Source organism: Parabacteroides massiliensis (assembly GCF_900155425.1).
GTDB lineage: Bacteria > Bacteroidota > Bacteroidia > Bacteroidales > Tannerellaceae > Parabacteroides > Parabacteroides massiliensis.
Genome location: NZ_LT700192.1, coordinates 230,687 through 288,357, shown reverse-complemented (window position 1 = coordinate 288,357; position 57,671 = coordinate 230,687). Strand labels below are relative to the sequence as shown.

At 41.5% G+C, this 57,671-nt stretch carries 52 protein-coding genes and 3 tRNA genes (2 of these 55 running past the window's edge); 7 read left to right on the top strand and 48 right to left on the bottom strand.

The annotated features are described in order from the left end of the window. The 35 genes from BQ9893_RS19920 to BQ9893_RS19760 form a co-directional block, all read right to left on the bottom strand. Positions 1-3,138 carry the 5' portion of a TonB-dependent receptor gene (locus BQ9893_RS19920; protein WP_075967670.1) on the bottom strand. The gene continues 381 nt to the left of window position 1, outside the view, so 3,138 of the gene's 3,519 nt are visible here — the first part of the coding sequence; its start codon is at positions 3,136-3,138; the stop codon falls past the left edge of the window. Between the two features lie 107 nt (positions 3,139-3,245). Next, the gene (locus tag BQ9893_RS22385; protein ID WP_262497396.1) at positions 3,246-3,755 is read right to left on the bottom strand and encodes a FecR family protein; all 510 of its coding nucleotides are present in this window, start codon (positions 3,753-3,755) and stop codon (positions 3,246-3,248) included. Continuing rightward, on the bottom strand, positions 3,683-4,213 hold the full coding sequence (locus BQ9893_RS22380; protein ID WP_262497395.1) for a FecR domain-containing protein: 531 nt from the start codon (positions 4,211-4,213) through the stop codon (positions 3,683-3,685). Before BQ9893_RS22380 ends, BQ9893_RS22385 begins: the two co-directional genes overlap by 73 nt. Before the next feature lie 85 nt (positions 4,214-4,298). Continuing rightward, positions 4,299-4,457, bottom strand: coding sequence for a hypothetical protein (locus tag BQ9893_RS21790; protein WP_167369895.1), 159 nt, complete (start codon positions 4,455-4,457; stop codon positions 4,299-4,301). Positions 4,458-4,521: 64 nt separating this feature from the next. Continuing rightward, on the bottom strand, positions 4,522-5,268 hold the full coding sequence (locus BQ9893_RS19905; RefSeq protein ID WP_075967667.1) for a glycosyltransferase: 747 nt from the start codon (positions 5,266-5,268) through the stop codon (positions 4,522-4,524). Continuing rightward, positions 5,265-5,780 carry a signal peptidase I gene (gene lepB, locus BQ9893_RS19900; protein ID WP_075967666.1) on the bottom strand — a complete coding sequence of 172 codons (516 nt, stop codon included), beginning with the start codon at positions 5,778-5,780 and terminating at the stop codon, positions 5,265-5,267. Before lepB (BQ9893_RS19900) ends, BQ9893_RS19905 begins: the two co-directional genes overlap by 4 nt. A 21-nt stretch (positions 5,781-5,801) precedes the next feature. Next, entirely contained in the window at positions 5,802-6,680 is an 879-nt protein-coding gene (locus BQ9893_RS19895) for a DUF1573 domain-containing protein (protein WP_075967665.1), read from the bottom strand. Then, positions 6,677-7,669, bottom strand: coding sequence for an NHL repeat-containing protein (locus tag BQ9893_RS19890; RefSeq protein ID WP_075967664.1), 993 nt, complete (start codon positions 7,667-7,669; stop codon positions 6,677-6,679). The genes BQ9893_RS19895 and BQ9893_RS19890 overlap by 4 nt, the downstream gene beginning before the upstream one ends. Before the next feature lie 79 nt (positions 7,670-7,748). After that, complete coding sequence (locus BQ9893_RS19885; protein ID WP_075967663.1) at positions 7,749-8,078, bottom strand: hypothetical protein; 330 nt, start codon at positions 8,076-8,078, stop codon at positions 7,749-7,751. A gap of 29 nt (positions 8,079-8,107) precedes the next feature. After that, positions 8,108-9,415: a hypothetical protein gene (locus tag BQ9893_RS19880; protein WP_075967662.1), complete on the bottom strand. Its 1,308-nt coding sequence runs from the start codon at positions 9,413-9,415 to the stop codon at positions 8,108-8,110. 63 nt (positions 9,416-9,478) lie between these two features. Continuing rightward, positions 9,479-10,636, bottom strand: a complete 1,158-nt coding sequence (locus BQ9893_RS19875; RefSeq protein ID WP_075967661.1) for a 6-bladed beta-propeller — start codon at positions 10,634-10,636, stop codon at positions 9,479-9,481. A gap of 48 nt (positions 10,637-10,684) precedes the next feature. Further along, positions 10,685-11,089 (bottom strand): hypothetical protein, encoded by a 405-nt coding sequence (locus BQ9893_RS19870; RefSeq protein ID WP_075967660.1) that lies wholly within the window; start codon positions 11,087-11,089, stop codon positions 10,685-10,687. Beyond that, positions 11,086-11,445 (bottom strand): hypothetical protein, encoded by a 360-nt coding sequence (locus BQ9893_RS19865; protein ID WP_139322630.1) that lies wholly within the window; start codon positions 11,443-11,445, stop codon positions 11,086-11,088. Before BQ9893_RS19865 ends, BQ9893_RS19870 begins: the two co-directional genes overlap by 4 nt. A 186-nt stretch (positions 11,446-11,631) precedes the next feature. After that, positions 11,632-12,078: a 6-bladed beta-propeller gene (locus BQ9893_RS19860; RefSeq protein ID WP_075967658.1), complete on the bottom strand. Its 447-nt coding sequence runs from the start codon at positions 12,076-12,078 to the stop codon at positions 11,632-11,634. 436 nt (positions 12,079-12,514) lie between these two features. After that, positions 12,515-13,243, bottom strand: a complete 729-nt coding sequence (locus BQ9893_RS19855; protein ID WP_075967657.1) for a glycosyltransferase family 2 protein — start codon at positions 13,241-13,243, stop codon at positions 12,515-12,517. Then, complete coding sequence (gene lepB, locus BQ9893_RS19850) at positions 13,240-13,761, bottom strand: signal peptidase I (RefSeq protein WP_075967656.1); 522 nt, start codon at positions 13,759-13,761, stop codon at positions 13,240-13,242. The genes BQ9893_RS19855 and lepB (BQ9893_RS19850) overlap by 4 nt, the downstream gene beginning before the upstream one ends. Continuing rightward, complete coding sequence (locus tag BQ9893_RS19845) at positions 13,745-14,224, bottom strand: hypothetical protein (RefSeq protein WP_147332598.1); 480 nt, start codon at positions 14,222-14,224, stop codon at positions 13,745-13,747. The genes lepB (BQ9893_RS19850) and BQ9893_RS19845 overlap by 17 nt, the downstream gene beginning before the upstream one ends. A 154-nt stretch (positions 14,225-14,378) precedes the next feature. Beyond that, positions 14,379-15,548 carry a 6-bladed beta-propeller gene (locus BQ9893_RS19840; protein ID WP_075967655.1) on the bottom strand — a complete coding sequence of 390 codons (1,170 nt, stop codon included), beginning with the start codon at positions 15,546-15,548 and terminating at the stop codon, positions 14,379-14,381. Between the two features lie 139 nt (positions 15,549-15,687). Continuing rightward, positions 15,688-16,062, bottom strand: a complete 375-nt coding sequence (locus BQ9893_RS21470; protein WP_122116601.1) for a hypothetical protein — start codon at positions 16,060-16,062, stop codon at positions 15,688-15,690. 357 nt (positions 16,063-16,419) lie between these two features. Next, complete coding sequence (locus BQ9893_RS22375; protein ID WP_256305095.1) at positions 16,420-16,545, bottom strand: hypothetical protein; 126 nt, start codon at positions 16,543-16,545, stop codon at positions 16,420-16,422. Positions 16,546-16,880: 335 nt separating this feature from the next. After that, positions 16,881-17,954, bottom strand: coding sequence for a 6-bladed beta-propeller (locus BQ9893_RS19825; protein ID WP_075967652.1), 1,074 nt, complete (start codon positions 17,952-17,954; stop codon positions 16,881-16,883). Positions 17,955-18,003: 49 nt separating this feature from the next. Beyond that, positions 18,004-18,297, bottom strand: coding sequence for a hypothetical protein (locus BQ9893_RS19820; RefSeq protein WP_075967651.1), 294 nt, complete (start codon positions 18,295-18,297; stop codon positions 18,004-18,006). A gap of 29 nt (positions 18,298-18,326) precedes the next feature. Next, positions 18,327-19,634, bottom strand: a complete 1,308-nt coding sequence (locus BQ9893_RS19815) for a hypothetical protein (RefSeq protein WP_075967650.1) — start codon at positions 19,632-19,634, stop codon at positions 18,327-18,329. Positions 19,635-19,697: 63 nt separating this feature from the next. Further along, positions 19,698-20,063, bottom strand: a complete 366-nt coding sequence (locus BQ9893_RS19810) for a hypothetical protein (protein ID WP_075967649.1) — start codon at positions 20,061-20,063, stop codon at positions 19,698-19,700. Beyond that, on the bottom strand, positions 20,063-20,533 hold the full coding sequence (gene lepB / locus BQ9893_RS19805) for a signal peptidase I (RefSeq protein ID WP_075967648.1): 471 nt from the start codon (positions 20,531-20,533) through the stop codon (positions 20,063-20,065). Before lepB (BQ9893_RS19805) ends, BQ9893_RS19810 begins: the two co-directional genes overlap by 1 nt. Next, entirely contained in the window at positions 20,517-20,996 is a 480-nt protein-coding gene (locus tag BQ9893_RS19800; RefSeq protein ID WP_147332598.1) for a hypothetical protein, read from the bottom strand. The genes lepB (BQ9893_RS19805) and BQ9893_RS19800 overlap by 17 nt, the downstream gene beginning before the upstream one ends. 154 nt (positions 20,997-21,150) lie before the next feature. Further along, positions 21,151-22,320, bottom strand: coding sequence for a 6-bladed beta-propeller (locus BQ9893_RS19795; protein WP_075967646.1), 1,170 nt, complete (start codon positions 22,318-22,320; stop codon positions 21,151-21,153). A 139-nt stretch (positions 22,321-22,459) separates the two neighbouring features. Continuing rightward, on the bottom strand, positions 22,460-22,834 hold the full coding sequence (locus BQ9893_RS21465) for a hypothetical protein (protein ID WP_139322629.1): 375 nt from the start codon (positions 22,832-22,834) through the stop codon (positions 22,460-22,462). Positions 22,835-22,863: 29 nt separating this feature from the next. Further along, positions 22,864-24,171 (bottom strand): hypothetical protein, encoded by a 1,308-nt coding sequence (locus BQ9893_RS19790; RefSeq protein ID WP_075967645.1) that lies wholly within the window; start codon positions 24,169-24,171, stop codon positions 22,864-22,866. Between the two features lie 173 nt (positions 24,172-24,344). After that, the gene (locus tag BQ9893_RS19785) at positions 24,345-25,520 is read right to left on the bottom strand and encodes a purple acid phosphatase family protein (protein ID WP_075967644.1); all 1,176 of its coding nucleotides are present in this window, start codon (positions 25,518-25,520) and stop codon (positions 24,345-24,347) included. Positions 25,521-25,543: 23 nt separating this feature from the next. After that, a complete protein-coding gene (locus BQ9893_RS19780; RefSeq protein ID WP_075967643.1) occupies positions 25,544-27,238 on the bottom strand; it encodes a RagB/SusD family nutrient uptake outer membrane protein in 1,695 nt (564 codons plus the stop codon). Between the two features lie 21 nt (positions 27,239-27,259). Next, entirely contained in the window at positions 27,260-30,589 is a 3,330-nt protein-coding gene (locus tag BQ9893_RS19775; protein WP_075967642.1) for a TonB-dependent receptor, read from the bottom strand. 191 nt (positions 30,590-30,780) lie between these two features. Further along, entirely contained in the window at positions 30,781-31,380 is a 600-nt protein-coding gene (locus BQ9893_RS19770; protein ID WP_075967641.1) for an RNA polymerase sigma-70 factor, read from the bottom strand. A gap of 183 nt (positions 31,381-31,563) precedes the next feature. Further along, entirely contained in the window at positions 31,564-32,106 is a 543-nt protein-coding gene (locus tag BQ9893_RS19765; protein WP_075967640.1) for an RNA polymerase sigma-70 factor, read from the bottom strand. A gap of 44 nt (positions 32,107-32,150) precedes the next feature. Beyond that, entirely contained in the window at positions 32,151-34,568 is a 2,418-nt protein-coding gene (locus BQ9893_RS19760; RefSeq protein ID WP_075967639.1) for a TonB-dependent receptor, read from the bottom strand. 158 nt (positions 34,569-34,726) lie between these two features. Between BQ9893_RS19760 and BQ9893_RS19755 the strand changes: the two genes are divergently transcribed. From BQ9893_RS19755 to BQ9893_RS19745, 3 genes are all read left to right on the top strand, one after another. Next, positions 34,727-40,522, top strand: a complete 5,796-nt coding sequence (locus BQ9893_RS19755; protein ID WP_075967638.1) for a DUF3320 domain-containing protein — start codon at positions 34,727-34,729, stop codon at positions 40,520-40,522. 22 nt (positions 40,523-40,544) lie between these two features. After that, positions 40,545-41,279 carry an SDR family NAD(P)-dependent oxidoreductase gene (locus tag BQ9893_RS19750; protein ID WP_075967637.1) on the top strand — a complete coding sequence of 245 codons (735 nt, stop codon included), beginning with the start codon at positions 40,545-40,547 and terminating at the stop codon, positions 41,277-41,279. A 64-nt stretch (positions 41,280-41,343) separates the two neighbouring features. Beyond that, positions 41,344-42,999: an amino acid permease gene (locus tag BQ9893_RS19745; protein WP_075967636.1), complete on the top strand. Its 1,656-nt coding sequence runs from the start codon at positions 41,344-41,346 to the stop codon at positions 42,997-42,999. 126 nt (positions 43,000-43,125) lie between these two features. On the opposite strand, the gene BQ9893_RS19740 is transcribed toward BQ9893_RS19745, so the two are convergent. The 13 genes from BQ9893_RS19740 to nikR form a co-directional block, all read right to left on the bottom strand. After that, positions 43,126-43,209, bottom strand: a tRNA-Leu gene (locus tag BQ9893_RS19740). Positions 43,210-43,218: 9 nt separating this feature from the next. After that, positions 43,219-43,300: transfer RNA gene (locus BQ9893_RS19735), tRNA-Leu, on the bottom strand. 50 nt (positions 43,301-43,350) lie between these two features. Continuing rightward, positions 43,351-43,426: transfer RNA gene (locus BQ9893_RS19730), tRNA-Gly, on the bottom strand. 99 nt (positions 43,427-43,525) lie between these two features. Next, positions 43,526-44,296, bottom strand: a complete 771-nt coding sequence (locus tag BQ9893_RS19725) for an SGNH/GDSL hydrolase family protein (protein ID WP_075967635.1) — start codon at positions 44,294-44,296, stop codon at positions 43,526-43,528. Positions 44,297-44,410: 114 nt separating this feature from the next. Continuing rightward, entirely contained in the window at positions 44,411-45,235 is an 825-nt protein-coding gene (locus BQ9893_RS19720) for a purine nucleoside phosphorylase I, inosine and guanosine-specific (protein ID WP_075967813.1), read from the bottom strand. A gap of 19 nt (positions 45,236-45,254) precedes the next feature. Then, positions 45,255-46,514 carry an amidohydrolase gene (locus tag BQ9893_RS19715; RefSeq protein WP_075967634.1) on the bottom strand — a complete coding sequence of 420 codons (1,260 nt, stop codon included), beginning with the start codon at positions 46,512-46,514 and terminating at the stop codon, positions 45,255-45,257. Next, positions 46,511-47,824: a DEAD/DEAH box helicase gene (locus BQ9893_RS19710; protein ID WP_075967633.1), complete on the bottom strand. Its 1,314-nt coding sequence runs from the start codon at positions 47,822-47,824 to the stop codon at positions 46,511-46,513. Before BQ9893_RS19710 ends, BQ9893_RS19715 begins: the two co-directional genes overlap by 4 nt. A gap of 1 nt (position 47,825) precedes the next feature. Continuing rightward, positions 47,826-49,184 carry a dipeptidase gene (locus BQ9893_RS19705; RefSeq protein ID WP_075967632.1) on the bottom strand — a complete coding sequence of 453 codons (1,359 nt, stop codon included), beginning with the start codon at positions 49,182-49,184 and terminating at the stop codon, positions 47,826-47,828. Positions 49,185-49,271: 87 nt separating this feature from the next. Then, the gene (locus BQ9893_RS19700; protein ID WP_075967631.1) at positions 49,272-49,850 is read right to left on the bottom strand and encodes a cob(I)yrinic acid a,c-diamide adenosyltransferase; all 579 of its coding nucleotides are present in this window, start codon (positions 49,848-49,850) and stop codon (positions 49,272-49,274) included. Positions 49,851-49,863: 13 nt separating this feature from the next. Then, positions 49,864-51,204: a cobyrinic acid a,c-diamide synthase CobB gene (locus BQ9893_RS19695; protein WP_075967630.1), complete on the bottom strand. Its 1,341-nt coding sequence runs from the start codon at positions 51,202-51,204 to the stop codon at positions 49,864-49,866. A gap of 2 nt (positions 51,205-51,206) precedes the next feature. Further along, positions 51,207-52,034 carry a 3-methyl-2-oxobutanoate hydroxymethyltransferase gene (panB, locus tag BQ9893_RS19690; RefSeq protein WP_075967629.1) on the bottom strand — a complete coding sequence of 276 codons (828 nt, stop codon included), beginning with the start codon at positions 52,032-52,034 and terminating at the stop codon, positions 51,207-51,209. A 46-nt stretch (positions 52,035-52,080) separates the two neighbouring features. Then, on the bottom strand, positions 52,081-53,964 hold the full coding sequence (locus BQ9893_RS19685; RefSeq protein ID WP_075967628.1) for a TonB-dependent receptor plug domain-containing protein: 1,884 nt from the start codon (positions 53,962-53,964) through the stop codon (positions 52,081-52,083). An 89-nt stretch (positions 53,965-54,053) separates the two neighbouring features. Further along, positions 54,054-54,455, bottom strand: coding sequence for a nickel-responsive transcriptional regulator NikR (gene nikR / locus BQ9893_RS19680; RefSeq protein WP_008155523.1), 402 nt, complete (start codon positions 54,453-54,455; stop codon positions 54,054-54,056). A 357-nt stretch (positions 54,456-54,812) separates the two neighbouring features. On the opposite strand from nikR, the gene BQ9893_RS19675 reads away from it, so the two are divergent. The 4 genes from BQ9893_RS19675 to nth all read left to right on the top strand — a co-directional run. Then, positions 54,813-55,745 carry a DMT family transporter gene (locus BQ9893_RS19675; protein WP_075967627.1) on the top strand — a complete coding sequence of 311 codons (933 nt, stop codon included), beginning with the start codon at positions 54,813-54,815 and terminating at the stop codon, positions 55,743-55,745. A gap of 91 nt (positions 55,746-55,836) precedes the next feature. After that, on the top strand, positions 55,837-56,856 hold the full coding sequence (pheS, locus tag BQ9893_RS19670; RefSeq protein WP_075967626.1) for a phenylalanine--tRNA ligase subunit alpha: 1,020 nt from the start codon (positions 55,837-55,839) through the stop codon (positions 56,854-56,856). Between the two features lie 80 nt (positions 56,857-56,936). Then, complete coding sequence (gene crcB, locus BQ9893_RS19665; RefSeq protein ID WP_075967625.1) at positions 56,937-57,323, top strand: fluoride efflux transporter CrcB; 387 nt, start codon at positions 56,937-56,939, stop codon at positions 57,321-57,323. 3 nt (positions 57,324-57,326) lie between these two features. Next, positions 57,327-57,671, top strand: partial view of an endonuclease III gene (gene nth / locus BQ9893_RS19660; protein ID WP_075967624.1) — the 5' portion only. Its footprint extends 300 nt past the window's final position; 345 of the gene's 645 nt are visible here — the first part of the coding sequence; its start codon is at positions 57,327-57,329; the stop codon falls past the right edge of the window.

Genomic DNA, 57,671 nt, shown 5'->3' with positions numbered 1-57,671 from the left:
ATCAACTCCACCGACAAAACGATCATATTTGCCAACACCCTGAAAATGCACGTCTACCGTGATACCTTTCCACTTAATATTACCTCCAAAACCATAATTAATACGCGGTGTTCCATTTTCACTCAACAAGTTATACGCATCATTTCCATCAATACGTCCATCAGGACCTTCCGTATAACCATCTCCACGAGTATCTTTATACAAAATACCACCCAAATATGGATCACGACCATACTGTTTAAACCCCTTCGCTTTCAAGGCTTCAACTTCAGCTGGATCGGTCAACAAATGATCAGCAATCAAACCGGTCAAAATACCGTCAGCCTTTCCTACCGGTGACAATGCATGTAACGCTCCACCTTCCTGATAAGTAGCTGAAACATCCAAGACATCCCACTTGTCGCGAGCAAAACCTAAATTCACGTATGCAGAATAATCGATCTCACCATTAGCAGCCTTATCCATCCAAGTCAGAGCGATTTCACCTCCTCGCCAAGAACGTTCAGCGTAGTTTTCTGGAGCTAATGTTTGCCCATATGTATTAGGGATTGTCACGGTGCGTGCTCCCAAAATATCGGTTTCTTTACGATAGAATGCATCGACTGTACCAGATAGTCGGTTATTGAAGAAACCGAAATCCAAACCACCATTAACAGTCTTAGATGTAGCCCATGTTAAAGCCAAGTTCGGCGTAGCACCAGGCGTAATCGTATTAGCTAAATTGTTACCAAACACATAATTTCCCCCCTTATTATATTTCTGTAGATAAGAGAATGCTGCTATTTCTTCATCATTCACATCCAAGTCATTACCTGTTGTTCCATACGATGCACGCAGCTTTAAATTACTCAACCAATCGGTCGTATTTTCCATAAAAGATTCTTCACTTAAACGCCATGCAGCCGATACAGAAGGGAAAAAGCCCCAACGATGCCCATCGGGGAACAAAGTGTTACCATCATAACGGAAAGAGAACTCGGCTATATATTTTTGATCGAATGTATAATTAAAACGACCAATCCATGAAAGACGTCCACCGGTATATTCTTCAGCGTTACCCCAACGACGTTCGGCATCGCTCGAATAATTAAACATCTGGTCTAAGTTGGAAAGTGGTTGTTCCCCTTTAGCCTGTATCCATTCCCCTCCGTTAGAAGCCTGTTCGAATACAACCATCGCGTTAACATCATGTTTACCAAATGTATTGGCATAGTTCACAAACCAATTGAACTGCTCGGTCCACAATTGTTTAGCACGATAGTCCAAGTTTTCATAATTTTGAGAGAAGTTGAACGTATTGAACTCATTCAAATTTAAAGGAGCCGGCAAGAAACGATTTCCTTCAGGATCTGCCTGCTGAAATTTGTAGTTCTTCTGGAAAGTCATGAAACGTTTCCGATTGTAGTCATGTCCAATATAGCTACCCATGATCTTTGTACTCAATCCTTTCGTAATGAAATCCAAGTTAAAATCGAACGAAACGATCCCATTCATATTGCGCCGACGAGTTTTCAGATAACGGTTACCGACAACCTGATCTACAGGATTCCACCCTTGCCATGAACCATAATCCTGATAAATCGGATAATCTGTAATTGTAGCAGAAGGTGTCCCGTCCAAATTAGAGTAGAACGGCGTTGTCTTCATAGCATTGAATGTACAACGGTATAAATCATACACAGCTTGATCGTCGTCATCCGAGAATGGCCAATAGAAACGCTTGTCATTAGACTGATTTGCATCCAAATTGACATTCATCTTGATATATTTGCTCAATTCTACCGTTAAATTCGAGCGCAAAGAAAATTTCTTATTTTCCAACGATACATAAGAGCCTTCTTCTGCCAAGAAAGACCCCATTACATAATATTGCACTTTCTCGCTTCCGCCTGTCACACTCAAAGAATGTTTTGTGTTCCAAGGATTCTGCCAAATATAATCGTTTACATTATAATTGATGTTGTTGTCACGGAAGTAAGCATATTCCGCCTCACCGTTCGGCTCTTTCGTGCCTTGAAAACGGGCTACAGCATTTTGGTAATCCAAATCATCAATAGCCGTCCATCTATCCGCAAACAGTTCTTGGGTAGGTTTGCTAAAAGCATAGGATCCCTGATAATTAAACACAGGTTTCTGATTCTTAACACCTCCTTTTGTCGTGACCAACACAACCCCATTACCAGCTGCCGATCCATAAATAGAAGCGGACGCGGCATCTTTCAGGAAGCTCATCTGATCTATTTCATACGGTTCCAAATTATCAAAAGCCTCTTTATCACGGATAACACCATCGATAACGAACAACGGATCGCCGAATCCACCACGCATACGGATCTCAGAAGAAGCTCCCATCAGACCAGAATTACCGGTAATAGTTGCTCCAGGAGCACGTCCAGCCAATGAATTGGACAAGTTAGTATTAGGAATCACCGACAGTTCTTCCGACTTCACATTCGAAATGGATCCTGTCATATTTACTTTTTTCTGCACACCGTACCCAACCACAACAACCTCGTCCAATTTCTGAGTATCTTCATGCAAGGTAATCTGGTATGTATTTTTATCTTTCGTCACTAAAATTTCTTGATCCAAATATCCGATATAAGAGATAAGCAAAGTCGCTCCATCCGGAATCTCTTCCAATGTAAATTCTCCGTCAATATTCGTTATCGTACCGACTCCAGCCCCACCTTTCAGGACAATATTTGCACCAATGACCGGCAAACCGGTATCGTCGACAATAACACCTGATATTTTTTTCTTCTGCTGTTGGAGTGCTGTCACAACAGGTTCGGAATGAACACTCCTTTGAGAATTATCATCCTTCAGAAATACACGATTATTTACTATTTTATAAGAGATCCCTGTATTCTTAAATACCTCTTTCAGAACATTTTCTATATGTTCATTTTTAAGATTAACAGAGACTTTGGAGATTTTCTTATTTAATAAAGTCTCATCATAAGAAAATTCATACCCAGTTTGTTCACTAATACTTCGTATGACGGTACCGACTGTCGTTTGATTCAAGGCCAGTTCCAGATTCACATACAAAGAATGCGCATCGCTTGTCGCCATAGCGGGCGATGCAGCTGACAAAAACATTGCTAATGTAGCAATTGATGCATTTTTAATCATACATGTGATTCAATAATGTTAGTACTAAGTTTTTAAGTTTATAGTTTTCTTTTGTTGTGTGTGTTACTTTTCTAATCTGTCATTTCATCATAGGCATTCATTTTTTATTATTCATATATAAAGATTTCTTTCCCCTCTATCCGATATTGGATGGGAGCTAAATATTTCAAGAGTTTCAAGATGTCAGGCAAGCTTTCATCTTCATTGATCACACATCGGAACTTACGCTGGGCAAGCTTCGTTGATTCTAAATTTATGTTTACATTAAATTTTACGGAGAGTTGGTTAACTATTTCCCTCAACGTGACATTTTCGAAGACAAACTGGTTCAGTCGCCACGCCGTACATACATTCACATCCACAACCTCTGTGGCATATTCGTTCTTATTGTTGTCATATGTCACCTTTTCTCCCGGTGACATATCTAAAATGGGGTTCCACTGCTTATCGAGTAAAGCGACTTTACCTCTTGCTAAAACGGTTTCTACGTTTTGGTGTTTCTCGTCTGTTTTTACATTGAAAGCGGTTCCAAGAACCCTAATATTCACATAATTCGTCGAAACATATAGAGGGAACTGGGCATTCTTTGCAACGTCAAAGAATGCTTCTCCTTGCAAGGAGAAGCATTCTTTGCAACGTCAAAGAATGCTTCTCCTTGCAAGGAGAGTTTGCGACCGCCTTCGGCAAAAGTCTCCGGAATCTTCAATGAAGAACCGGCCTTTAACCAAATAGTAGAACCATCTGCAAGCACGATTTTTTTCACATCTTTCCCTTGTTCCACCCTAATCGTTACATAATTGTCCGGCTTCAGATAGCCCCATCCCACATAAGAAAAAGATACAAGTAACAAGATTACGGCTGCATATCTCATCACAGAGCAAAATATTTGAAATTGCCTTCTACTATTTATCCTGGCATTCAATCCATTCAATGCCTTTTCGATATGCTCAGGCGTATTATATTGAGTGAACTTCCACGAAACGCGAAGTTTCATCAATTTAGAGAAAGCTTCCTCATTATCAATTGATAATTCACGCCATTCTTCCACCTGTTTCATTTCTTCAGGAGAAAGCATGCCTGTCAAATATTTTGCTAAAAGTCTATAATCAAAATCCATTTTTATTTCCTATTACCTATACTAAACGAACAACTCGGGAAAACTACTGAGCTAAAAGGAAACTTTTTTCAATTATTGTATTTCCCAATATTTTCAGTTCCCTTCCGTCTGTTTCATTCAAGCCGTTCGACGAATAAAACAGACGGTTTGGAATGCTTTTATGGATCATCGGGAAAGCGTTCAATTGTACATTCCGTTTCATGACTCGGGATGCTGAACAAGAACATACAAACAGTATTACAAAAATTAAACAATCTCTTATAATCTTATTTTTTAGGTAATACGCCAAATTTATATTTCCATCTTTCACTGCTTTTCATATATAAACTCCGTAAAAGTTCCTTCCAACAAATTTCAAAGCCAAATACCGAAAAACAGACAGCCTCTCTAAGCTTCACCGGAACCTCCTGCATGATCAAATCCGGATGATGACATGCCTTGTAAACGAACTCCAAATCAAACAGATATGTATTTATACAAGTAGAAAGGAAAACAGTACGTCCTTTGCGGCTAAACCCTTTCAAACCGGCTTGCGTATCCGAATAGTTCATTTGCAATAAATAACGATTGCAGCCACGAACAAATCGGGAGATTAAACGACGAGAAAACGGCAAACAATCATAATAGGTCTTATCCCGAGTCGATACAACCACATCTACTCCCCGCTGTAACATTTCCAATACCCTTGACATAGAAGCAAGCGTATAAGGGAAGTCGTGATCCGTATAAAGGATATAATCAGAATTACACGCAGACACGGCTTTACGCAAGGCAAAACCTTTTCCATGATTGACCGAATAACTTAAAATATGGACTTCCGGTATGTTTTGCCGGATATAATTGATAACATTTTCTTCAACACCTCTTGTCGAACCGTCATTTACTAAATACAGATGAATATCAACATGTTTCCACAATGCATTCAGTTCCTTGTATTTCGAGACAACGGTTAACTCCCAACCTTTATCCGGGTTATAAACAGGTAGTATTAAATCTATGTCCGTTTTCATCATTCTATTCTTTTTAATATGCGCTTTTTATCTTTTACAGAAAACAATACCCGACTGATCCTGCCGACAATCAACCCCTCAGGTATTTCCCCGAAAAAGCGACTGTCCACTGAGTTACTGCTATTGTCTCCCATCATATAGTACCAGTTTATGCCTTCTCGCCTTGTTATTCGGATTACCCGCTTTACCAAAAGCATATTCCGGTTTTCAGGACTACGAAAAACAACGATATCATTTTCTTGCGGTTCTCGCCATCCCACCATACGTCCCAAATTCCAATTGTTTTTCAAATCCTTCTCACGCAAAAACGTAATCCAGGTGAAAACATTCAACAAAGGAATATCGGCAAAACGGTCAGGTAACACAGGCCCGTATGAGGCTTTGTCTACCCAAACCCAATCACCGGTACATAGAGTCGGCTCCATACTTTCGGATGGGATGTAGCAAGGTTCACCCAGGAAGAGGCGAATCAACACACAAGTAAATAGACAAAGACATGTATACGTTTTTATCATCTTTGGTACATATTTATTTTTTTACTGAACACTCCCTTTGATTTCCAAAAAGATCGGATCATCCGTATTACAACGGATAGAAATCGTTTCTGAAAAAGAGCCTGCATATTCCTTTACAACTTTAACCGTTACAAGAATCTCTTCATTTGTCAATGCAGTCCGTTGATCGTATGTTGCACGAGTACATCCGCAAGAAGTCTGCATCTCAAATAGGGTCAATGGATTTCGTCCCGTGTTCTTCAGCAGAAATGAGACTTCTTTCTCCATTCCTTTATCGATCTTTCCCAAATCAATTACAGGACGCGCAACTGTTACCTGTGTCTTATTTTCTATAAAAGACAACAATTCACGGTCATCCGTCATATACGCCACATATTTATCACGGATTTCCAAATCAAACATTGGATTTCCGATTTCCAATATATGATTTTCCTTGTCTAACAAAAACGTATGATTTCGGTCTCCTTCCCGAATATTATTCAATCGACTCAACTCTTCACTTCTGTTCAAACAAACTGGGTAATCAAAATTTTCATGTTTCAGGCGAAACCCTACTTTCTTATAATCGCTCAAATTATAAAAAAACATAAACGCCACTTTTCCCCCTGACAACGTATCTATATAAGAAATGAAATCTTTCCATTCCTGAAGTTTCAATTTACATTCTGTACATCCCGTTGAATCCACATAAACTACTACTTTATATTCAACATTTTCCGGCATCCGATAATCTATCGTGTCTTTCAAAAAACGAGTATATACTATATCCTTCGGAAACAGCATTTCTCTCCCAATATGGTCGTGTACAATACGTTTATTTTGTTTATCATGTTCTTTTCTTCCACATGACATACAAAATAAAAGTAATAGTAACATGCCGACTGTTCTTGTTGCATTCATTCTCTAACTAATAATTCAACCCGTGCTTCTTTCCGATTGTATGCATAAATACTATCTTGATTGACACAGATATGTAAATAATTCGTTCCGGGTAATTGGAGGATTTCCTTTTTTTTCAATATCGGAGATAATTCTATTTTTAGTATCTCATTCGAAAGAACTTCTCCAGAAGAGCCTGTTCCAAACAACAACACATATAAGTAATTGCCATCCACATAAGCATCTGATACTATCTTTGTGTAACTATTCAACTTCCGTATATTTTCATTCTTAATTAGATCTTTTTTTATATAATCTATATCTGAAAAGTCCAAACTATCAACCATTTGTTTACTTTTCAAATCATAAATTTCCACTATAGGAATATTATCTGAGACAGTTATACATTTATCCTCAAAATTCAGAAGATGCCTACTATTCCGTATTCGGTTAGGCAGCTCTTCTCCAAAATCCTTTCTCTTTCCACAATGTGATTCTGTACCTATCCGCATATTCACCTCTAAAAACAATCCTTCCTTTTCTGCGGTTGAAACATATAAACATGAATCATCCACAAAAAAACGATATGGCATATAAATACGATCATTCAACAAGGCATACTTACCACGAAATTCACCTTTTTGATCAAAACACAAAGCAGCGCTATGTCCCATGTCAAAAACATACAAAAAACTATCTTCTAACGCAATAGACTCTATACTCACAAAATCTCTAGGACCTGGCCCCTGCCTTCCTATAAATCTATTAAGGATAAAATATTGATTCGTTTCTATTACTTGAGACAAATATTGATCCGAAATATAAAGCCGATTCTCATAAAATTGTAAATCTCGCACTTTGGATAAAAATATTGAATCACCCCAACCTTCTACAAACGAAAGTTGTTTATACTTTACAGTTTCCAACTGCAATTGTCTTTCTTTTTGACAAGAAATTAATGACAAAAAAAATATGACAGTTAATATGATATTACTTAATTTTAGATTCATAATTTTTTATTTTATAAACCGTGGACAAATTGCAAGCAAATTCATCCACGATCTAAGTTAAAACAAAATGCCCTACAGTCTAATCGCAACGAATAGACTCTTTATCATCACATTGTACATAGCCGGAAAAAGTATTCCTTTCACAATTTTCCTTCCCTGAACAAGATACGGAACCATTCACATTCCCATCCCGATCTTTACAAATCAAAGTTACTTTACAAGAATACCCATCTCCTCCTGTTCCACTTCCATCATCACCTGTTTTTGTCTGTTGAGCCCAAACAGCAATCACGGCATTATTATCTGCCAACCCATAATCATCCAGCGCATACTGGAGATTCATTCCCATACCGAAGAGTAACATCAATGCTCCAATTAACAACACGGCTTTTTTCTTTAATTGTACCATTGTCTTTAAGTTTTTAATTTGTTAATACTTCAATCGTGATTTTCACGACCGTTTATATCTTTTTCTTCGTATTCCCCTTTATAAAAACTACGCAAATAATGCTTCACGGTGTCCGTATCCTCCCACTGTTTGCTGTAGCTATACGTATAGCTCATAAAATAAAGGCTATAGAAAAGTATTGATGAAAACAACAGGAGCTTTGGAAACACACGATACCCTTTTTCCACCCAACCTATGATTTTATATGAGACTAACAACAAAATACCCGAAAGGGACAAATAAAGGTAACGATCAGCAACTATTCCCAAACGAGGCATCGCTACGACATGTAGTGATAGCAACAAATGAATGACAAAGAACAAGCTGCCGAACATCAAAAGACGTTTCTTACGGAAACTATACAAAACTCCGAACAAGCCTGCCACAAGCACCGGATAAACATAAAAACGAACCGGAATATCGCTATTTCCTGGCAAAATTGGGAAAGGATATAAATAATTCAGATTGATCGGAAGCAAGGACTTCGTAAAATATTCGAACAAAGAATAGCAGCCGAACAACAGACGTTGTACTGCCGTATAAGACACCGCCTCACTACGAGGTCCCTGTAAGTCCAACGTCAACAAGGCAAAGCCTGCCGATAAAATAAAGAATGGCATTTTCTCTATCCACAAATCCGATGATTTCAGATTACGACCGATAAACCAATCTACCAAAAGCAAGGACAGGGGCAAAACAAAGGCTTGTTCTTTACTCAAACACGAACAGACAAAACAACATAAAGCTGCTATATAACAACCGAGTTTTTGTGACCGGACATAACGAAGATACAACAACAAGGCTGACAAATAAAAAAATACATACATCGGAACCTTCACCGCACTGATCCAAGCAATAGATTCTACATTCACCGGATGAATGGCAAAAAGGAAGGTAGTCAAGGCAGCCACCCACAAACTTCGACGAGATCCGGATTGGCCGGACATCTCCAACAAACGGAAAATCAAGAAAAAAAGCAACGTGGCACATCCACAATGCCAGACAAAGCTCATCAAATGGAACCAAAACGGATCATAGCCGAACAAGCCGTACAGCACCATATAGTTCAATTCCACCAACGGGCTATATTGACCTTTATAGGATTGTGTAAACACCGCTATCAGGTTTTCCATCCGAAAACCACTCTCCGTAAATATGTTCATCACCATCCATTGGTCATCCCACGAATCCAGGAAACCGTTGGAGAAAACAGGAGAATAGCAAAACGCTACCAATCCATAAAGGAGCAGGAACCCCAACAAGAATTTAAAGTTAACGATATTGTTCAGTTTTTTCATTTTTCGCCTTTTTATAAACTAAACGAATAACCAAGGAAAAATACTGAGCTTAATACTACTTTTTCATCTTTTCACCCGATAAAAGCCAATAATCGGATTACTTTCTTCCGTTAAATTTTTCAGATCATCCGGAAAAACATCCGGATTTTCAGATATCTTGTACTGGATTACAAAAGAAGGAACCACAGAAAAAAACATATCTTTATACACTCCATGAATTTGAGATATAAATAACAAATCTTTCACAGGATGATTATTAACCTGCTTACCGGCATATATGAGTTTATCTTTCAACAAATCATAATATACTGCATAACAGCTTCCCTGTTTCTGAAACCATAAATTCAAAAAACCATCCGCTTCATAAGCATTACTCAACAACCATGAGTAGCGGGTTTGCATCAACTTCAATGATGGTGTCACTTCCATCAGAACATCCAACGGTAAAGAGTCCGGCAATTCCACCTTGTATACAGGTGTAACAGATTCTGATGTCAACTGATAAACGACTGTTTCATAATCCTTAATAAAATACAACTTATCGTTATTATAATAAAAAGGATGTTCCTTCCCATAGGAAAATCTAAACTCTGACGTTCTATCATGGGGGAAAAAAGATTTATCGATTTTAGTTCCGGACAAGGAACAGAACAACGAGTAGTGCATTTCCGGATTATCAGGATAATTATAATGATCTCCCATAAAAAAGAAAAAAGAGCCGTTCCAAATCGCCATGCGTTCCGGTGCCATATAAGTGGCAGAGATAGATTGACGACGTTTGCCGGTATACATATCGTAACAATGCAACTTCCTGCGTGTTGAATCGTACATCCACAACATCTTCAACGGGGGGTTCAAAGCAAAGTCCAATACATTCCCGTATTCGTTAGGACCCGGACCATGCTCATCAATCACATACTCGACCTTTCCTTGCATATCGAAGCAAAAGAGCTTATTTTGGTTATCCAATATAAAGATACGTTCATCAGAAACAAGAGTACGGACTATTTCTCCTATTACAACATTGTCCGACAATACCACATACGAGATTTGTTCGAAAGTCTGGTCTACATTGCGATAGGCTGTATCCGAAATAGAAACAGGAATCACGCGTAATTGTACCGAGTCTTTCTCTACCGGGACATTCTCACAAGACGATTGGCGTCCATTATGACATGACATAAGGCACAAAAACAATAATATAATTGTGATATATTTCATAAAGCATTTTATTTGTTCGTTTGTTAAAAAATAAAAATCAATTCCCTTTTATCCTTCAAGGTATTCCTCCACATGGGACCGGAGTACAATTACAAGAAGGACATACATATTGGTCAACACAAACCCATGCAACGCTTGATGTAAAAGAGCCATCTGGATATGTATACATATTATCGCATAAATAGTATCATTATACATAATATGAGCATATACATTTTCTTTAAACACTTTAAACAAAACAAATGGAGATTCCCAAAAATGAACAGTTGCACCATTTTCATAATGATACGGATGATATTGTGCCACTAATTTATTATGATCAAAACAATTCATAACATATCCGTCTTCATGATCTATTACAGATCGTGCCCATATTTCTCTTCCTTCACCTAAAAACAGCATTTGATCTATTTTATAGAATAGTAACATGCCGACTGTTCTTGTTGCATTCATTCTCTAACTAATAATTCAACCCGTGCTTCCTTCCGATTGTATGCATAAATACTATCTTGATTGACACAGATATGTAAATAATTCGTTCCGGGTAATTGGATAATTTCCTTTTTTTCCAATATCGGAGATAATTCTATTTTTAGTATCTCATTCGAAAGAACTTCTCCAGAAGAGCCTGTTCCAAACAACAACACATATAAGTAATTGCCATCCACATAAGCATCTGATACTATCTTTGTGTAACTATTCAACTTCCGTATATTTTCATTCTTAATTAGATCTTTTTTTATATAATCTATATCTGAAAAGTCCAAACTATCAACCATTTGTTTACTTTTCAAATCATAAATTTCCACTATAGGAATATTATCTGAGACAGTTATACATTTATCCTCAAAATTCAGAAGATGCCTACTATTCCGTATTCGGTTAGGCAACTCTTCTCCAAAATCCTTTCTCTTCCCCCAATGTGATTCCGTACCTATCCGCATATTCACCTCTAAAAACAAACCTTCCTTTTCTGCGGTTGAAACATATAAACATTAATCATCCACAAAAAAACGATATGGCATATAAATACGATCATTCAACAAGGCATACTTACCACGGTATTCACCTTTTTGATCAAAACACAAAACAGCGCTATGTCCCATGTCAAAAACATACAAAAAACTATCTTCTAAGGCAATAGACTCTATACTCACAAAATCTCTAGGACCTGGTCCCTGCCTTCCTATAAACCTATTAAGAATAAAATATTGATTCGTTTCCATTACTTGAGACAAATATTGATCCGAAATATAAAGCCGATTCTCATAAAATTGTAAATCTCGCACTTGAGATAAAAATATTGAATCACCCCAACCTTCTACAAACGAAAGTTGTTTATACTTTACAGTTTCCAACTGCGATTTTCTTTCTTTTTGACAAGAAATTAATAACAAAATAGATATGACAGTTAATATGATATTACTTAATTTTAAATTCATAATTTTTTATTTTACAAACCGTGGACAAATTGCAAACAAATTCATCCACGATCTAAGTTAAAACAAAATTTCCTACAGTCTAATCGCAACGAACAGACTCTTTATCATCACATTGTACATAGCCGGAAAAAGTATTCCTTTCACAATTTTCCTTTCCTGAACAAGATACCGAACCATTCACATTTCCATACCGAGGAGTAACATCAATGCACCTATTAACAACACTGCTTTTTTCTTTAATTGTACCATCGTCTTTAAGTTTTTAATTTGCTAATACTAATTCAAATTGTGATTTTCACGACCTTTTATCTCTATTTTTTCGCACTCATCTTTATTAAAATTACACAAATAACACTATTCCTTTATAGTCTATACAATAAAGGCGCAGCCGTCAACAGTGGAAGAATACAGATACCATGAAACATTGTTTTTGACACTATCTTCTCTGTTTAAACTTTTCATCTCTACTTGATATACAAACCTGTAAAAGTTCCTTCCAATAAGTTTCAATTCCAAATACCGGAAAACAAACAGCTTCTCTTAACTTCACCGGAATTTCCCCTATAACCAAAGCTGGATGATGACATGCTTTGTAAACGAACTCCAAATCAAACAAATATGTATCTATACAAGTAGAAAGAAAAACAAAACGACCTTTGCGATTAAACCCTTTCAAACCGGCTTGCGTATCTGAATAGTTCATTCTCAATAAATAACGATTACATCCACGAACAAATCGAGAGATTAAACGACGAGAAAACGGTAAACAATCATAATAAGCCTTATCCCGAGTCGATACAACCACATCAACTCCTCGCTGTAACATTTCCAATACCCTTGACATAGAATCAAGCGTATAAGGAAAGTCGTGATCCGTGTAAAGGATATAATCAGAGTTACACGCAGACACGGCTTTACGCAAAGCAAAACCTTTCCCATGATTGATCGAATAACTCAAAATATGAACTTCTGGTATATTTTGCCGGATATAATCAGTGACAACTTTCTCAAAGCCTCTTGCCGAACCATCATTTACCACATATAAATGAATGTCTGCATGTTTCCACAAGACTTCCAGTTCCTTATATTTCGAGACAACGGTTAACTCCCAACCCTCATCCGGATTATAAACAGGCAGTATCAAATCTATGTCCGTTTCCATCATTCTATTCTTTTTAATATGCGTTTTTTATTTTTTACAGAAAACAATACCCGACTGATCCTGCCGACAATCGAACTCTCCGGGATTTCCCCGAAAAAACGACTGTCCACCGAATTATTGCGGTTGTCTCCCATCATATAGTACCAATTTACACCATCTCGCCTTGCTATTCGGATTACCCGCTTTACCAAAAGCATATTCCGATTTTCCAGGCTACGAAAAACGACGATATCATTTTCTTGCGGTTCTCGCCATCCCGGCATACGTCCCAAATTCCAATTGTTTTTCAAATCCTTCTCACGCAAAAACGTAATCCAGGTAAAAACATTCAGCAAAGGAATATCAGCAAAACGGTCGGGTAGCAAAGCGCCGCATGAAGCTTTGTCCACCCAAACCCAATCACCGGTACATAGAGTCGGCTCCATGCTTTCGGATGGAATGTAGCAAGGTTCACCAAGGAAGAGGCGAATCAACACACAAGTAAATACAACAATTACGATTATTTTAATCCCCCTTACCATCCAAAACAGCGAATTTACGTTTTATCGATTCAAAATAAGCATCTGTTCGTTCTGAAATTTCTTGAATATTTATAAAACAATTTTCCATTAAATACTCCTTCGATAAAACACAAAAATAATAAGCAACAACAGTATCACTTACTTCCATAATAGGAGATAAAAGTCCTATTGAAAGCCCATAAACTTCACAAGAAATGCAATACTGTTTTTTAAACGACCGTATAATCCTCGGATTATTGGAATTCAACAAACAAATTACATTTTGAGCTCCTACTTCCGATATAAACATGTTAATATAATCAATGTGCTTTTTAAAATATTGCATACATGATATGCATCCTGCATCATTAAAACGAATTACAAATTTATCACCTGTATTTAGGATTTCAGATACTAATATGTTTTCTCCATTTTCTTTCAAAACAGACAATGTATCTGAAACTGTTATATTATCAGTATTCATTTGTTCTAAATTAATACTATATATTTGATGATAATTATACGAATCTTTCTTTAAACTTTCATAAATCAACTTGTTATCACCTTGCCGAATATAACCTATAATAAATAAAACGAACAAAGTCAATATCAAAGACATATATGTAAAATGTATAGTTTTATTCATTTCGAAATATTTTTTTGTTTAATTTTGCCACCATCAGAATCGGATTATCATCAATAGATGCTCTTTCCAGCGTGTTGAACAACTCAGGATAAAACGACTGTATCTCTGATTTTTTTTTCGTTTCCAGATCCTGGTATTTAGACGGATCAAGTATATAATAGAAATAATCGCCACAGGCAATTGTACCGTATAAGATATCAACAATATGAACTTTCCCAATATGAGGTCCTCTAAAAGAACAACTTTCCCCGTTTAGCCTATCGTAGATATAAAAGCAATTATAACCATCATATTGATATGAGACTCCGACTTTAGTCTCATCGGAAATATATAAATAAGGAGAATGAGCAACCTTTTTATTTTTCCTGAGATATTTGAATATTTCATCTTCCCTACTTTGCATCGGCAAAGCTATCAATTCTTTCGGAATGGCATGGCCTAATTTAATCACTAAACCTCCTTTGGGATAGTTAAAATCATATTTATAAATCGTATCATTATACATAATATGGGTATATAAGCCATCTTCAAACAAAACGAACGGAGACTCCCAAAAAGAAATGGTTGCACCATTTTCATAATGATAAGGATGATATTGTGCCACTAACTCATCCTGTTTAAAACAATTCATGATATATCCATCTTCAGGGTCAATGCTTGATCGTGCCCAGACTTCCCTTCCTTCCCCTAAAAACAATATTTGGCTTATTTTATAAGGAATTGTATCCACACGTAATAGACGGCCATTCAAATCATATACAAACTTTTTCTTCAATTGGTTATCCATCACATACAGTTCTTTCTTTTCTCCATTAACCGCAATGCTTGATGCGTTTGTATATTTGTTGGGACCATCTCCTTGATCATGGATAACCGCTTTGGCTTCTCCATGATCAGAAAAAATAAAAACAGAAGAACTTCTCCGGTCCAAAATATATAAACGTTTATTCAATGGAATAATATTATACACTGCATTTATCAATATAGTGTCATTCGTTTCCAACGGGACAATTGCAATCTTTTCGAAAAAATCCGCAATGGATACAATTTGAGAGTCTTCAGGATCAATCGAAATAGTTATAAAATCATCTTTTCCATTATCTTGTCCGGCACAAGAACACATCAGAGCCGCTATTAGCAACAAACAAATATTCTTTTTCATATTCTTATTTAGTTTAACGGGCTGTTCCTATAATACACTTTTGTCATGACAATTCCGATCTAATTTTTTCTAAGTTAACATTAAACCCCAAATCAATCATAATATGGAAAAAATGTATAATTTCGGTACAGCCCTATTTTTAATTTTTACAAGATGGACATCTGCATAAACCGTCGCTTGTTACCCTACAGCATGAATAATAACCAGTTCCTGTTGAGACTTCACATCCTTTACCTGTAGCAGTTACACCAAATGCAGATACTGAACCTGATATACAGGAACAAGAAGTAGCACCTCCTCCCCCAGCAAGATTACAATCCCTACATCCTTTCTGTATGTCTCCTGTACCAGCAGGATCATCACCTGTTTTCGTCTGTTGAGCCCAAACAGCAATCACGGCATTATTATCTGCCAACCCATAATCATCCAGCGCATACTGGAGATTCATTCCCATACCGAGGAGCAACATCAATGCTCCAATTAACAACACGGCTTTTTTCTTTAATTGTACCATTGTCTTTAAGTTTTTAATTTGTTAATACTTCAATCGTGATTTTCACGACCGTTTATATCTTTTTCTTCGTATTCTCCTTTGNTGATATACAGGAACAAGAAGTAGCACCTCCTCCCCCAGCAAGATTACAATCCCTACATCCTTTCTGTATGTCTCCTGTACCAGCAGGATCATCACCTGTTTTCGTCTGTTGAGCCCAAACAGCAATCACGGCATTATTATCTGCCAACCCATAATCATCCAGCGCATACTGGAGATTCATTCCCATACCGAGGAGCCACATCAATGCTCCAATTAACAACACGGCTTTTTTCTTTAATTGTACCATTGTCTTTAAGTTTTTAATTTGTTAATACTTCAATCGTGATTTTCACGACCGTTTATATCTTTTTCTTCGTATTCTCCTTTATAAAAACTACGCAAATAATGCTTCACGGTGTCCGTATCCTCCCACTGTTTGCTGTAGCTATACGTATAGCTCATAAAATAAAGGATATAGAAAAGCATTGATAAAAACAACAGAAGCTTTGGAAACACATGATGCTCTTTTTCTATCCAATCTATGATTTTATATGACACTAACAACAAAATACCTGACAAGGACAAATAAAGGTAACGATCAGCAACTATTTTTAAGATCAATGAGTGTTGTGCCTGTTGAATTGTTCCGAAAACTAAATCTCATAGAAATGCAGAAATCCTTTTATAGGGTTTTTTCGCGTGTCAAAACTCTTCAATAGAGTTGTTCTGACGGCCATTTCATACCGCAACGAGTTTAGGTTGAGAACTTATAGACGGACATCATGCGGATAATCATTTTATTTTTTCATTTCATATAACAAAATAACAGGATTATCATCCGGTGACAAATCATGTAACTTCATTGATTCCAAAAGTGTTGGAAAATATTCGTACAATATTCCCGCATTTATCTCTTCTACTAAATATTTCTCATCTCCCCAACGTGGAAAGAAGCGATAACCTTGTATCAAATCATTTTTCACCACTCCTACTTCTACTTTATCATTCGATTTATCCACCACACAAAAAACACGTTGATCTTGAATCAAATAATCAAAAATGAAATAGCGATTGGAAACATAATAGTTATTTTTGACCACATAATTGAAATCTGAACTATTTACATCTTGCTCTTCTACATTCTGTTCATTCGGAAACTCTTTTCCTACAAATCGTACCCAATAAACAGGATCTAAGTTTTCTCCGTGATAAATCCGATTATCATACACGGGAGAAATATAGACTTCTTCATTGTTTACAGCAAAAACATTACATTCATTATAATTAAACAAGTTTTCATGATCTCTTCTAATTAATTTATCCGCAACTTTCCGACCTCTATCATTCAAAATGGAACATTTATAATCCTCTCCTTTTCGGGATTTCAAATTATATAAATAGATCAAACCGTTGTTTACTACAATTTGTGTAGAATAGGTATCATATTGAATTTGATTTATATAGTTTAGATCACAATCATATTTCAAAATATGGCATCTGCCATAATCCAAAACAAACAACTGATTATCATATATATCAAAATCCATCAACTGTAAATATTCACCAGGGCCATTCCCTACCTTAAATAAAGTTCGAAGATGTTTACCGTCCATTCCATAAATATAGATTGCATTATTCGTTTTGTCCAAAATATAAATCTCATCTTTGAAAATTTTCACCTTATCAATTTGAGAAATCAGACATTCATCATCCATATCTAATGGGACAATCCGAATATTTTCAACGAATGCAGAAAGCAATACTTCCTTTTGATTGGTCTCAGCCGGAACCTTTACCTCATAAACTCCCAAATTATCAACATCAGAACAGGAACAAAGCAATAACACTATGACTAATATATAATATTTCATATTCTATTTGTTAAATCTAAAGGATGTGGCAAACCACATCCTTTCTTAATTATTGACAATCATGACTTACACACGAACTTTTATATCCCGGTTGATAACAAACATATCTCTGTCCTGTTTTATTTCCATACTGATTATAGCAATTCATATACATACCAGTCCATCCCTCTCCCGGAGGATTACCTGTTTCTGTACTACCTGTAATTTGAGCCAAAACTTGATTAACAGCTTTATTCTCAGCTAATCCATAATCATTCAGCGCATACTGGAGATTCATTCCCATACCGAAGAGTAACATCAATGCTCCTATTAACAACACGGCTTTTTTCTTTAATTGTACCATTGTCTTTAAGTTTTTAATTTGCTAATACTTCAATCGTGATTTTCACGACCATTTATATCTTTTTCTCTGGAATCACCCTTATAAAAACTACGCAAATAACGCTTCACGGTGTCTGTATCCTCCCACTGTTGACTATAGTGATGGGTATAGCCCATAAAATAAAGGATATAGAAAAGCATTGATAAAAACAACAGAAACTTTGGAAACACACGCTGCTCTTTTTCCACCCAATCTATGATTTTATATGACACTAACAACAAAATACCTGACAAGGACAAATACAGGTAACGATCAGCAACTATTCCCAAACGAGGCATCGCTACGACATGTAGTGATAGCAACAAATGAATGACAAAGAACAAGCTGCCGAACATCAAAAGACGCTTCTTACGGAAACTATACAAAACTCCGAACAAGCCTGTCACAAGCACCGGATAAATATAAAAACGAACCGGAATGTCGCTATTTCCTGGCAAAATTGGGAAAGGATATAAATAATTCAGATTGATCGGAAGCAAGGACTTCGTAAGATATTCGAACAAAGAATAGCAGCCGAACAACAGACGTTGTACTGCCGTATAAGACACCGCCTCACTACGAGGTCCCTGTAAGTCCAACGTCAACAAGGCAAAGCCTACCGATAAAATAAAGAATGGCATTTTCTCTATCCACCAATCCGATGATTTCAGATTACGACTGATGAACCAATCTATCAAAATCAAGGACAGGGGCAAAACAAAGGCTTGTTCTTTACTCAAACACGAACAGACAAAACAACATAAAGCCGCTATATAACAACCGAGTTTTTGTGACCGGACATAACGAAGATACAACAACAAGGCTGACAAATAAAAAAATACATACATCGGAACCTTTACTGCACTGATCCAAGCAATGGATTCTACATTCACCGGATGGATGGCAAAAAGGAAGGCTGTCAATGCAGCCATCTGCAAACTTTGACGAGATCCGGATTGGTCGGACATCTCCAACAAACGGAGAATCAAGAAAAAAAGTAACGTGATACATCCACAATGCCAGACAATGCTCATCAAATGAAACCAAAACGGATCATAGCCGAACAAGCCGTACAGCACCATATAGTTCAATTCCACCAACGGGCTATATTGACCTTTATAGGATTGTGTAAACACCGCTATCAGGTTTTCCATCCGAAAACCACTCTCCGTAAATATGTTCATCACCATCCATTGGTCATCCCACGAATCCAGGAAACCGTTGGAGAAAACAGGAGAATAGCAAAATGCTACCAATCCATAAAGGAGCAGGAACCCCAACAAGAATTTAAAGTTAACGATATTGTTCAGTTTTTTCATTTTTCGCCTTTTTATAAACTAAACGAATAACCAAGGAAAAATACTGAGCTTAATACTACTTTTTCATCTTTTCACCCGATAAAAGCCAATAATCGGATTACTTTCTTCCGTTAAATTTTTCAGATCATCCGGAAAAACATCCGGATTTTCAGATATCTTGTACTGGATTACAAAAGAAGGAACCACAGAAAAAAACATATCTTTATACACTCCATGAATTTGAGATATAAATAACAAATCTTTCACAGGATGATTATTAACCTGCTTACCGGCATATATGAGTTTATCTTTCAACAAATCATAATATACTGCATAACAGCTTCCCTGTTTCTGAAACCATAAATTCAAAAAACCATCCGCTTCATAAGCATTACTCAACAACCATGAGTAGCGGGTTTGCATCAACTTCAATGATGGTGTCACTTCCATCAGAACATCCAACGGTAAAGAGTCCGGCAATTCCACCTTGTATACAGGTGTNTGTCCACCGAATTATTGCGGTTGTCTCCCATCATATAGTACCAATTTACACCATCTCGCCTTGCTATTCGGATTACCCGCTTTACCAAAAGCATATTCCGATTTTCCAGGCTACGAAAAACGACGATATCATTTTCTTGCGGTTCTCGCCATCCCGGCATACGTCCCAAATTCCAATTGTTTTTCAAATCCTTCTCACGCAAAAACGTAATCCAGGTAAAAACATTCAGCAAAGGAATATCAGCAAAACGGTCGGGTAGCAAAGCGCCGCATGAAGCTTTGTCCACCCAAACCCAATCACCGGTACATAGAGTCGGCTCCATGCTTTCGGATGGAATGTAGCAAGGTTCACCAAGGAAGAGGCGAATCAACACACAAGTAAATACAACAATTACGATTATTTTAATCCCCCTTACCATCCAAAACAGCGAATTTACGTTTTATCGATTCAAAATAAGCATCTGTTCGTTCTGAAATTTCTTGAATATTTATAAAACAATTTTCCATTAAATACTCCTTCGATAAAACACAAAAATAATAAGCAACAACAGTATCACTTACTTCCATAATAGGAGATAAAAGTCCTATTGAAAGCCCATAAACTTCACAAGAAATGCAATACTGTTTTTTAAACGACCGTATAATCCTCGGATTATTGGAATTCAACAAACAAATTACATTTTGAGCTCCTACTTCCGATATAAACATGTTAATATAATCAATGTGCTTTTTAAAATATTGCATACATGATATGCATCCTGCATCATTAAAACGAATTACAAATTTATCACCTGTATTTAGGATTTCAGATACTAATATGTTTTCTCCATTTTCTTTCAAAACAGACAATGTATCTGAAACTGTTATATTATCAGTATTCATTTGTTCTAAATTAATACTATATATTTGATGATAATTATACGAATCTTTCTTTAAACTTTCATAAATCAACTTGTTATCACCTTGCCGAATATAACCTATAATAAATAAAACGAACAAAGTCAATATCAAAGACATATATGTAAAATGTATAGTTTTATTCATTTCGAAATATTTTTTTGTTTAATTTTGCCACCATCAGAATCGGATTATCATCAATAGATGCTCTTTCCAGCGTGTTGAACAACTCAGGATAAAACGACTGTATCTCTGATTTTTTTTTCGTTTCCAGATCCTGGTATTTAGACGGATCAAGTATATAATAGAAATAATCGCCACAGGCAATTGTACCGTATAAGATATCAACAATATGAACTTTCCCAATATGAGGTCCTCTAAAAGAACAACTTTCCCCGTTTAGCCTATCGTAGATATAAAAGCAATTATAACCATCATATTGATATGAGACTCCGACTTTAGTCTCATCGGAAATATATAAATAAGGAGAATGAGCAACCTTTTTATTTTTCCTGAGATATTTGAATATTTCATCTTCCCTACTTTGCATCGGCAAAGCTATCAATTCTTTCGGAATGGCATGGCCTAATTTAATCACTAAACCTCCTTTGGGATAGTTAAAATCATATTTATAAATCGTATCATTATACATAATATGGGTATATAAGCCATCTTCAAACAAAACGAACGGAGACTCCCAAAAAGAAATGGTTGCACCATTTTCATAATGATGAGGATGATATTGTGCCACTAACTCATCCTGTTTAAAACAATTCATGATATATCCATCTTCAGGGTCAATGCTTGATCGTGCCCAGACTTCCCTTCCTTCCCCTAAAAACAATATTTGGCTTATTTTATAAGGAATTGTATCCACACGTAATAGACGGCCATTCAAATCATATACAAACTTTTTCTTCAATTGGTTATCCATCACATACAGTTCTTTCTTTTCTCCATTAACCGCAATGCTTGATGCGTTTGTATATTTGTTGGGACCATCTCCTTGATCATGGATAACCGCTTTGGCTTCTCCATGATCAGAAAAAATAAAAACAGAAGAACTTCTCCGGTCCAAAATATATAAACGTTTATTCAATGGAATAATATTATACACTGCATTTATCAATATAGTGTCATTCGTTTCCAACGGGACAATTGCAATCTTTTCGAAAAAATCCGCAATGGATACAATTTGAGAGTCTTCAGGATCAATCGAAATAGTTATAAAATCATCTTTTCCATTATCTTGTCCGGCACAAGAACACATCAGAGCCGCTATTAGCAACAAACAAATATTCTTTTTCATATTCTTATTTAGTTTAACGGGCTGTTCCTATAATACACTTTTGTCATGACAATTCCGATCTAATTTTTTCTAAGTTAACATTAAACCCCAAATCAATCATAATATGGAAAAAATGTATAATTTCGGTACAGCCCTATTTTTAATTTTTACAAGATGGACATCTGCATAAACCGTCGCTTGTTACCCTACAGCATGAATAATAACCAGTTCCTGTTGAGACTTCACATCCTTTACCTGTAGCAGTTACACCAAATGCAGATACTGAACCTGATATACAGGAACAAGAAGTAGCACCTCCTCCCCCAGCAAGATTACAATCCCTACATCCTTTCTGTATGTCTCCTGTACCAGCAGGATCATCACCTGTTTTCGTCTGTTGAGCCCAAACAGCAATCACGGCATTATTATCTGCCAACCCATAATCATCCAGCGCATACTGGAGATTCATTCCCATACCGAAGAGTAACATCAATGCTCCAATTAACAACACGGCTTTTTTCTTTAATTGTACCATTGTCTTTAAGTTTTTAATTTGTTAATACTTCAATCGTGATTTTCACGACCGTTTATATCTTTTTCTTCGTATTCCCCTTTATAAAAACTACGCAAATAATGCTTCACGGTGTCCGTATCCTCCCACTGTTTGCTGTAGCTATACGTATAGCTCATAAAATAAAGGCTATAGAAAAGTATTGATGAAAACAACAGGAGCTTTGGAAACACACGATACCCTTTTTCCACCCAACCTATGATTTTATATGAGACTAACAACAAAATACCCGAAAGGGACAAATAAAGGTAACGATCAGCAACTATTCCCAAACGAGGCATGGCTACGACATGTAGCGATAGCAACAAATGAAGGACAAAGAACATGCTGCCGAACATCAAAAGACGCTTCTTACGAAAACTATACAAAACTCCGAACAAGCCTGCCACAAGCACCGGATAAACATAAAAACGAACCGGAATATCGCTACCTCCAGGCAAAATGGGGAAAGGATATAAATAATTCAGATTGATCGGAAGCAAGGACTTCGTAAGATATTCGAACAAAGAATAGCAGCCGAACAACAGACGTTGCACTGCCGTATAAGACACCGCCTCACTACGAGGTCCCTGCAAGTCCAACGTCAACAAGGCAAAGCCTACCGACAAAATGAAAAAAGGCAATTTCTCCATCCACAAATCCGATGATTTCAGATTACGGCCAATAAACCAATCAATCAAAAGCAACGACAATGGCAAGACAAACGCCTGTTCCTTACTCAAACCCGAACAGACAAAACAACATAAAGCCGCTATATAACAACCGAGTTTTTGTGACCGCACATAACGAAGATACAACAACAAGGCTGACAAATAAAAAAATACATACATCGGAACCTTCACCGCACTAACCCAAGCAACGGATTCCACATTCACCGGATGAATGGCAAAAAGAAAGGTGGACAAGGCTGCCACTCGCAAACTTGTACGGGATTCTGACAGACCGAACATCTCCAACAAACGACAGATCAGGAAAAAGAGTAACGTGGCACATCCACAATGCCAGACAACGCTCATCAGATGGAACCAAAACGGATCATAGCCGAACAAGCCGTACAGCACCATATAGTTCAACTCCACCAACGGGCTATATTGCCCTTTGTAGGATTGTGTAAACACCGCTATCAGGTTTTCCATCCGAAAACCACTCTCCGTAAATACGTTCATCACCATCCATTGGTCATCCCACGAATCCAGGAAACCGTTAGAGAAAACAGGAGAATAGCAAAACGCTACCAATCCATAAAGGAGCAGGAACCCCAACAAGAATTTAAAGTTAACCATATTGTTCTGTTTTTTCATTTTTCACCTTTTTATAAGCTAAACGAACAACCCGGAAAAAATACGGAGCTAAATGCTACTTTTCTTCCAATAAAAGCCAATGAAAAGATATCTACAAGTAAAAAAAGTGCGATTACCCGGATTTCAACCAGAGTAATCGCACTTATGCGATGTGTAACATTGAATTATGGAGATTATTTTGCCGTATATGATTTTTTGGTAATGACTTTACCATCCAAATCAAGAACCATCAAATTCATCCGGTCACCATCAGTCTCCACAGAAACCACACTGTTGTTTGAATTTACCAATACTGGAAATTTGATGCCGGCACTCGGTTCCTCATATTTATTCCGATGAAGATGCCCGCATAACATCAGATCCACTCCGAGTTCATTCAGGATAGGAACGAATTTCTTCAAAACCTCTTTCTGTCCATGCCAAATATCGAGGTCGGCAGATGGTGGCATATGTGCAATGACAACTTTATATTTTGCTTGCTTGAAATCTTCATTACCAGACAATTTTCTCATCCATTCCACCTGGTCCGTGCGATAGCTGTCATAATCGGTAATGCCGCTGTACTCGATATCGGAATCCGGTTTGTCTTCTCCCGTATCCAACATAATGAAACATACAGGACCCTGTCTGAATAGATAATACAGAAAAGGTTCTTTAGGTGAAAAATATTTCTGGAATGAAGTGGCGAACTCACCACGGGTTTCATGATTTCCGCGAGCGTAATACATAGGTTTCTCCGATGCGAACAAATCGATGCTTTCTTTCATGAATCCATTGAAGATTGTTTGTTCGTCTTTGAACTCCGAAACCATATCTCCGTTGAAAATAATCAAGTCTTTATCCTTGTAGTTCGCATTATTCAACAGTTTCGTAATGATGTTTTCACGTCCGTGAATATCATTGATCATGACAAAGGAGGTTTCTTTTTTATTCGGATCGCACGTTGTAAACGTCAAAGCTTTCTTTTTGTAGACATCTGATGCAGCCACACGCCCGTATATGACATTTATTCCTTCATGCGACAACACTTCCTGGGAATAAATACGGTAACGATAGGTCGTTCCAGGAGTTAACGCTTTTACCTTCACGGCATGCAACAAGGAGGTATTCTTAACCCCATTGGTCGTATCGAAATATTTAGGCCGTTCTTCTCCATAATAATGCGTTCCGTCATTCGGCGCCAATTCCACCCAGCCGATAGACGGCTTATCCGCGACCCAGACAATAGTCGCCTCATTCTCTTTTACATTCTGCAGATAAGGCCCGTAAAGAATCTTTATCTGCGCAGTTGCCACCTGGGCGGCAACTGCGAGTAAAAGGGCATATATCATTTTTTTAATATACCTCATTGTAAACATATTCTATTAATCGATTAATAACCATCATTCTGAACCAATTGAGGGTTGGCATCCATTTCAGCTTGCAGTATAGGCAAATGAAATTGCTTCTTGTCGAAATAGCGCACTTCGACCAAGCGGTCTTCACGAGAAGCATTCACATCAATCACGGCACGACGGTCCGGATCCGGCTCGTCATAATCGACGGTTCCGCATAAACGATACAAGTCGCCCGGCATAACAGCCTCCACCACTTTCCTTCCGGTTTTGGCTCCGCTCTTGTCATATTCGTCCCAACGAACGATATCTTCAAACCGGAAGCCTTCACCGGCCAATTCTATCGTACGCTCCCTTCTTACCAGTTCGCGGACTTTGGCTTGTGTATCATACTTGGAGCGATCGACAGCGATATGGCCTCCGCGTAAACGCAAGCGATCGATGATATTCATTGCTTCTTGCAAATCCAGATTCAATTCGACTAAACATTCAGCTTTCGTCAACAATATTTCCGCATACCGGAAGATGATCGGGCACAAGGCATCGTCGTTCATGGATGTAGAATATTGTCCCTGGTTTGGATACAAATATTTAGCCCATAGCATACCGGTATGAGACGCATTGTCTGCCGCCGTATAATAGTCTTTGTTCGAAGAACCGTTTGGCAACGTCTTGTCAAGAGTATTGAAAATTCGTGGCACACCATTGCGGCCTATCCAATCCAATCCTGAATAAATAACCGTATTTTTCAATCGCGGATCACGATTGTAGAACGGATGGACCGGATCATAGCCGGAACCAGGTTCGTCAATCAATTTTCCATCTGCCATTTCAAACATGTCGACCATGTTTTGAGTCGGGACAAAAGAGGCCCAACCTCCATCCGAGTTATTATAGAAACGGATCACGTCGCCATATTTATAAGTAGTCTGGACATGTTCGTAAGTACAAATAATTTCTTTTGAATTCTGTCCGGCCATAGAAAACATATTCAGGAAATCAGGATCTAATTCATACTGATTTAAAGCGATTACCTTATTGGCTGCCTCCAGCGCCTCCGTATAGTTGCCCCACAACAAATTAAAGCGGGCGATCATCGAAAGGACCGTGCCTTTGGCAATGCGTCCTTTTTCTGCAGGCTTTTCCGCTATATGTTCGGCACTCCACATCAGGTCATTCATGGCATGTTCCTTCACTTTTGCTTCCGGTTCACGCGGGAGTTTGGCATCGTCGGCCGTCGCGGGTACAAAATCCATAATAACGGCATCCCCATACCAAGTAGCCAGGTAAGCATGGCTATATCCCCGGATTGCCCGAACTTGTGCCAAAAAATCATTCTTCTGTGTTTCCGTCATGGCAGAAGCCGGAACCAAATCGATATTTTCAATTACGAAATTACAACGGCGTATCGTTTCATACTGCCTCCAATAGTTCGGGGCCGCAGTAGGAGAAACGCTACCTCTTCCCATGTTTCTCATATTAGAAGCGTTCGTATAATTGAAACCGATATCCGAATAGCTGTCTTCATAGAAGATGAATTTCGATCCGATATAGTTATTCACCCACCAATTGTAAGCCGCAGTTACAGCAGCATCGACATCCTCGGATGTGTTCCAGAATGTGTTTGTCGTCAACTGATCTTTCGGATTCAAATCAAAAAAATCATCACAAGATGTAAATACGCTCGCTCCGGAAAGGCAAAGAGCTAAACCTAATATTTGTTTTAGTTTCATCATTACAATCATTTAAAATCATTAAAACGTTACATTAACACCGATAGAATGGCTTTTATTGATCGGATAAATATCCAAATTGCCGGAAGAAGACTCAGGATCTGCATTGAAAGGCAGACTGTCGAAGGTGAAGAGGTTCTCGCCTGTATAATAAATCTTCGCATTGGCGATTCCCAGTTTATTTATAACAGCCTTCGGAAGCGTATAACTGAAATTTATATTCTTAATGCGCAAATAATCCGTATTCATAGCCCAGAAAGAAGAACGGCATTTATTAGGTGCGCTAACAGAATTTTCTTCCAAGAACATGCGTGGCCATTCCGTATTCGTATTTTCAGGAGTCCAAGCATCCAACCAGTTCGTACTCGGATGCGAAGTGTCGCCAATAAAGGAACCGACAACATCTCTTGTAAAATAGCGATTCGTACCTGTCACGCCTTGCATAAACACTGACAAATCAAAATTTTTCCATCCTGCACTCAATGTCAGGCCATAAGTCGTTTTAGGCTGTTGCGTGCCTTTGACCACACGATCTTTAGAGGATAGTTTTCCATCTCCGTCTGTATCTTTAATTCGGAAATCACCCGCTTTGAAAGGAGCCGACCACGGATTTCCATATTGTTTCTCATAAGCAGCCGCCTCTTCATCACTCTGGAATAATCCGTCTACTTCATATACATAGAATGATTGATAGGGTTCACCGACACGGTTAATCAAGTAGTCGTTGATGATCTCATTGACACCGGCCAAATCCAACAACTTATTCTTGTTATAGGAGAAATTGGCATTGATTCCCATTCTCCAGTCCTTATTGAATGAATGGTTCCAAGCTAAGTTTGCCTCTACGCCACTGTTTCGTAAGGAACCTTTGTTATCCTGATATGTTCCCGATATACCAAATGTGTCAGAAACGGGAATATCCATAATAATATCGGATGTCTTACGATTATAATATTCAGCACTCAACATAAATTCATTCAAGAAATTAGCATCAAAACCAACACCCCAGTTTGTCGATTTTTCCCAAGAAATAGTCGTTACTTTATGGCTTACGACCGTGATCCCTTGATGAACTGTTCCTCCAAACGGGTAGTTTTTACCGATATATAAAGTCGGCAAATAAGGATAATACTCATCCTTCATCGCATCCTGGTTTCCAAGCAACCCCCAAGAACCTCTGAACTTCAAAGACTGCAACCAGCCCCTCGTGTTTTCCATAAAGTCTTCTTCCGAAACACGCCATCCGGCAGAGAAAGACGGGAAGTATCCCCAACGATAGCCTTTGGCAAAACGAGAAGAAGCATCGGCTCGGAAATTGGCTTCCAACAGATATTTACCTTTGTAATCATAGTTGAGACGTCCGAAATAGGACAACAAAGCCAATTCACGGGAATAACCGCTGTTCGTTTGTGTCGAAGAATCGCCACCGTTCAAATCGGTCACTTCGCTGTTCGGGAAACTTTTCCGAAAGGCAGTCAGTTCCCGGAAATCATATTTTTCCACTTTATAACCTGCCATCGCTTTGAAATGATGATCCTGGTTAAAAGTCTTGTCATAATTCAACAACGCATCCAATGTATAACGGCTCCATCTCGAAATCGTCTCCGTCAACTGGTCAGGTCCGTGGTAGTTGACATCGTCATACCAGCACTCCTTACGGTAATCCTTCGTTTCCTTTATGTTCGTCACATAAGCGCCCTGCAGCGTAAATGTCAGTCCGTCCATAATATGATAGTCAAAAGCCAACACTCCGGAGAAGTTCTGTTGCAAGTGGTATTTCCGGCTATCGATATCGATCCAGGCAGCAGGGTTTCCATCTGATATCGAACCGTAAGAGCCATCTTCTTTTTTATACGGAATCCAAGGGGCTATACGATTGGCTTGCCATATAAGCTGATTAGAACCACCGCCGTAAGATGCATTTGGTTCGGAATATTGATTATGGATAAAGGCCATATTCGTTCGCATCGTAAATTTATCAGATAACTTAATATCCAAATTCGTACGCAGATTGAATTGGGAACGGTCGGAATTCTTCATCGTTCCCTCCTGTCCTAAAAAGCCGGCAGATGCCATATATTTCACATCTTCGGAACCGCCACTGACATTGAGATTGTGTTTATGCATAAAACCGGTCCTGAAAATATAGTCCGTCCAAACCGTATTCGGATGGCCATAAGGATCTGTCCCATCTTGGAAGAGGCGAAGGTCGTCTTCCGAAAAACGAGGAGACGCACCGTCCTGTGTCAGCAATTGATTATACAAGCGGGCATAATCATAAGAACTCAGACGGTCGATCAACGTCGACACATTCGAAAAGCTCACATTGCCATTGTAAGAGACTGTCGCTTTACCACTTTTCCCTCGTTTGGTCGTAACCAAAATCACACCATTGGCTGCCTTGGAACCATAGATGGCAGCAGAAGCAGCATCCTTCAAAACAGAAATTGATTCGATGTCGTTAGGATCGATCGAATCGAAAGTCCCGGTTTCAATGCCATCCACCAAAATATACGGATTGGCGTTGTTCAAGGTGCCCACTCCACGAACCCGGATAGTCGAACCGTCATCTCCGGGTCTTCCAGTTCCGGATGTTATCGTAACTCCCGGAGTCAATCCTTGGAGGGCGGAAGAGACATTCGTCACCGGCCGGTTGATCAATTCGTCTTTACTGATCGTACTCACCGCTCCTGTCAGGTTTACTTTGGTTTGTGTGCCATAACCGACAACAACTATCTCGTCAAGATTCTGTGTATCTTCGTGAATTGTAATTTTATAATCGTTTATTCCTTTCGCTACGGCAACCTCCTGGTCTACATAACCGATATAGGAAATCATCAATGTCGCACCGTCTTCAAGACCTTCTAAGGTGAAATCTCCGTCGACATTTGTCACCGTACCGACACCGGCACTCCCTTTCACAATGACATTCGCCCCGATAACTGGAAGGCCGGTATTATCGACAACCGTACCTCTGATTGTTCTCTTGGCCTGTTGAACACTTGCTAAAGACACATTTTCTGTCTTTGTGTTATCTTGCAGGAAAATCCGGTTATCGACTATCCGATAAGAAATATCCGTATTATTAAAGACTTTCTTTAAAACATTTTCGATGTGTTCATTTTTTACACGGACAGATACTTTTGAGATTTCTTTATTCAAGATGGATTCATCATAAGAGAATTCATAGCCGGTTTGCCGGCTGATACTTTGTATGACCATACCTACAGTTGTCCTGTTCAAAGACAATTCCAGATTCACATACAAAGTATTCGCTTCATTAACTGCCATTGCAGGCGATGTTGCGACTAAAAATGCTGATAATGTCGCAATAGATACTTTTTTGTTCATACCATGTGATTCGTTTTTGTTAGTACTATAAAAACCAGTTAACTTTTTACCGGATACAATCGTACCCGCCAATAACACTTCCCATATCGGACAGCGTTTGTAAATTAACCGCTGCAAAGGAATATCCCCGATATTACAGAACTGTTTACTTCAGATTACATTTCAATTTCCAATAAATGATTTTTCTTATGTCAAGCATGTATGCCATGCGAAAGAAGAATGGTACAAAGTATATAATAGTCGTTTTTGGACATATGCTTTTTGAGGTATTGGAGGGCTAAATACAAATGGCTTTCTACCGTGCGCTGCGGTATCTGGGTTTGCTCTGCTACTTCTTTAGCTGTCAGTCCTTTTATATAGGTAAGAATGAAAACTTCACGGCGTTGGGCGGGCAGGTGTTCCAGCAATTCATACAAACGGTAATAGAAATCTTTTATGGAAAGCTCTTCTATAACAGGGTTGTCGTCTTTCAACAGGTTTTGATAATCTGCCAAATATTTCTCGTAAGTCTGAGAATGGTATTTTTCAACTGAGAGATTTTTCTTGATATAGTCCAAGCAGCGCGTATAAGCGGATTGAAAAAGATAAGAATAGAAACCATCACTGATATATATCTTCTCACGGTTTTCCCAAACATACAGGAAAACATCCTGGACAATATCTTCCGCCACCTTCTGCTCTACCATAGAAGCCACGTAAGCCATCATTCGGGGATAGAAGTAACGGAAAACGCCATTAAAGGCTTCTCTATTTCCCTTCTTCAATTCATGCAACAAAGAAATATCGAACATATTATACCAGTGATTTTAAAACTTTCAACTGTACATTCAATCAACACTCGCCTACAAAAATAATACTATTTTTACAAACTTTGCTTATCCTCCCGCATTCTTTACACTTTTGCTGATAATACTAAAAACATATTTGTTTCGATGAATCGGATTCCTTTAAAACGAAAAACGAAACGCTTAGAATCAGATGAAAAGAAGAAGCAATGTTATGTTTTTCTTCAAATATTTGAGGGCTTCACTGATTTGATTTTCGACTGTTTTCTCAGAAATATCCAACAGAAGGGCTATTTCTTTGTAGCTCTTTTGCCCCTTACGGCTCAAGTTAAAAATCTCACGGCGGCGTGGCGGTAATTCGTCGATCAGACGGTCTATGTATTCCTGGAGATTGTGGGCGTCAATCTCTTCTTCTACGTCATACGGTTCTTCCAATGCGGCAAGAACTGTGACCTTGTAGAATTCTTCATTCACGTTTTTACGGTACCGGTTAAAGATCAAATTCCGGGTGATGATGAAAAGCAAGCCTTTAAAATGATCGTCTTCACGAAGAAACTCGCGCGTTTCCCATATTTTGATAAATACTTCCTGCACTACTTCTTCGGCTGCATCGGCTCTGGTCAGATAGAGGCGACTGAAATTATAGACCTGTTTCCAATATTGCTTATACAGAGCAGTAAATGCGTCCTTACTGCTCTGCTTCAATAATAATATCAGTTCCCGTTCCTCCATATTTCTTTAAATTCTGCACAAATGTAGGAAAAATTGTCAATTACTTAATGGTTCGTTCCTTCAAACAAATCATGATCTTCCTTCTTCTGAGAGCTCTTGCCCTTGAAATTGTTGAACGTATAACTGAGCGTAAGCGTAATGAGCGGATAGCTGGGGCGAATTCGCGTGATGGACTGCAAGTCGGATGTGATGATCTTACTTACATAACGGGCCGAATTGAAGACATCCCGGAACGAAAGCGTTGCCGCCAGCTTACGGTTCATCAACTGCTGACGAACGGCAAGATTCACATACCAGAAAGCATCCGTACGTCCTTGAGTCGTGACAGACGGACCGACAAAGTTGCCGTCCACCTGGATACGGGTATATTTAAAGACATCGAAAGAGTTGTTCAACATGACATCGTAGTTCGTACTTGTCTCATTTTCACCGCCGGTTTTATACTGGTTCTTTACCTTATAATGATACAGGCTGCCGTTCAGGTTCACATTCCACCAGCGGGTAAGCTGTAGTTGCCCGCTCAATTCGACACCGGTCGAATAGTCGTGTCCGACATTCGCCATCGAATCCAGCGTCACTCCGGCTTCGTAGGGGACGCGCAAACGTTCGATCTTATCCTTGCGGCTCCGGTGGAACACGGTCGCTGAAACCGTATGCTCGCCGATATTCTTCTTATAATTCAACTCGAAAGAATTGATATATTCCGAACGGATATCCGGATTACCGATTTCGGCCGAATAAAAATCCCGATAAGTGATATACGGCTCCATGAAAAAGAGTTCCGGACGGGTGATGCGGCGCGAATAAGAAGCCAACAGTTTATGTTCCTTCGGGAACGTATAGCCTAAATGAAGGGAAGGGAAAAACTCGAACTTATTGTATGTACGGTCCTTGCCCGGAATGGAACTGCGCAAGACACGATGCGTATGCTCACCCCGTACGCCGGCCTGAAAATCGAACGACTTATAGCTGTCGGCAACAATTGCATAGACCGAATTGATGCCATGTTGGAAATAGAACGTATTATAGATATCGTCCCGGTTATAAAACTCTTTCTTCTCCGGATCCCAGAAATGCATCGTGTAGTCGCCATCTTCCAAATAAGAGAAATATTGGTAACCGCCTTCGATCCGTCCAGTCTTGCTGTAGGGATAAATATAGTCCAGATTGCCCCGTACTGTCCAGCGATGTTCATCTTCCCAGGCGCGATGTCCCTTTTCACGCTCGTTATTCTTATTAAAAAGGTCACTCTGAAAATATTCCATCGCATTACCTCCGTATTTCAAATAGAAACTGCCCGTCAACTGATGTCCCTTATCGTCGAATTTATGATCGAAACCGATCGTTCCCTGGAAATAAGTTTCATGCAGGTCGTAATCGTCACGACTATAATAATCGCCTTCCCCGAAAGTTCCTCCGTCAGCCAGGCGTTTTTCCTTATAATCAAGGTCACCGTTGCGCGTACGCCCGCCATAACCACCTTCCAGGTCGGCATTCAACGTGGTATGGGGCAATGCGTACATCCAGCCCGCCTTCAGCGAATAGTTGAAGTTGTTACTTTTACGCGGTCCGTTGGAATGGGATGTTGTTGCCGTATCTGAGATAATAGTCGTCTTCTCCTGATCGAAATCACTCTTGCGCAGGCGGTCACTCCACACACCGCCCAAATACCAGCGCGATGCTTTGTTCTGCTGAGACACAAGGAAATCCACCCCACGCGAAAGGACCGTACTTCCCGTCAGGTTCACCATACCGCTAAAACCATGCCGGGCGTGTTTCTTTGTCACGATATTGATAATCCCTACATCGCCTCCCGTGTCGTGACGGGCCGAAGGCGTGGTGATGATTTCTATATTCTCGATATGTCCCGCGGGGATCTGCTCCAAAGCCTGCGTACCACTGAACACGCTCGGTTTGCCATCTACATAGACCGTAAAACCGGTACTTCCCCGGAAACTGACCTCTCCTTCCGCATCCACGCGTATGGAGGGTGTATTCTCCAAGATATCGACAGCCGATCCGCCTCCGGCAAGCAGGTTCGAAGAGGCTTCGATCACCTTCTTGTCCAATTTATAAATCACTTGCTTTTTCTGAGCCACTACTTCGACTTCCGCCAACCCCACTTCCAATGGTTTCATGGCGATTGTTCCCAAATCCACCGCTTTCGAAGCGGCATCCAAAACAATGCCGGGACGATTATACAAATCGTAACCGACCAAACGCACCAAAAGGTTATACCTTCCATCTTTCACATCGGCAATACGAAACATACCGTCGGGATCGGGCAAAACATGAAACACAGGATTGACGTCTCCTTCTTGAAAAAGGAGCACATCGGCAAAATCTATCGGTTGGTTGTTATTGGCATCGACTATTTTTCCTTTTATACGGAAGCCTGGTGCTGCTATGGCAGAATAGCTAATACACAATAAGGTCAACAAGAGATAAAAACACGTCTTCATTTCCTACACCGGTTTGTTAACAACGCTACGAAGATAGGATTTTCGCTTTTGCAATCCAATCATCTAAAAAAGAAATTCATTGTTTCTTTCATTAAACACGCTTACAATCAATATTTTTAGTAAGTTTGTAAAAAATCCTTTATCATAAGCCAAACAATATGGATGACGAACAGACTATAAACGCCCAACAGAATGGCAAGGTACAGCTGGAATACCTGCCATGTATTAATTATGCCATGATACACAACCACATACCGGCTTGTATTTTCTGTGAGATCATAAACACGGATAATTCAGACTGGAATCTGGTAAAAGTGATAATCGAAGGAGAACTGATCAAGCGTTCAGAAGTAGTTATCGATATTATTCCCGCAGGACAACGCTTACAAATAAAGTCTCTTGAGATTACTCCTCAAACAAATAAACTGATCGAATTTACAGAAGGAATAGAAACAGACTTCCATCTTTTGTTGGCTATTGACGGCAATATCGCCTTCGAACAGAAATATCCTATCAGTTTAATGGCTTTCGACCAATGGACTGGTTCCGGCATTTTGCCAGAATTGCTCGCGGCTTTTGTAACACCCAATCACCCCATCTTATCCAGAATCAGGATCAACGCTTCCGGGTTTCTCGAGTCATGGACAGGCGATTCTGCTCTTGACGAATATCAGACACAAGACCCCAACCGGGTTCGCAAACAGGTAGCAGCCATCTATGAAGCTCTCCGCTCCGAATCATTGGTCTATTGTTCTCCTCCGGCCAGTTTCGAAAAACATGGACAACGCGTACGTTTAGCAGATAAGGTTTTGACTGAGAAGTTAGGTACTTGCCTGGATCTGACATTACTTTTTGCTTCATGCCTGGAGGCCAACGGCATTCATCCACTATTGGTTTTATTAAAAGGCCATATTTTTGTCGGTGCTTGGCTTACGCCAGACGGTTATTCACAAATGATCAGCGACGATGCCTCATTCTTGCTAAAGGGAAGTGCAGATGGAATCAATGACCTTGTTTTAGTGGAAACAACAGCTTTGACTTCTTCACAAAATGTTCCTTTCGAAGAAGCCGTACATCGTGCTGAAAATGAACTTAAGGAAGATAACAAATTCGAGTTGTTTATCGATGTCTTTCGTTGTCGGCTCAATAATATCCGTCCCCTTCCCCAACGTATAAATAATAACGGATCATGGGAAATTGTAAATACAGGAATCAAGCACGAAAATGCAACAAAAGAAGTCAACCAGCTGAATCGTTTCGAAATCAAAATTGATGACACACAAAAAAAGATAACCAAACAAACCATTTGGGAAAGGAAATTATTGGATTTCTCTTTACGTAATAATCTCATAAATATCAGATTAGGAAGACGTGTCATTCCTTTTATTTCTTTTGACATCGACCACCTTGAGGATCATCTGCAAGCTGGTGAGAACTATCAGATATTATCAAGCCCGACCACGAAAAAAATAGAACCGAAAGAATCCGGCATGTATGACTCGTCTCTTTTGAAAGACAGGTTAAAAAATTTAGTTGTTAACGGACTGCAGAACAAAAAAATCCATTCATACCTGACCGAGACGGAACTTCAAAATGCACTAAAATTCATATACAGGACATCGCGTACTTCTTTAGAGGAAAACGGCGCCAATTCTTTGTTTCTCGTATTGGGCATTATGAAATGGTTTGAAACGGAACGGAGTGTAAAACCCCGATTTGCCCCAATATTATTATTACCTATCGATATCATCCGTAGCAGAGGCACCGCCGGCTACACAATCCGAACGAGAGATGAGGATATTATATTAAACATCACTTTGGTGGAATTATTAAAACAGCAATACGACATTAACTTATCCAACCTGAATCAACTACCGACAGACGAAAGCGGTGTGGATGTAAAACGTATTTTTGCGACAATTCGTACTTGCATCCGTAACATGAAACGCTGGGATGTCATTGAAGAATCTTTACTCGGATTATTTTCTTTCAACAAATTTGTCATGTGGAATGACATCCACAGTAATGCAGACAAACTAAAAAAGAATCCTGTGATCGCAAGCCTTATGGAAAACAGGATACAATGGACCGACACAGTTCCGAAAGCTGAAGCCAGACTGATCGACAAGCGAATGGCTCCTTCTGATTTTTCAATTCCCGTAGATGTCGATTCTTCCCAGTTGGAAGCAGTTATCGAATCCGGCGAGGGTAAAAGTTTCATCCTGCACGGTCCTCCCGGAACCGGTAAATCCCAGACTATTACCAATATGATTGCCAATGCTTTGTATAAAGGGAAAAGAGTTTTATTCGTCGCTGAAAAAATGGCGGCTCTTTCAGTCGTGCAAAACCGCCTTGCCAAAATAGGGCTTGATCCTTTTTGCCTTGAAATGCATTCCAACAAAGCAACCAAATCGCATTTCCTCGAACAAATGCAAAAAGCGATAGAGGTAACGCACATCCAGTCGCCCGCCGAATATAAGAATTTATCGAAAAGGTTATTCGATCACCGTAAAAAACTGATCGAATATATGGAAGTTTTACATTCTCCTCAAACATACGGGTATTCATTGTACGAGTGTATCACAAACTATCTGTCGATACCTGGAGACGAATTGCTACTTGGGCAATCTCTCCCGGACTTCCTGAATAAAGAGAAATTGGACAAAATACGAGAAGAACTTATCAGCTTGGATATCGTTTTCCAGATAACAGGCCATCCACAAGACCATCCGCTAAAAGGGCTGATGCCAAAAGATGTTTCATCCGAATCTATCCGAAAACTACAACAATCGCTCACAGACTACCGGAACGTATTCAAACAGATCATGGAAGACCGAAGACTCTTTGAAAGAGACTTATCTTTAGCTGTGCCCGATACGTTCGAAGGGCTTGTTTGGATGAAGGAGATGTGTGACATTCTCCTGAAATTGCCGGTATTGAACAAAACGATTATAGAGATTGCCGGCAACAAAGAATTGACGCAGGAATGGAAAGAACACATCGCCTCAGGCAGGAAACGAGATGAAATCAAATCGGAGCTATTGAAAGACTTTACTCCTGAAATATTGGACGAAAACGTCTATATGCTTCAACAAAAATGGAATGCTGTCGAGGCCATGTGGTTCCTGCCGAAATTCTTTGCCAAACGTTCATACATCAAAAAAATCCGTTTCTATAATGCTTCTTTGCAAGAAAACCAAATCCAAGGTTTCCTGAATAAACTTGCTACCTACCACAAACAAAATAAGATCGTATGCGAACGTTCTCTGGAGTTAGCTGATACATTTGCGTTTTTAGGCAGAAAAGACAAAGAGAAATGGGATGATATTCTTGACACATTAAATCTGGCGCCAAAGCTCTACCAGATGTTGCTAAACCATGCCCAAATGAACAAGATATCATTCACAAACACTCTTTCCGGTTTTATTCTTCAAATAGGAAACGATTGGGATTTGTTCAGGCATGCTTTCGGTCAAAATTTGAGCCGGTTATCCGACTTTATCAAAAAACACACTGATATACAAAATTCACTCAGGGAATTATGCGAGACGGACATCCCGGACACAAACATCGAGACGACTGTCCCGCCATTATTAGCCCGATGGTCAAACCATTTCGACCTGATAAAGAACTGGTACCAATGGTGTATCCGAAAAAAAGAATTAGAGATACAAAATCTGTCTGCCGTCATCAACTATATAGAAGGTAAACACAAAACCGGGGCAGAAGCGTCTTCAGCACTATTTAAAGGAGTCAGTCACCTGATGGCTATAAAAACCGTAGATGCCAACAAGTCGTTACAAATGTTCAACGGTCTGTTGTTCGAAGAGATGATAAACAAATATAAAACACTGGCTTCCGACTTCCAAGAGTTAAGCAAAAAAGAGCTCTATTGCAGACTGGCAGCTCGTATGCCTTCTCTTACCATGGAGGTGGCTTCCAATTCTGAAATGGGCATTCTGAAACGAAATATCTCTAACGGAGGACGAGGAACATCCATTCGAAGAATTATCGATCAGATTCCTACTTTACTTTCCAAACTATGTCCTTGCATGTTGATGAGTCCGATTTCGGTCGCCCAATATATTGATTTAGACAAAGATAAATTTGATTTAGTAATTTTTGATGAAGCTTCCCAAATGCCGACTTGCGAAGCGGTAGGTGCCATAGCCAGAGGCAACTCGCTCGTAGTTGTGGGCGATCCAAAACAAATGCCTCCCACCAACTTCTTTTCATCCTCACAAGTAGACGATGAGGAGGCCGAATTTGATGACATGGAAAGCATCTTGGACGATTGTATCTCGTTGTCCATGCCATCGCGCTATCTTACCTGGCATTACCGTAGCAAGCACGAAAGCCTGATTGCATTCAGCAACTCTCAGTACTATGAAGGCAAACTCCATACTTTTCCATCTGTTGACGACCGGATTTCAAAAATTAAACTTATCTATGTAGATGGTATTTACGACAAAGGATATACACGTTGTAACCGGGAGGAAGCTGATGCCATTGTAAAAGAAATCATTCGCCGTCTGCAAGACCCGGAACTTTCCGGAAAAAGCATCGGTGTCATTTCTTTCAGCCAGGTTCAACAAAACCTGATCGAAGACCTGCTACTGGAAGAAATGAGTAAATATCCGGAATTAGAACAAAAAGCATTCCAATGCCATGAACCCATCTTCATTAAGAATCTTGAAAATGTACAAGGTGACGAACGCGACGTTATCCTTTTCTCTATCGGATACGGTCCCGACAAAAACGGGAATGTATCAATGAATTTCGGTCCTTTAAATAACCAGGGAGGCGAACGACGTTTGAATGTCGCTGTTTCACGTGCTCGCTATGAGATGATCATTTTCTCCACTCTGCATCCCGAACAAATCGACCTGAAACGCTCAAAAGCAAAAGGTGTTGAAGGTTTGAAGAAATTCTTGGATTTTGCCGAACGCGGGACAACGCTCATTTCCACAATGCAAACAAAACGTATTCCAACAAACGATTTAGTGAACCTGATCGCCCAAGAACTGGAGAACAGAGGATACACCGTAAACACATTTGTCGGACGCTCGAATTTCAAGGTTGATCTGGCAATTATCAACCCTCGGAATAAAGATCAATATTTACTGGGAATTTTGTGCGACGGAAAGAATTACTACGAGACAAAAACAACTCGCGACAGAGAAATAGTTCAGCCAGGAGTGTTAAACATGCTACATTGGAATATTATACGGATATGGTCCATCGACTGGTTTGAGAACAAAGAGCAAGTATTGGATAGAATCACTGAAAAATTGGAGACGTTGCAACAAGAAAACAGCTCGATGCGCCCGGCTGTATCCACAAATACATATAAGTCATTCAGTATCGCAGACGAACCTGTTTTGGAATTGGTAAACAAAAGAGAAAAGGAATATATCTTTGCCGATCTGCCGGTAATCAAGAAAAAAACGGATATAGATCTCATCATATCCTCACCTGCATTAGTCAAGAAACAATTGAGAAAAATAATATCCGTAGAACAGCCAGTGACAAACACTCTGTTATACAAACGTATTTTGCAAATATGGAATATTCCAAGAATCACTTCACGCTTGCAGACTATAGTCGATTCACAGTTGACAAATGTTTATAAAGACCCTTTGTCGAACGAAACAAAGACTTATTGGATAGATAAAAAGGCTGCCCAAAATTACACCTCGTACCGGATAAATTCCAATCGTGATATTCAGGACATCCCTATCATTGAAGTCATGAATGCAACTCTTTATGTCATCGAACAACAGTTTTCCATGCCGCTGGAGGACTTGAAAAAGGTCACATCGCAAGTTCTCGGATTCAGCCGTAAAGGAGCCAATATGGATGCCATAATGGAAGAGGCAATCCGGATACTTATAAAGAAAAAGCTCTTGTATAATAACAACGGAATAATTTCCTCCAAACAATCAAGTAATTAATATTCAATTTACAAAAAACGATATGACATCAGTAAAAAGAATCATCATCATTGGAGCCACCTCTGGTATCGGCTACGAGATCGCTCAACTATACCGCAAACAGGGATGGAGGATCGGGATTGCCGGACGGCGAACGAAGTTGCTCGCAGAAATCAGGTCGGAAGCGCCTGACCAGATCGAAACGGCACAAATTGACGTAACCAGCCCGGATGCACCGGAAAAGCTGACGGAGTTAATCGATAAAGTCGGCGGAATGGATATCTTCTTGCTTAGTTCCGGGATCGGCAGTCAGAACCGGAATCTGAATTCCGATATTGAATTGTCAACCGTCCAGACAAACACGGTCGGCTTCACACGAATGGTCGTTGCTGCATACGACTACTTCAAAGGACAAGGCTACGGCCAATTAGCCGTGATCAGTTCCATAGCCGGAACAAAAGGGTTGGGAGCTGCTCCTTCCTATTCCGCAACCAAGCGCTACCAGAATACCTATATCGAGGCACTCGACCAGTTGGCACGGATGGAAAAACTCCCGATCGTATTCACGGACATCCGCCCCGGATTTGTAAAGACCGATCTGTTGAAAAACGACAAATACCCGATGCTGATGTCTCCGCAATATGTCGCCCGGAAAACGGTAAAAGCGATCGAACGGAAGAAACGTCGTGCCGTAATCGACTGGAAATATGCCATTTTAGTATTCTTCTGGAATTTGATTCCCGGCTTTGTATGGAGGAGGTTACCTATCCACAATTAGCATTTGTATATCATCCGGGCAATCCTTACCTTTGTGCCCGGTATCATATATGTGCAAATAGACGATGGGATTATTCATAAAAAAACCTTTGGAGGCCTTGCAGGCCGAAGCAAATCAATCGGGAAGCAAATCATTAAAACGGGTATTAGGCCCTTGGAGCCTGGTCGCACTCGGCGTTGGAGTCATCATAGGAGCCGGCCTTTTCTCAATAACCGGAACAGTCGCCGCCGGATATACAGGACCGGCCATTACGCTTTCATTCGCCATTGCGGCAATCGGATGTTGCTTTGCCGGACTTTGTTATGCAGAGTTTGCCTCGATGATTCCGGTTGCAGGAAGTGCCTATACATACTCATACGCAACGATGGGCGAATTGATCGCTTGGATTATCGGTTGGGATTTGGTCCTGGAATATACGGTTGCAGCGACGACGGTCAGCATCAGTTGGAGCCGTTATCTCGTCGTCTTCTTGGAAGGGCTCGGAATCGACCTGCCGACAGCTTTCACCGCCTGCCCTTGGGACGGCGGGATTGTCAATATTCCGGCATTTCTGATCGTTGTCCTGATGAGTATCTTTCTGATCCGCGGGACGGAAGGGAGTTCTATTTTTAACGGAATCATCGTCTTTCTGAAAGTGTCGGTCGTCCTTATATTCGTCTTTTTAGGATGGAAATATATCAATACGGACAACTACATACCTTATATTCCAGCTAACACAGGCACGCTGGGCGAATACGGGTTATCGGGTGTCCTCCGCGGAGCGGCCATCGTATTCTTCGCGTTCTTAGGTTTCGATGCTGTCAGTACGGCTGCCCAGGAAGCTAAAAATCCCAAACGGGACATGCCGATCGGAATCCTCGTCTCGTTGCTCGTATGTACCATATTATATATGCTGTTCGCCCACGTCATGACAGGCGTAGCCCATTATTCGGAATTTGGAGGCCAGCAGGGAATCGCTCCCGTGGCAATTGCGATCGAACATATGGGAGAAGTCGACGCTTCGGGCATGCTTCACCCGGATTACCCCTGGATGAATAAAGCCATTGTCCTTGCCATCTTATTCGGCTATTGCTCGGTCATCATGGTGACACTTTTAGGACAGAGCCGCGTATTCCTCAGCATGAGCCACGACGGATTGTTGCCACCGTTCTTTTCACACATCAACGAAAAGTTCAGGACACCTGCCCGCAGTAACCTGCTGTTCATGGTACTCGTCGGTCTGCTGGCTGCTTTCGTTCCGGCACGCTTGGCTGGTGAAATGACCAGTATCGGAACTCTCTTTGCCTTTACGCTGGTTTGTGCCGGCGTACTTGTAGTCCGGAAAACAATGCCCGACGTACATCGTGCTTTCAAGACTCCGCTGGTTCCATTCGTTCCGGTAGCCGGGATCATCACTTGCCTGTGCATGATGCTTTTCCTACCTGCCGACACTTGGATCCGACTGGTGCTCTGGATGTTGATCGGATTGGACATTTATGCTTGCTACGGCATCAAACACAGTAAGCTGGAGTACAATCAGGACAATCGCCGCGGCCATCAGACCCTGAATATGATCGGTATCGTCCTTGCCATCCTTTGTGTGATCACAGGGCTTTGGCATCAGCAAACCGTCGGTTGGGAAGAGAGTAAAATCCTGTTGATCATTTCTTTCGTCTTTGCCTTTACACATTTGGCATTTTATATGGTCCGGATCTGGAAGCAAACGACAAAAGTTTTTTAGGGATTCGTTTCGGATTATGCGGAAAGGGTTAAATGCAAAATTGTCCATATAATTAGTTATAAGTTATATACTCTTAACTAATTACATGGACAAAAAAACTGACTGCCAGCTATTAAAAAATCAATGTACGCAGGATGAGACTTGAACTCACACGCCGTAACCGGCACTACCCCCTCAAAGTAGCGTGTCTACCAATTCCACCACCTGCGCGAGAAAAGGTGCCCAGAACAGGACTCGAACCTGCATGCCTCTCGACACACGCACCTGAAACGTGCGCGTCTACCAATTCCGCCACCTGGGCCTTTCTTCAGTACATTAAAAAAGCGGCCTCATACCGCCTCTGTTACCGATTGGAGCGGAAGACGGGACTCGAACCCGCGACCCTAACCTTGGCAAGGTTATGCTCTACCAACTGAGCTACTTCCGCGATAACGGGTGCAAAGATAGAGGTATTTTTTTATTTTCCAAAACCTGACTGCACTTTTTTGTACTATTTTTACAGCCTACACCCGCTCAAAATCATATTTTACTTTAATCCAGTCGCTTCCATCCACATGTTAGCCATCAACTGACGACCGGGCAAATCTGGATGTACGCCGTCATTCGACCAATAACGTGCCGGAGCCTGTTTCACCGCTGCATCGAAACCTGACTGGAACGGCACGAACACAGTATTGAATTCTTCCGACAGTTTACGGGCGGACTTGCGGAATTCGTCGAACATCGGATACCATTTGGAATCTTCTATAGCCGCCCCGTCACGCAAAGTGAAAGGTTCGCAAAGGACTATCTGTGTATTCGGGAGTTTCTCTTTCGTATACTTCAACAAGGCACGCAGATCGTTTTCGTATGTCTCGACCGTTCCTTTATAACCATGCGTCAACGTATGCCAGTAATCGTTCACCCCGATCAGGATACTCAATACGTCGGGCTGAAAAGCAAGGCAGTCGATTTCCCAGCGTTCACGAAGCTGATAGACTTTATTGCCACTGATGCCACGATTGTAAATCTTCGGCTGTAAAGCCGCTTTCTTTTCTAACAACTGCGTAGCGGTAAAGAGCACATAGCCACTACCGAACTGTTCCATCGTATTGCAACGGTTACTATTCTTGTCGCGACCGCAGTCCGTGATGGAATCTCCCTGGAACAGGATCACACAATCTTTTTTCAGATTAATCTTCGGAGCATGTACAGATGTATTTTCTTTTACCGCGGCCTTTGCGATCTCCGGGATCATCAGGGCGCCGAACCCTGCCAATGCTCCCTTTTTAAGGAAGTCTCTTCTGGAATTCTTCATGGGTAGAAAAAAGTTTATTTTATTACATTGATTGAATTGAACACAAAGATAGGAACTTTACAAAAAAACGTACCTTTATTTCTTCATATTTTCAAAAAGAATAAGAATGTTCTTTTATATCTTGCTGACCAATTCACGGAAGAGGACGGTCATAACCGCAGCCGCCTTATTGGCAGCAACAATCACATCGGCTCCGTCATTGACGAAATCATCGGCAAAATGATAGCCTTCGTTCGTTATCACAGACATACCGAATACACGCAGGCCGGCATGACGGGCCACGATCACCTCCGGAACCGTACTCATTCCGATTGCATCGCCTCCTACCCTTCCGTAGAAAGCATACTCTGCCGGAGTCTCGAAAGAGGGACCTGTCAGTCCGACATAGACACCTTTCTTCAACGAGATGCCGCGAGATGCGGCAAATTCTTCGGCAAGGCGGATAAACTCCCGGTCATACGCCCGCGTCATATCCGGGAAGCGGGTTCCGAACTGTTCGTCATTAGGGCCGATCAGCGGATTTGGCATCATATTGATATGGTCGCATATGATCATCAAGTCACCGACTTTGAAACTCGTATTGATGCCACCTGCCGCATTGGAAACCAACAAGTTCTTCACTCCCAACAGCTTCATCACCCGGACCGGGAATGTCACTTGCTGCATCGTATAACCTTCATAATAATGGAAACGGCCCTGCATGGCAAGCACCTGTTTTCCTCCTAACCTGCCACAGATGAAATTTCCTTTATGTCCTGCGGCTGTCGAATGCATAAAATGCGGGATCTCTGCATAAGGAATAACCACGGCCTCCTCTATCTGGTCGGCAAGGGAACCCAAGCCACTGCCTAAGATAATAGCGGTTTCCGGATTACCGGTAATACGGGATGACAGGAAATCGGCTGCTTCCCGATAAATTGTATTGTCATTTGTATTCATATACATTCAAATTTATTATTCAGACCTTTACCAACTTATAAGCAAGTTCGGCTGTGCGCTCCATAATCTCTTCCTCACCAGGAACCTTTTTATCCCGCATCAGGATCTTACCGTCACAGATAACAGTATCGATGCAACTGCCGTTTGCTGCATACACGAGGTTGGAGATAAAGTTATGATTCGGGATAAAAGCCGGGATATTCAAATCGACCAGGCAGAGATCAGCCAGATAGCCTTCAGCAATCCGTCCGGCCTTCAGACCGAGAGCCAAAGCACCGGCTTCTGTCGCAGCCTTGAATATTTCACCGGCAGGAATCGCTTCCGGATCTTTTCGCCAAGCCTTGCCTAAAAGCGAAGCGAGCTTCATTGCCTCGACCATATCCAGATTATTGGAAGAAGAACAGCCGTCAGTTCCTAAAGCAATGGTCACACCGGCTTTTCGCATCTCACAAAACTTGAATTGGATGCCGGAAGCCAGTTTCATGTTGGATGCAGGATTATGCACAACCTTCACATCATGATCGGCCAGCATACGGATTTCATCGTCATCGACATAAATACCGTGTGCGATGATCAGGCGAGGAGACAGCACACCCAACTTATTCAAGTAACGTACGGGCGTCAGCCCGAACTTCTTAACCGAGTCACGGACTTCCCCTTCCGTCTCTGCCAAATGCAGGTGGATGGGAACATCATGTTCAACAGCAAAACTATGTATCCATTGCAGCAGTTCGCCGGAGACCGTATAGATGGCATGAGGACCGGCAGCATATCGTATCCTATCACTATAATTTCCGACAACTTCAGCCATCAGCCTTTCATTCTCGCGTTTGCACCGTTCCGCCCGCTCCGGATTGAAGCCGTCGAAGCAAGCGCCTGCCACCAACGCACGCATTCCCATCTCTTCCACCACATCGGCAGTCGCTTCGTATTGATGATACATGTCGGAAAAAGTTGTCGTTCCGCTTTTTATCATTTCAAGACAGGCCAGTTTCGTGCCCCAATACATATCTTCGTATGTCAATTTGGCTTCGTTCGGCCAGATCTTCTGCTCCAACCAGGGCATCAGCGGCATGTCGTCTCCGAAACCACGGAAAAGCGTCATGGCTGCATGTGTATGTGCATTCACAAAGCCGGGTATCAAAGCCTTACGCTTTCCGTCGATAACCTGATCCGCTTGTACTTGCAAGTCCGTGCCGATTTGTCTGATCTTGTTTCCTTCGATATAAACATCTCTCACGGCGTCATCCAATAAGACGCCTTTTATCAACAGACTCATACTACAAACTTGGCTTTCATATTCTTTATCTTTTCATTCCGGATGCGGTCCAGCAATCCGGGAAGCTTGTCCCGCTTGACAGCAGCGAAAGCACAGCTTTCCTTTATCTCGACAATACCTAAATCGTCCTTTTCCAGTCCGCCTTTCTGAAAGAGGAAACCGACCACATCTTTTTTGCTCAATTTGTCCCGTTTTCCCCGGTTGATCGTCAGCGTTACCCACTCGGAACGCACTGGCTTTTTTGCCACTTCCGGTAAGAAAAACTCATCCGGCTCGCGGGTGATATATTCGGGAACCGTCTCCTCCGCGTTCAAAATCAGATATGCGACTCCTTCCGCGTTCATACGCGCCGTACGCCCGTTACGATGCACGTATGCCTCTTCACTCACCGGAAGATGGTAATGGATCACATTCTTCACTTCCGGGATATCGAGGCCACGGGATGCTAAATCAGTAGAAATAAATACGGTAGCACTGCCGTTACGAAAATGCGACAAGGCACGTTCGCGTTCCGGCTGTTCCATTCCTCCGTGGAAGTATTCGTTATCCACCCCCATTTCGGTCAGATAGCTGCTCACCCGTTCCACCGTCTCGCGATAATTGCAGAAGATAAGGGCGGAACCGCCTTTCAGTTCGCCTAAAAGTTTGTACAAGGTTTCCAGCTTGTCTTTAACGGGCGACTTGACCACACGTAAAGTCAGCCCTTTCGACTCCTTCACATCCTTCAGGTACGACAACCGCACCGGAGCCGTGATCCCGGTAAAAGCAGGAATATCGACTGCTGCCGTTGCCGAAGTCAGCACCCGGCGGCGCACACCGGGGAGATGTGCCAATATCTCCTTCATTTCAGCAAGAAAACCCAGCTCGAGCGACTTGTCAAACTCATCCAAGATCAACGTACGCACACTGTCCAGGTTGATATTCCCCCGTTCCAGATGATCAACGATACGTCCCGGCGTCCCGATCAGGACCGTCGGCGGATGTTCGAGGCTCTTCTTCTCCGTGCGGATTGGATGTCCTCCGTAGCAACAATTCACCTTATATCCGGCTCCCAACGAGCGGAATACCGTTTCGATCTGCAAGGCAAGTTCACGGGAAGGGGCGATGATCACGGCTTGTATCTTTTTGTCCTCATCCGTCAATGTCGTCAGCAGAGGCAAAAGGAAAGCCAATGTCTTACCCGATCCTGTCGGACTGAGCAACACCATATCTTTTGTCGTTCCGGCATCCAATACTGCCTGCTGCATCTCGTTCAATGCAGCAATGCCGGTATTGGCAAGCGCACGGGCGACTATTTCGTTATTCGTCATATCAATTGAATCGTTTATAAAATTCGGCTACCGACTCGATTCCCTTGTAAAAGAAGTCAAGCGTACAGCTTTCGTTCGGCGAATGGATTGCATTCTGTTCGAGGCCGAATCCCATCAGGACGGTCTTGATGCCCAAGACCTGTTCGAATGTCGAGATAATAGGGATACTTCCGCCACGGCGCACGGCCAACGGACGTTTGCCAAAAGCTACGGCAACGGCTTCTTCAGCCGCCTTATAAGCAGGAAGGTCGATCGGGCAGACATACCCCTGTCCACCGTGTTTAGGCGTCACTTTCACCTTGACATAAGCCGGAGCCACACGGATAATGTAGTCTTCAAACAGTTTTGATATCTTCTCATGATCCTGATGCGGAACCAAGCGGCAAGAAACTTTGGCATAGGCTTTGGACGGAAGGACCGTCTTGCTGCCCTCTTCCGTATAACCGCCCCATATGCCGCAGATATCGAAAGACGGACGGCAACTGTTGCGTTCCAGCGTTGAATAGCCTTTTTCACCGAACAGTTCATCTACTCCGATAGCGGCCTTATACTTGGCTTCGTCAAACGGGATTTGCGCAATCATCTCACGTTCGGCAGGGGAAACTTCTTCCACGTCGTCATAGAAACCGGGGATCGTGATCCGTCCGTCTGCATCGGTTATGTCGGCCATCAATTTACACAGCACATTAATCGGATTAGCGACTGCCCCACCGAAATGCCCGGAATGCAAATCGCGGTTGGGACCTTCCACTTCCACTTCCCAATAGGCCAATCCGCGAAGGCCGGTGGTCAGCGAAGGCGTTTCAGCACTGACCATGCTGGTATCGGAAACCAGAATAACATCTGCTTTCAACAAATCTTTATGTGTACGGCAGAAGGCTTCGAGACTCGGCGAACCGATCTCTTCTTCTCCTTCGAAAATAAATTTCACATTACATTTCAGCAAATCCAGATTCAAGGCAGTTTCGAAGCCTTTTACCTGCATCATGCCCTGCCCTTTATCATCGTCTGCACCACGCGCCCAGATACGACCGTCCCGAATTTCGGGTTCGAACGGGCGGCTTTTCCAAAGGTCAAGTGGTTCGGCGGGCATTACGTCATAGTGCGAATAGACCAAAACGGTCTGCGCCCCAGGAGAAACCATCTTTTCCCCATACACGACCGGGTTGCCTTCGGTCTGCATCACAACCGCCTTATCGGCCCCGGCGGCAAGCAGGAGTTCTGTCCAGCGTTTGGCACATGCCTCCATATCAGGCTTATGTTCATGCTTGGCACTTATTGATGGAATACGGATCAAAGAGAAAAGCTCTTCGATGAAACGGTCTTTATTAGACTCGATATATTCTTTTATTGATATCATATTATATTTCTATTTTGCCATTTGCATACAAATATAACAGATTCTTTCAGTATTCACAAAAATGTGAACATCTCTTTTTCGGCATCTTCAGGCATTGTGTTGTTTTTTCCGTTTGTACAAAAACGACTGCCAACGTTCCTCCGCATTCCCTTGGCTAAACATTTCATAACGCGCCATTGTAAAAAACAAATCGGAGAGGCGGTTCACGAACTGCATGATCTTTGGCGAAACCGGATCTTTCCGGTTCAATGTCCACAGACGGCGCTCGGCACGGCGTACGATCGTACGGGCCAACTGCAAGTGAGCGGAGACCAAAGAGCCGCCAGGCAGGATAAAGTAACCGTTATCTTCCATCTTCGCCGACAGGGCATCGATCTGTTCCTCACAAACAAGGACTATATCTTCGGATATTTTGTTCGGATTTTTATCACGAATAACAGACGGAGTCGCCACATGCGACATCACAGCCATCATCTCCATTTGTATTTTACCCAGCAACTCCTGCCATTCATGTTCTGCCGGGAGCAATGCACGGATAATGCCTATCTCGGCATTCACCTCGTCCAACGTTCCGTTTGCTTCAATCCGGATATCGTCTTTATCCACCCGCTCGCCTCCGTGAATTCCGGTGCGGCCTTTATCTCCTCCACGCGTGTATATCTTCATCTTTCTCGCTTATTTATATAGTATCGGAACCGATGACAAATTTGACAAACCATTCGTTTTCGGCCGGATCCGCCCAATACAAATGCGTATATCCGGCCCAAACATTCTTATAATGATAAAGCGGAGTATCCGTTTCCACGCCTTTGGCAGTATAAGCGACAGCACAGGACGGAAGCGGATTCTGTTGTTCCACCAAACGGGAATAGTGGAACTCATGCCCTTTCAGACGAGTTCCGTTACATAATAAGGTACGATATCCCAGACGCAACTTCATGTTCTCCATTGTTGCAGACTGATGCAACACGCCAGCCATCGGATAAACGTCTCCATTTTTATCCCGTATCTCATCACATAGATACATCATACCGCCACATTCGGCCAACAACTTTCCCCCATTCTCGACATACCGGCGAATGGATTGAAGCATCTGCTTGTTTGCCGATAAAGCAGCAAGATATAGCTCAGGATAACCTCCGGGAAGGTACACGAAACCGGCTTCCGGTAAAGAAGCATCTGCCAAGGGGCTGAAATAAGTAACTTTTCCTAAATGATGCAGATAGCGGATATTCGCTTCATACACGAAATTGAATGCCGGATCACGGGCTACCGCAATCGGGAAAGAAGGCTCACGTTTACAGATATGGCAACCTGCGGACATAGGAACGGCAGTTGTCGCAACCGGTTTCGTCAGTTCCAGCAGCCGGTCGATGTTTACATGCTTTTCGACAAGTTCCGCCACACGGTCGGCAAACTCCTCAAAGCAGAAATCTTCATCGAGAGACAACCCTAAATGGCGGCTGGGGATCTCCACATCCGCACACTTGGGAAGATATCCCAATGCCTCGACTCCGGCATCTTCACAAGCCTGTTTCAAAAAAGAATAATGACTTTCGGAAGCGACAAAATTAAAGACGGCGCCTACGACCTGTACTTGCTTGTTGAAATGTTTGAACCCGTACAATAAAGGAGCCACCGAATAGGCCGTACTTTTTGCATTTACTATCAGGACTACCGGCATTTTCAGCATACAGGCGATTTCCGCGCTGCTTCCTTTCATGCCGTCATACCCGTCAAACAGTCCCATCACGCCTTCGGCTACCGCCACATCCGCCTTTTCCGCGTAGCTGGCATACAAGTCACGCACGTGTGCCTCTGACATCATAAAGAGGTCCAGGTTCACGGACGGATTGCCGGCTGCCATCCTGTGATGGCGCGTGTCGATATAGTCCGGCCCGCACTTGAAAGGCTGCACCTTAAACGAACGGTTCTTCAAGGCACGAAGCAAACCGAGCGTAAAAGTTGTTTTCCCGCTTCCTGATGAAGCTGCACCGATCAACAGATGGGACTGGCACATTATTAATATTGTTCTTTCTCGTTCGGGAAATCTTGCGTCTTCACATCTTCAATATATGCCTGTACGGCACGGGTGATATCTTCTGCCAGATTCGCATAACGGCGCAAGAAACGGGGAGAAAATCCCTGATTGATTCCTAACATGTCATGCATAACCAGCACCTGCCCGTCCACACCTCCGCCGGCACCGATACCGATAATCGGAATCGTCAGCTCGGAAGCGACCTGTGCAGCCAAAGCTGCCGGAATTTTTTCCAACACGATGCCGAAACAACCGATCTCTTCCAACAGATGAGCATCTGCAATCAACTTCTTCGCTTCCGCTTCCTCACGGGCACGAACCGTGTATGTACCGAATTTATTGATGGACTGAGGCGTCAATCCCAGATGTCCCATGACAGGAATACCCGCACACAGAATACGTTCGATAGATTCCCGAATTTCAGAACCGCCTTCAAGCTTGATGCAATCCGCATGCGTTTCCTTCATCACGCGGATAGCCGAAGCTAACGCTTCCTTCGAGTTACCTTGATAGCTACCAAAAGGCAGGTCCACTACAACCAAGGCTCGCTTTACCGCTTTCATGACCGATTTGCCATGATAGATCATCTGGTCGAGCGTGATCGGCAATGTCGTTACATTACCGGCCATTACGTTGGAAGCCGAATCGCCTACCAATATGACATCCATACCGGCCTGATCGATCAGTTGAGCCATCGAATAATCGTAGGCAGTCAACATGGAGATTTTCTCACCACGTTGTTTCATTTCAATCAGACGACGTGTGGTCACCTTTCTATTATCCTCTAAATCCCTCTTTGCAACTGACATAATGATTTTTATTAAATGTTACAGGACGCAAAGGTATACAAAATGTTTAGAAAGTGACATCGATTCCTCCCATGAAGATCGCTTTCGGCATCGGGAAACCATCATTAATCGTATAGCGGGTTGCCGTCAGGTTTTCGCCTTTCACAAAGAGGTTCAGTCCTTTGTCTCGTGTACCGAAGCGATAAGCTGCCTTCGCATTCAAAGTCGTAAAATCCTCTTTCTTGGAACAACTCGTATCTGTATACAAATCAAAGACGGACTGCACATTCACGTTCAAGGTGAAACGCCCCGGCGTGTAGGTGGCACCTGCATAGAGCTTATGTCCCGGTGCTCCCGGAATGGGTTTGCTCATGTGCAAATAACTATAGTTCATGTCCATATTCAAATTCTTGCAAATCTGATAGCGAGCTTCAAACTCTATACCCTTATTGGTAAATGTCCCTATATTCATATTCTTATAAGGAGGTCTGCCGTCCCCATTCACGCTTTCGGAATAAATCATGTCTTTCCCGTCAATAAAGAAAGCCGTCAACTCAGTGTACAAGTCGCCTTCCAAAAAAGACTGTCCGACAGCAATTTCATAATTCACCATACTCTCAGGTTTCAAATCAGGATTGGCAGCTCCCCACATATACATCTCGCGGATATTCGGGCTACGGAATCCTTTGGAGACAGATGCACGGATCGTATTTCCTTCAAACGGACGTATCGTAACACCTCCTTGCGGAACCCATTCACCTCCATAAGTGCTGCTGTGTTCATAGCGGACACCGGCATTCAGGCTCAATATGTCAAAAAGCTCTTGCTGCATGATGGCGTATCCGGCCGTTTCATTCACCGTTTTATCCACTAACTCATTTTTTGTACCATCATTATTATCATTCCAAGCATGTCCGCCCCAGTTTTTATAATCCACACCGACTGTCAGGTTATTACCTTTGAACAAACGGAATGATTCATACAATTGGACTCCGACGTTGTGGTCGTCGGAACGGAAAAGATAAGTCAATGGATTTCCTCCCGGCTTGTAGCCATCATTGATTTTATGGTTACCCCAGTTATAGAACAGACGCAAGGCTCCACTCATCTTAGCATGATTGTTTTCCAGAGCCATCGAGGCTGTTCCACGCAAAATATCCATTTTATTGTCTATAACAGGCTCATATGTTTTACCGGGATTTTGAAACTTCGACTTGGCAAGGCTGACATCTCCTGTCACCTTATAATGCTCATTGAAAGCATATCCTAAGTTAGCGAAACCATTTGTGATGTTGAAATCCGAATTTGGCCGATGCCCGTCGGTTCGATCATGATTTATCGAGATAAAGCTACTGAATTTGCCAACGTTAAAGCCGTTATTCACCATATATTTTTGCGTATTGTAAGAGCCATACATCACACGCGCCTGCGTACGCCGCCCTTCCTGTTTATGATGACGGGTAATGATATTGACAACCCCTCCCATCGCATTGGAACCATACAGTAAAGATCCGGGGCCGCGGATCACTTCCACGCGCTCTACATCCGAGGCCACATAGGTATCGGGCAGAGAATGTCCGAACACTCCGGCCCATTGCGGTTGTCCGTCGAACAACATCAAAACCTTATTTCCGCTTCCTACCCCGCGAATATTCACCGTTCCTGCCGCTCCTGCCGAAACGCCAAAACCGGTAATCCCTTTTTGTGTCACAAACAATCCGGGAACATGCTGAGAGAGTACCGGCAACAATGCCGATTCGCTGCTCGCTTCGATCTGGTCGCGGTCGATCACCGAGATAGTAAGCGGCACACTGCTTCGGTTCACCTGTACTTTGTTGGCCGAAATCACAACCCCTTGCAAGTTAATCAGGCTATCGATCACAGCCGGGTCATTTGCAAAAACCAGAGAACTGCACAAAAGCCCGGAGGCAAGTAAAATTACTTTTTTCATTTCTCTTCTATATTTAAATTACTATTGTTAGACGCTTAATCGTGTTACGCTTTTTATAATTCGTGCTACCATACAGGTAAAAAATATATCTAATCCGCCCGACTCATAACCAACTTGCCATGTTTAAGTCCCTTTATCGTAGTCAACCGGTCCGACAGTTCAGTCAAACGGTAAGCCGTACCCATCACGGTCGCGATGTGCAGACAAAAATTCCGGTTCACATAATATTGGGAAGAGGATAAGATTACATCCTGATAATTTTGTTGGATATCGGCAATCCGGGAAGTAATTTCCTTTTTTACCTGGTCGTACATAAGGATAATCGTACCTGCCACGATATGATTACACTGCCATTTCTTTTCAGCGACATTTTTCTCCACCAGAAAACGGATAGCCTGCGAACGATTGGCAAAACCATTCTCGTTCACATATTGGTCCAAAGATTCCAGCAGGTTATCTTCTAAAGAGACTCCAAAACGCTTTAAAGACATATACAGTTTTTTTATTGAACTTTCGGGCGTAAAGATAGTACATTTTTCAATTATTTGTAAAATCTTTTCCGATACTTTATTTGTTGTACCTAATTGTAATCTATCTCACAATACCCATTGGTCCAAATCGAAACAATAGGGCATGAAATTGAGTTTTCTACCCCATATTTTTCAAAATTCCCTATAGGGTAATATTTTTTAAGAAACATGATATTGCATAATACATTAAATATCAAACAAATACGGATATACGCTTTTTTACAGGGGTTATTGTAAAATTGTTGTGTTTTTTTATAGTTTCCAACAGGACAAAAAAACACAATATATATTACATTTGCACCCCAAATTCTACATGAGATGAATGCTAAAGTAAAAGGATATTTTTTAGGAGCGATCGCCGCCGCGACTTACGGGACGAACCCGTTGTTTGCCCTTCCACTGTATAAAGACGGTATGGATCCTGATTCGGTTCTTTTTTTCAGGTATCTGTTTGCTATTCCCATACTCGGCATGATGATTAAAGGCAGAGGGAGAAGTTTCAAAGTAGAACATAAAGCAATAATTCCACTGATTATCATGGGGCTGCTGGTCGCCATTTCTTCACTGTCCCTGTTCCTAAGCTATAATTATATGGAAGTCGGGATTGCCTCAACACTTCTTTTCGTCTACCCGATCATGGTCGCACTGATCATGGCACTTGTATTCAAGGAGAAACTGACCGGGCAAACTATCTTTTGCATCTTACTGGCACTGGCAGGTATCGGCCTGCTCTATAAAAGCAGCGACGGCACGACGCTCAATCTTACCGGCGTTATGCTGGTTATGGCCTCGGCCTTGTCCTATGCCATATATATAATAGGTGTAAACCAGTCGACACTGAAAAACGTGGCTACGCTCCCGCTGACTTTTTATATACTGCTTTTCGGCGTATCTCTGTTTTTTGTCCGTGTCGGATTCGGTAAAGACCTTTATATTGTGGACAAATGGTATCTTTGGGGAAATCTGATCGCGCTCGCTGTCTTCCCTACCGCCATTTCATTCCTCTGTACAACCAGTGCCGTACAATATATAGGTTCGACACCGACCGCCATACTGGGAGCACTCGAACCGGCCACGGCCGTATTTATCGGAGTTGCCGTCTTTGGCGAAGCTTTGACACTGAGGATCGGTTGCGGAATACTATTGATCATTCTCGCCGTGACGATCATCATTGCCGGCAGCAACATCACGAGCCATTTGATCCGTTTCAGGAAGCTCTTTCCCCGATTGCCGATCGGAAGGAAGCGGTAAGAAGAACAACCTCGAAAAAAAACCGCCATAATCGGTTGCAGTATTCAAAGAAAGGAGTAAATTTGCACGTTGAAAATAAAAATGATTAGAAATGATCAATAAGATTAACGCTCTGCTTAAGGAAGTAGAGAACCTGAAAGCGGCAAACGCAGAAGAACTGGAAGCATTACGCATTAAATACCTCAGCAAAAAAGGTGAAATATCTTTGCTGATGAACGATTTCCGCAATGTGGCGGCAGATCAGAAGCGTGAAGTCGGCCAGCACCTCAACAAACTGAAAGAGGCAGCCCAAAATAGGATAAACGAGCTGAAAGCCAGCTTTGAAAATGTACAGACGACGAACGATGACATCGATCTCACCCGTACAGCCTATCCTATCGAATTAGGTACCCGCCACCCGCTTTCGCTCGTAAAGAAAGAAATCTGCGACATCTTCGGACGTTTAGGATTCAGCATTGCTGAAGGACCGGAAATCGAAGACGACTGGCATGTGTTCTCTTCTCTGAACTTTGCAGAAGACCACCCGGCCCGTGACATGCAGGATACTTTCTTTATCCAACATAATCCGGACGTATTGCTTCGTACACATACTTCTTCCGTTCAGACACGTGTCATGGAGAACCAAAAGCCTCCTATCCGTATCATCTGTCCGGGACGTGTATATCGTAACGAAGCGATCTCCTATCGCGCCCACTGTTTCTTCCATCAGGTAGAAGCCTTGTATGTGGACAAAAACGTTTCTTTTGCCGACTTGAAACAAGCATTGCTGTTTTTTGCCAAAGAAATGTTCAGCGCTGATACAAAAATCCGCTTGCGTCCATCTTATTTCCCGTTCACCGAACCTTCTGCCGAAATGGATATTTCCTGTAATATCTGCGGAGGAAAAGGTTGCCCGTTCTGTAAAGGAACCGGTTGGGTTGAAATCCTCGGTTGCGGTATGGTTGATCCGAATGTACTTGAAAACTGCGGTATCGACAGCAAAGTATATTCCGGTTATGCTTTAGGAATGGGGATCGAGCGTATAACAAACCTGAAATACCAAGTAAAAGACTTACGCATGTTCTCTGAAAACGATGTTCGTTTCCTGAGACAGTTTGAGTCAGCCAATTAAGTTGAGAACCTAAATCATTTACCATCTTCCCCGGGTCCTTAACCAGCCCGGGGAAAAACACACTAAAAAAGTAAAATGGTATGATAAAGGTTTTACTGCTTATAACAGGAGGGGCAATCGGCACGGTATTCCGCTTCGGAGTTTCCACGTGGGTACAGCGCTCGATGCTACACTCCTTTCCTTTCGGGATACTTTCGGTCAATGTGATCGGTTCTTTTCTGATCGGTTTTTGCTGGAGCGTAGCCGAAACTTGTAATTTCTCTGCAACCGCAAGAGCGTTCCTCTTCACCGGGTTGTTCGGCGGATTTACTACATTCTCTTCGTTTGCACTGGATACGATGTCGCTGATGAAAACAGGCGAATATAAGTTGGCACTTTTGAATCTGGTCGCCAGCAATGTGTTAGGATTGTTAGCCGTATTCTTAGGATTGCTTCTTGGTAAAAATTTCATGTCACTAATAAAATAAGGTATGCGTAAGGAGGAGCGATATAAAGGGGTTTTAAACTGGTTCAACGAGAATGTGCCGGTTGCCGAAACGGAACTGCATTATGACAACCCGTATCAATTGCTTATCGCCGTGATCCTGTCTGCCCAATGTACGGACAAACGGGTGAACATGATCACTCCCGCCCTCTTCCGGGACTTTCCTACCCCGGAAGTCATGGCCGCATCCACCCCAGAAGTGGTCTTCGAATATATCAGGAGTGTCTCTTATCCTAACAATAAATCGAAACATTTGGTCGGCATGGCGAAGATGCTGATGTCGGATTTCGGCGGTGTCGTGCCATCCGATATCGATGAGTTGCAAAAGCTA

Coding starts and splice junctions, on each gene's coding strand:
- BQ9893_RS19675 (WP_075967627.1), top strand. CDS start 54,813: ATGAATGCTAAAGTAAAAGGATATTTTTTAGGAGCGATCGCCGCCGCG.
- BQ9893_RS19710 (WP_075967633.1), bottom strand. CDS start 47,824: ATGACGAATAACGAAATAGTCGCCCGTGCGCTTGCCAATACCGGCATT.
- BQ9893_RS19860 (WP_075967658.1), bottom strand. CDS start 12,078: ATGAATTTAAAATTAAGTAATATCATATTAACTGTCATATCTATTTTG.
- BQ9893_RS19825 (WP_075967652.1), bottom strand. CDS start 17,954: ATGAAATATTATATATTAGTCATAGTGTTATTGCTTTGTTCCTGTTCT.
- BQ9893_RS19890 (WP_075967664.1), bottom strand. CDS start 7,669: ATGAATCTAAAATTAAGTAATATCATATTAACTGTCATATTTTTTTTG.
- BQ9893_RS19820 (WP_075967651.1), bottom strand. CDS start 18,297: ATGGTACAATTAAAGAAAAAAGCCGTGTTGTTAATAGGAGCATTGATG.
- BQ9893_RS19885 (WP_075967663.1), bottom strand. CDS start 8,078: ATGGTACAATTAAAGAAAAAAGCCGTGTTGTTAATTGGAGCATTGATG.
- BQ9893_RS19905 (WP_075967667.1), bottom strand. CDS start 5,268: ATGATGAAAACGGACATAGATTTAATACTACCTGTTTATAACCCGGAT.
- lepB (WP_075967666.1), bottom strand. CDS start 5,780: ATGATAAAAACGTATACATGTCTTTGTCTATTTACTTGTGTGTTGATT.
- pheS (WP_075967626.1), top strand. CDS start 55,837: ATGATCAATAAGATTAACGCTCTGCTTAAGGAAGTAGAGAACCTGAAA.
- BQ9893_RS19875 (WP_075967661.1), bottom strand. CDS start 10,636: ATGAAATATATCACAATTATATTATTGTTTTTGTGCCTTATGTCATGT.
- BQ9893_RS21465 (WP_139322629.1), bottom strand. CDS start 22,834: ATGGTACAATTAAAGAAAAAAGCCGTGTTGTTAATTGGAGCATTGATG.
- BQ9893_RS19840 (WP_075967655.1), bottom strand. CDS start 15,548: ATGAAAAAGAATATTTGTTTGTTGCTAATAGCGGCTCTGATGTGTTCT.
- BQ9893_RS19795 (WP_075967646.1), bottom strand. CDS start 22,320: ATGAAAAAGAATATTTGTTTGTTGCTAATAGCGGCTCTGATGTGTTCT.
- BQ9893_RS21470 (WP_122116601.1), bottom strand. CDS start 16,062: ATGGTACAATTAAAGAAAAAAGCCGTGTTGTTAATTGGAGCATTGATG.
- BQ9893_RS19855 (WP_075967657.1), bottom strand. CDS start 13,243: ATGATGGAAACGGACATAGATTTGATACTGCCTGTTTATAATCCGGAT.
- BQ9893_RS19760 (WP_075967639.1), bottom strand. CDS start 34,568: ATGAAGACGTGTTTTTATCTCTTGTTGACCTTATTGTGTATTAGCTAT.
- panB (WP_075967629.1), bottom strand. CDS start 52,034: ATGTCAGTTGCAAAGAGGGATTTAGAGGATAATAGAAAGGTGACCACA.
- BQ9893_RS19775 (WP_075967642.1), bottom strand. CDS start 30,589: ATGAACAAAAAAGTATCTATTGCGACATTATCAGCATTTTTAGTCGCA.
- nikR (WP_008155523.1), bottom strand. CDS start 54,455: ATGTCTTTAAAGCGTTTTGGAGTCTCTTTAGAAGATAACCTGCTGGAA.
- BQ9893_RS19700 (WP_075967631.1), bottom strand. CDS start 49,850: ATGAAGATATACACGCGTGGAGGAGATAAAGGCCGCACCGGAATTCAC.
- lepB (WP_075967656.1), bottom strand. CDS start 13,761: ATGGTAAGGGGGATTAAAATAATCGTAATTGTTGTATTTACTTGTGTG.
- BQ9893_RS19790 (WP_075967645.1), bottom strand. CDS start 24,171: ATGAAAAAACAGAACAATATGGTTAACTTTAAATTCTTGTTGGGGTTC.
- BQ9893_RS22375 (WP_256305095.1), bottom strand. CDS start 16,545: ATGAGCTATACGTATAGCTACAGCAAACAGTGGGAGGATACGGACACC.
- BQ9893_RS19810 (WP_075967649.1), bottom strand. CDS start 20,063: ATGGAAGTGACACCATCATTGAAGTTGATGCAAACCCGCTACTCATGG.
- BQ9893_RS19770 (WP_075967641.1), bottom strand. CDS start 31,380: ATGTTCGATATTTCTTTGTTGCATGAATTGAAGAAGGGAAATAGAGAA.
- crcB (WP_075967625.1), top strand. CDS start 56,937: ATGATAAAGGTTTTACTGCTTATAACAGGAGGGGCAATCGGCACGGTA.
- BQ9893_RS19870 (WP_075967660.1), bottom strand. CDS start 11,089: ATGAATGCAACAAGAACAGTCGGCATGTTACTATTCTATAAAATAGAT.
- BQ9893_RS19705 (WP_075967632.1), bottom strand. CDS start 49,184: ATGATATCAATAAAAGAATATATCGAGTCTAATAAAGACCGTTTCATC.
- BQ9893_RS19755 (WP_075967638.1), top strand. CDS start 34,727: ATGGATGACGAACAGACTATAAACGCCCAACAGAATGGCAAGGTACAG.
- BQ9893_RS19725 (WP_075967635.1), bottom strand. CDS start 44,296: ATGAAGAATTCCAGAAGAGACTTCCTTAAAAAGGGAGCATTGGCAGGG.
- BQ9893_RS19880 (WP_075967662.1), bottom strand. CDS start 9,415: ATGAAAAAACTGAACAATATCGTTAACTTTAAATTCTTGTTGGGGTTC.
- BQ9893_RS19685 (WP_075967628.1), bottom strand. CDS start 53,964: ATGAAAAAAGTAATTTTACTTGCCTCCGGGCTTTTGTGCAGTTCTCTG.
- BQ9893_RS22380 (WP_262497395.1), bottom strand. CDS start 4,213: ATGCTTTCTCCTGAAGAAATGAAACAGGTGGAAGAATGGCGTGAATTA.
- BQ9893_RS19785 (WP_075967644.1), bottom strand. CDS start 25,520: ATGAGGTATATTAAAAAAATGATATATGCCCTTTTACTCGCAGTTGCC.
- BQ9893_RS19750 (WP_075967637.1), top strand. CDS start 40,545: ATGACATCAGTAAAAAGAATCATCATCATTGGAGCCACCTCTGGTATC.
- BQ9893_RS19695 (WP_075967630.1), bottom strand. CDS start 51,204: ATGTGCCAGTCCCATCTGTTGATCGGTGCAGCTTCATCAGGAAGCGGG.
- BQ9893_RS19720 (WP_075967813.1), bottom strand. CDS start 45,235: ATGAATACAAATGACAATACAATTTATCGGGAAGCAGCCGATTTCCTG.
- BQ9893_RS19800 (WP_147332598.1), bottom strand. CDS start 20,996: ATGAATACTGATAATATAACAGTTTCAGATACATTGTCTGTTTTGAAA.
- BQ9893_RS21790 (WP_167369895.1), bottom strand. CDS start 4,457: ATGAAACGGAATGTACAATTGAACGCTTTCCCGATGATCCATAAAAGC.
- BQ9893_RS19845 (WP_147332598.1), bottom strand. CDS start 14,224: ATGAATACTGATAATATAACAGTTTCAGATACATTGTCTGTTTTGAAA.
- BQ9893_RS19780 (WP_075967643.1), bottom strand. CDS start 27,238: ATGAAACTAAAACAAATATTAGGTTTAGCTCTTTGCCTTTCCGGAGCG.
- BQ9893_RS19715 (WP_075967634.1), bottom strand. CDS start 46,514: ATGAGTCTGTTGATAAAAGGCGTCTTATTGGATGACGCCGTGAGAGAT.
- BQ9893_RS19895 (WP_075967665.1), bottom strand. CDS start 6,680: ATGAATGCAACAAGAACAGTCGGCATGTTACTATTACTTTTATTTTGT.
- BQ9893_RS19815 (WP_075967650.1), bottom strand. CDS start 19,634: ATGAAAAAACTGAACAATATCGTTAACTTTAAATTCTTGTTGGGGTTC.
- BQ9893_RS19745 (WP_075967636.1), top strand. CDS start 41,344: ATGGGATTATTCATAAAAAAACCTTTGGAGGCCTTGCAGGCCGAAGCA.
- BQ9893_RS19765 (WP_075967640.1), bottom strand. CDS start 32,106: ATGGAGGAACGGGAACTGATATTATTATTGAAGCAGAGCAGTAAGGAC.